56 protein-coding genes and 3 pseudogenes (1 of these 59 cut by a window edge) are annotated in these 57,050 nt (G+C 64.0%); 29 read left to right on the top strand and 30 right to left on the bottom strand.

Annotated elements, in window-relative coordinates; all coding sequences use genetic code 11:
- The 8 genes and pseudogenes from AB0H22_RS23460 to AB0H22_RS23495 form a co-directional block, all read right to left on the bottom strand.
- Window positions 1-218, bottom strand: a pseudogene (locus AB0H22_RS23460) (porin); the annotation flags it as partial.
- Window positions 219-522: 304 nt separating this feature from the next.
- Window positions 523-726, bottom strand: a complete 204-nt coding sequence (locus AB0H22_RS23465; protein ID WP_358149461.1) for a hypothetical protein — start codon at window positions 724-726, stop codon at window positions 523-525.
- A 4-nt stretch (window positions 727-730) separates the two neighbouring features.
- Entirely contained in the window at window positions 731-1,228 is a 498-nt protein-coding gene (locus AB0H22_RS23470) for a molybdopterin-binding protein (protein WP_180751242.1), read from the bottom strand.
- Window positions 1,229-1,263: 35 nt separating this feature from the next.
- The gene (locus AB0H22_RS23475; RefSeq protein ID WP_180751241.1) at window positions 1,264-2,598 is read right to left on the bottom strand and encodes a trypsin-like peptidase domain-containing protein; all 1,335 of its coding nucleotides are present in this window, start codon (window positions 2,596-2,598) and stop codon (window positions 1,264-1,266) included.
- 41 nt (window positions 2,599-2,639) lie between these two features.
- A complete protein-coding gene (locus AB0H22_RS23480) occupies window positions 2,640-4,175 on the bottom strand; it encodes a HAMP domain-containing sensor histidine kinase (RefSeq protein WP_180751240.1) in 1,536 nt (511 codons plus the stop codon).
- A gap of 20 nt (window positions 4,176-4,195) precedes the next feature.
- On the bottom strand, window positions 4,196-4,882 hold the full coding sequence (locus AB0H22_RS23485; RefSeq protein ID WP_180751239.1) for a response regulator transcription factor: 687 nt from the start codon (window positions 4,880-4,882) through the stop codon (window positions 4,196-4,198).
- 67 nt (window positions 4,883-4,949) lie between these two features.
- Window positions 4,950-5,123, bottom strand: coding sequence for a 50S ribosomal protein L32 (gene rpmF, locus AB0H22_RS23490; protein ID WP_078297068.1), 174 nt, complete (start codon window positions 5,121-5,123; stop codon window positions 4,950-4,952).
- A 198-nt stretch (window positions 5,124-5,321) separates the two neighbouring features.
- Window positions 5,322-5,546, bottom strand: a complete 225-nt coding sequence (locus AB0H22_RS23495; RefSeq protein WP_358149466.1) for a hypothetical protein — start codon at window positions 5,544-5,546, stop codon at window positions 5,322-5,324.
- A 174-nt stretch (window positions 5,547-5,720) separates the two neighbouring features.
- Between AB0H22_RS23495 and AB0H22_RS23500 the strand changes: the two genes are divergently transcribed.
- From AB0H22_RS23500 to AB0H22_RS23530, 7 genes are all read left to right on the top strand, one after another.
- Window positions 5,721-7,430: an acyclic terpene utilization AtuA family protein gene (locus AB0H22_RS23500; protein WP_358149468.1), complete on the top strand. Its 1,710-nt coding sequence runs from the start codon at window positions 5,721-5,723 to the stop codon at window positions 7,428-7,430.
- Window positions 7,427-8,575 carry an acyl-CoA dehydrogenase family protein gene (locus AB0H22_RS23505; protein WP_358149471.1) on the top strand — a complete coding sequence of 383 codons (1,149 nt, stop codon included), beginning with the start codon at window positions 7,427-7,429 and terminating at the stop codon, window positions 8,573-8,575. Before AB0H22_RS23500 ends, AB0H22_RS23505 begins: the two co-directional genes overlap by 4 nt.
- A gap of 2 nt (window positions 8,576-8,577) precedes the next feature.
- Window positions 8,578-10,167 (top strand): carboxyl transferase domain-containing protein, encoded by a 1,590-nt coding sequence (locus AB0H22_RS23510; RefSeq protein ID WP_358149599.1) that lies wholly within the window; start codon window positions 8,578-8,580, stop codon window positions 10,165-10,167.
- Between the two features lie 13 nt (window positions 10,168-10,180).
- The gene (locus tag AB0H22_RS23515; protein ID WP_358149473.1) at window positions 10,181-12,205 is read left to right on the top strand and encodes a biotin carboxylase N-terminal domain-containing protein; all 2,025 of its coding nucleotides are present in this window, start codon (window positions 10,181-10,183) and stop codon (window positions 12,203-12,205) included.
- On the top strand, window positions 12,202-13,383 hold the full coding sequence (locus AB0H22_RS23520; RefSeq protein ID WP_180751233.1) for an acyl-CoA dehydrogenase family protein: 1,182 nt from the start codon (window positions 12,202-12,204) through the stop codon (window positions 13,381-13,383). The genes AB0H22_RS23515 and AB0H22_RS23520 overlap by 4 nt, the downstream gene beginning before the upstream one ends.
- A gap of 16 nt (window positions 13,384-13,399) precedes the next feature.
- Window positions 13,400-14,203, top strand: a complete 804-nt coding sequence (locus AB0H22_RS23525) for an enoyl-CoA hydratase family protein (protein WP_180751232.1) — start codon at window positions 13,400-13,402, stop codon at window positions 14,201-14,203.
- An 86-nt stretch (window positions 14,204-14,289) separates the two neighbouring features.
- Window positions 14,290-14,892 carry a DUF1707 domain-containing protein gene (locus AB0H22_RS23530; protein ID WP_180751231.1) on the top strand — a complete coding sequence of 201 codons (603 nt, stop codon included), beginning with the start codon at window positions 14,290-14,292 and terminating at the stop codon, window positions 14,890-14,892.
- Here the strand turns inward: AB0H22_RS23530 and AB0H22_RS23535 are convergent.
- From AB0H22_RS23535 to sfnG, 7 genes are all read right to left on the bottom strand, one after another.
- Entirely contained in the window at window positions 14,846-16,081 is a 1,236-nt protein-coding gene (locus AB0H22_RS23535) for a hypothetical protein (protein WP_358149477.1), read from the bottom strand. The two genes, AB0H22_RS23530 and AB0H22_RS23535, sit on opposite strands and share 47 nt — an antisense overlap.
- Before the next feature lie 317 nt (window positions 16,082-16,398).
- Window positions 16,399-18,246, bottom strand: a complete 1,848-nt coding sequence (locus tag AB0H22_RS23540; protein ID WP_180751229.1) for an ABC transporter ATP-binding protein/permease — start codon at window positions 18,244-18,246, stop codon at window positions 16,399-16,401.
- 21 nt (window positions 18,247-18,267) lie between these two features.
- Window positions 18,268-19,821: a bifunctional phosphoribosylaminoimidazolecarboxamide formyltransferase/IMP cyclohydrolase gene (purH, locus tag AB0H22_RS23545; protein ID WP_180751228.1), complete on the bottom strand. Its 1,554-nt coding sequence runs from the start codon at window positions 19,819-19,821 to the stop codon at window positions 18,268-18,270.
- Complete coding sequence (purN, locus tag AB0H22_RS23550; protein ID WP_180751227.1) at window positions 19,818-20,483, bottom strand: phosphoribosylglycinamide formyltransferase; 666 nt, start codon at window positions 20,481-20,483, stop codon at window positions 19,818-19,820. The genes purH and purN overlap by 4 nt, the downstream gene beginning before the upstream one ends.
- A complete protein-coding gene (locus AB0H22_RS23555) occupies window positions 20,480-21,823 on the bottom strand; it encodes a DUF6350 family protein (protein ID WP_358149481.1) in 1,344 nt (447 codons plus the stop codon). Before AB0H22_RS23555 ends, purN begins: the two co-directional genes overlap by 4 nt.
- 26 nt (window positions 21,824-21,849) lie before the next feature.
- The gene (locus tag AB0H22_RS23560) at window positions 21,850-22,872 is read right to left on the bottom strand and encodes a DUF5336 domain-containing protein (RefSeq protein ID WP_358149483.1); all 1,023 of its coding nucleotides are present in this window, start codon (window positions 22,870-22,872) and stop codon (window positions 21,850-21,852) included.
- 126 nt (window positions 22,873-22,998) lie between these two features.
- Window positions 22,999-24,120, bottom strand: coding sequence for a dimethylsulfone monooxygenase SfnG (gene sfnG / locus AB0H22_RS23565; RefSeq protein ID WP_180751224.1), 1,122 nt, complete (start codon window positions 24,118-24,120; stop codon window positions 22,999-23,001).
- Between the two features lie 135 nt (window positions 24,121-24,255).
- Between sfnG and AB0H22_RS23570 the strand changes: the two genes are divergently transcribed.
- Complete coding sequence (locus AB0H22_RS23570) at window positions 24,256-25,104, top strand: LLM class F420-dependent oxidoreductase (protein ID WP_358149486.1); 849 nt, start codon at window positions 24,256-24,258, stop codon at window positions 25,102-25,104.
- Here AB0H22_RS23570 and AB0H22_RS23575 read toward each other — a convergent pair.
- The 3 genes from AB0H22_RS23575 to sucC form a co-directional block, all read right to left on the bottom strand.
- On the bottom strand, window positions 25,101-25,703 hold the full coding sequence (locus AB0H22_RS23575) for a hypothetical protein (protein WP_358149489.1): 603 nt from the start codon (window positions 25,701-25,703) through the stop codon (window positions 25,101-25,103). The two genes, AB0H22_RS23570 and AB0H22_RS23575, sit on opposite strands and share 4 nt — an antisense overlap.
- A 270-nt stretch (window positions 25,704-25,973) precedes the next feature.
- Complete coding sequence (gene sucD / locus AB0H22_RS23580) at window positions 25,974-26,876, bottom strand: succinate--CoA ligase subunit alpha (protein WP_180751220.1); 903 nt, start codon at window positions 26,874-26,876, stop codon at window positions 25,974-25,976.
- A 12-nt stretch (window positions 26,877-26,888) separates the two neighbouring features.
- Window positions 26,889-28,052: an ADP-forming succinate--CoA ligase subunit beta gene (gene sucC, locus AB0H22_RS23585; protein ID WP_180751219.1), complete on the bottom strand. Its 1,164-nt coding sequence runs from the start codon at window positions 28,050-28,052 to the stop codon at window positions 26,889-26,891.
- A 409-nt stretch (window positions 28,053-28,461) separates the two neighbouring features.
- On the opposite strand from sucC, the gene AB0H22_RS23590 reads away from it, so the two are divergent.
- The gene (locus AB0H22_RS23590; RefSeq protein WP_358149492.1) at window positions 28,462-29,508 is read left to right on the top strand and encodes a M23 family metallopeptidase; all 1,047 of its coding nucleotides are present in this window, start codon (window positions 28,462-28,464) and stop codon (window positions 29,506-29,508) included.
- A 102-nt stretch (window positions 29,509-29,610) separates the two neighbouring features.
- On the opposite strand, the gene pcrA is transcribed toward AB0H22_RS23590, so the two are convergent.
- Entirely contained in the window at window positions 29,611-31,986 is a 2,376-nt protein-coding gene (gene pcrA, locus AB0H22_RS23595; protein ID WP_358149601.1) for a DNA helicase PcrA, read from the bottom strand.
- A 260-nt stretch (window positions 31,987-32,246) separates the two neighbouring features.
- Between pcrA and AB0H22_RS23600 the strand changes: the two genes are divergently transcribed.
- From AB0H22_RS23600 to msrB, 4 genes are read left to right on the top strand one after another with little or no spacing between them, the layout of a single operon-like run.
- Window positions 32,247-32,525: a chorismate mutase gene (locus AB0H22_RS23600; RefSeq protein WP_180751217.1), complete on the top strand. Its 279-nt coding sequence runs from the start codon at window positions 32,247-32,249 to the stop codon at window positions 32,523-32,525.
- 33 nt (window positions 32,526-32,558) lie between these two features.
- Window positions 32,559-33,383, top strand: coding sequence for a hypothetical protein (locus AB0H22_RS23605; RefSeq protein WP_358149496.1), 825 nt, complete (start codon window positions 32,559-32,561; stop codon window positions 33,381-33,383).
- 42 nt (window positions 33,384-33,425) lie between these two features.
- Complete coding sequence (gene pgi, locus AB0H22_RS23610; protein ID WP_358149498.1) at window positions 33,426-35,063, top strand: glucose-6-phosphate isomerase; 1,638 nt, start codon at window positions 33,426-33,428, stop codon at window positions 35,061-35,063.
- Window positions 35,064-35,108: 45 nt separating this feature from the next.
- Entirely contained in the window at window positions 35,109-35,639 is a 531-nt protein-coding gene (gene msrB, locus AB0H22_RS23615) for a peptide-methionine (R)-S-oxide reductase MsrB (RefSeq protein ID WP_358149500.1), read from the top strand.
- Between the two features lie 3 nt (window positions 35,640-35,642).
- On the opposite strand, the gene AB0H22_RS23620 is transcribed toward msrB, so the two are convergent.
- Window positions 35,643-36,152: an XRE family transcriptional regulator gene (locus tag AB0H22_RS23620; protein WP_358149502.1), complete on the bottom strand. Its 510-nt coding sequence runs from the start codon at window positions 36,150-36,152 to the stop codon at window positions 35,643-35,645.
- 126 nt (window positions 36,153-36,278) lie between these two features.
- Between AB0H22_RS23620 and AB0H22_RS23625 the strand changes: the two genes are divergently transcribed.
- Genes AB0H22_RS23625 through AB0H22_RS23635 form a run of 3 tightly spaced genes read left to right on the top strand, consistent with a single transcriptional unit; the run spans window position 36,279 to window position 39,119 of the window.
- Window positions 36,279-37,070, top strand: a complete 792-nt coding sequence (locus AB0H22_RS23625) for an aldolase (RefSeq protein ID WP_358149504.1) — start codon at window positions 36,279-36,281, stop codon at window positions 37,068-37,070.
- Window positions 37,067-37,954, top strand: a complete 888-nt coding sequence (locus AB0H22_RS23630) for a dihydrodipicolinate synthase family protein (RefSeq protein WP_358149506.1) — start codon at window positions 37,067-37,069, stop codon at window positions 37,952-37,954. Before AB0H22_RS23625 ends, AB0H22_RS23630 begins: the two co-directional genes overlap by 4 nt.
- A gap of 22 nt (window positions 37,955-37,976) precedes the next feature.
- Window positions 37,977-39,119, top strand: a complete 1,143-nt coding sequence (locus tag AB0H22_RS23635) for a GTP-binding protein (RefSeq protein ID WP_180751210.1) — start codon at window positions 37,977-37,979, stop codon at window positions 39,117-39,119.
- On the opposite strand, the gene AB0H22_RS23640 is transcribed toward AB0H22_RS23635, so the two are convergent.
- Window positions 39,116-39,673 (bottom strand): ABATE domain-containing protein, encoded by a 558-nt coding sequence (locus tag AB0H22_RS23640; RefSeq protein ID WP_358149508.1) that lies wholly within the window; start codon window positions 39,671-39,673, stop codon window positions 39,116-39,118. The genes AB0H22_RS23635 and AB0H22_RS23640 overlap by 4 nt on opposite strands.
- Before the next feature lie 81 nt (window positions 39,674-39,754).
- Here AB0H22_RS23640 and AB0H22_RS23645 point away from each other — a divergent pair, with 81 nt between their 5' ends.
- The 3 genes from AB0H22_RS23645 to ctaD all read left to right on the top strand — a co-directional run bounded on the left by AB0H22_RS23645 (window position 39,755) and on the right by ctaD (window position 42,873).
- Window positions 39,755-40,249, top strand: coding sequence for a VOC family protein (locus AB0H22_RS23645; RefSeq protein ID WP_358149511.1), 495 nt, complete (start codon window positions 39,755-39,757; stop codon window positions 40,247-40,249).
- Window positions 40,246-41,118, top strand: a complete 873-nt coding sequence (locus tag AB0H22_RS23650) for an NAD(P)-dependent oxidoreductase (RefSeq protein ID WP_358149513.1) — start codon at window positions 40,246-40,248, stop codon at window positions 41,116-41,118. The genes AB0H22_RS23645 and AB0H22_RS23650 overlap by 4 nt, the downstream gene beginning before the upstream one ends.
- A gap of 72 nt (window positions 41,119-41,190) precedes the next feature.
- Window positions 41,191-42,873 (top strand): cytochrome c oxidase subunit I, encoded by a 1,683-nt coding sequence (gene ctaD / locus AB0H22_RS23655; protein ID WP_358149515.1) that lies wholly within the window; start codon window positions 41,191-41,193, stop codon window positions 42,871-42,873.
- Here ctaD and AB0H22_RS23660 read toward each other — a convergent pair.
- From AB0H22_RS23660 to AB0H22_RS23690, 7 genes and pseudogenes are all read right to left on the bottom strand, one after another.
- The gene (locus AB0H22_RS23660; RefSeq protein WP_180751205.1) at window positions 42,870-43,304 is read right to left on the bottom strand and encodes a pyridoxamine 5'-phosphate oxidase family protein; all 435 of its coding nucleotides are present in this window, start codon (window positions 43,302-43,304) and stop codon (window positions 42,870-42,872) included. The two genes, ctaD and AB0H22_RS23660, sit on opposite strands and share 4 nt — an antisense overlap.
- 118 nt (window positions 43,305-43,422) lie before the next feature.
- A complete protein-coding gene (gene ppk2 / locus AB0H22_RS23665; RefSeq protein ID WP_358149518.1) occupies window positions 43,423-44,331 on the bottom strand; it encodes a polyphosphate kinase 2 in 909 nt (302 codons plus the stop codon).
- 54 nt (window positions 44,332-44,385) lie between these two features.
- Complete coding sequence (locus AB0H22_RS23670; protein ID WP_358149520.1) at window positions 44,386-45,135, bottom strand: SDR family oxidoreductase; 750 nt, start codon at window positions 45,133-45,135, stop codon at window positions 44,386-44,388.
- A 9-nt stretch (window positions 45,136-45,144) separates the two neighbouring features.
- Complete coding sequence (locus AB0H22_RS23675) at window positions 45,145-45,633, bottom strand: zinc finger domain-containing protein (RefSeq protein WP_358149603.1); 489 nt, start codon at window positions 45,631-45,633, stop codon at window positions 45,145-45,147.
- 132 nt (window positions 45,634-45,765) lie between these two features.
- Window positions 45,766-46,008: pseudogene (locus AB0H22_RS23680) on the bottom strand (DNA-formamidopyrimidine glycosylase family protein); the annotation flags it as partial.
- Window positions 46,009-46,023: 15 nt separating this feature from the next.
- Window positions 46,024-46,773 (bottom strand): precorrin-6A synthase (deacetylating), encoded by a 750-nt coding sequence (gene cobF / locus AB0H22_RS23685; protein ID WP_358149523.1) that lies wholly within the window; start codon window positions 46,771-46,773, stop codon window positions 46,024-46,026.
- A gap of 6 nt (window positions 46,774-46,779) precedes the next feature.
- Window positions 46,780-47,433, bottom strand: a complete 654-nt coding sequence (locus AB0H22_RS23690) for a TetR/AcrR family transcriptional regulator (protein WP_180751200.1) — start codon at window positions 47,431-47,433, stop codon at window positions 46,780-46,782.
- A 109-nt stretch (window positions 47,434-47,542) separates the two neighbouring features.
- Between AB0H22_RS23690 and AB0H22_RS23695 the strand changes: the two genes are divergently transcribed.
- Together AB0H22_RS23695 and AB0H22_RS23700 are read left to right on the top strand one after the other, a co-directional pair.
- On the top strand, window positions 47,543-48,457 hold the full coding sequence (locus tag AB0H22_RS23695) for a diiron oxygenase (protein WP_358149526.1): 915 nt from the start codon (window positions 47,543-47,545) through the stop codon (window positions 48,455-48,457).
- The gene (locus AB0H22_RS23700; protein ID WP_180751198.1) at window positions 48,457-48,762 is read left to right on the top strand and encodes a DUF4873 domain-containing protein; all 306 of its coding nucleotides are present in this window, start codon (window positions 48,457-48,459) and stop codon (window positions 48,760-48,762) included. Before AB0H22_RS23695 ends, AB0H22_RS23700 begins: the two co-directional genes overlap by 1 nt.
- Here AB0H22_RS23700 and AB0H22_RS23705 read toward each other — a convergent pair.
- Window positions 48,730-51,090, bottom strand: coding sequence for an ATP-dependent DNA ligase (locus AB0H22_RS23705; protein ID WP_358149528.1), 2,361 nt, complete (start codon window positions 51,088-51,090; stop codon window positions 48,730-48,732). The genes AB0H22_RS23700 and AB0H22_RS23705 overlap by 33 nt on opposite strands.
- On the opposite strand from AB0H22_RS23705, the gene AB0H22_RS23710 reads away from it, so the two are divergent.
- The 3 genes from AB0H22_RS23710 (at window position 51,080) to AB0H22_RS23720 (ending at window position 53,511) form a co-directional block, all read left to right on the top strand.
- Entirely contained in the window at window positions 51,080-51,889 is an 810-nt protein-coding gene (locus AB0H22_RS23710) for a Ku protein (protein WP_358149531.1), read from the top strand. The genes AB0H22_RS23705 and AB0H22_RS23710 overlap by 11 nt on opposite strands.
- 123 nt (window positions 51,890-52,012) lie before the next feature.
- Complete coding sequence (locus tag AB0H22_RS23715; RefSeq protein ID WP_180751195.1) at window positions 52,013-53,242, top strand: Nramp family divalent metal transporter; 1,230 nt, start codon at window positions 52,013-52,015, stop codon at window positions 53,240-53,242.
- A gap of 77 nt (window positions 53,243-53,319) precedes the next feature.
- The gene (locus AB0H22_RS23720; RefSeq protein ID WP_255486019.1) at window positions 53,320-53,511 is read left to right on the top strand and encodes a hypothetical protein; all 192 of its coding nucleotides are present in this window, start codon (window positions 53,320-53,322) and stop codon (window positions 53,509-53,511) included.
- Between the two features lie 70 nt (window positions 53,512-53,581).
- Here AB0H22_RS23720 and AB0H22_RS23725 read toward each other — a convergent pair whose 3' ends face one another.
- Window positions 53,582-53,992, bottom strand: a complete 411-nt coding sequence (locus AB0H22_RS23725) for a DUF5313 domain-containing protein (protein ID WP_180751193.1) — start codon at window positions 53,990-53,992, stop codon at window positions 53,582-53,584.
- 54 nt (window positions 53,993-54,046) lie between these two features.
- Here AB0H22_RS23725 and AB0H22_RS23730 point away from each other — a divergent pair, with 54 nt between their 5' ends.
- From AB0H22_RS23730 to AB0H22_RS23750, 5 genes and pseudogenes are all read left to right on the top strand, one after another.
- Entirely contained in the window at window positions 54,047-54,541 is a 495-nt protein-coding gene (locus tag AB0H22_RS23730) for a MarR family transcriptional regulator (RefSeq protein WP_358149534.1), read from the top strand.
- A 112-nt stretch (window positions 54,542-54,653) separates the two neighbouring features.
- On the top strand, window positions 54,654-54,782 hold the full coding sequence (locus AB0H22_RS23735; protein WP_255485999.1) for a hypothetical protein: 129 nt from the start codon (window positions 54,654-54,656) through the stop codon (window positions 54,780-54,782).
- A 36-nt stretch (window positions 54,783-54,818) separates the two neighbouring features.
- Window positions 54,819-55,259: a cyanase gene (gene cynS / locus AB0H22_RS23740; RefSeq protein WP_358149537.1), complete on the top strand. Its 441-nt coding sequence runs from the start codon at window positions 54,819-54,821 to the stop codon at window positions 55,257-55,259.
- Window positions 55,214-55,453, top strand: a pseudogene (locus AB0H22_RS23745) (hypothetical protein); the annotation flags it as partial. The gene cynS and the pseudogene AB0H22_RS23745, both read left to right, overlap by 46 nt.
- A 935-nt stretch (window positions 55,454-56,388) precedes the next feature.
- Window positions 56,389-57,050, top strand: partial view of an MPT63 family protein gene (locus AB0H22_RS23750; protein ID WP_358149541.1) — the 5' portion only. 292 nt of this gene lie beyond the right edge of the window; 662 of the gene's 954 nt are visible here — the first part of the coding sequence; it begins with the start codon at window positions 56,389-56,391; its stop codon lies off the right edge, out of view.

The following is a 57,050-nucleotide window of genomic DNA, read 5'->3' on the forward strand; positions in this document are numbered from 1 at the left end:
AGGCGGTTGCGGTCCAACGGAAACACACCATTCAAGAAGGTGTCCCACTGCTGAACCCTGAGCGTGCGCCCCTTGCCATCCACCAGAGTCAGCTCGTCATCCAGACCGGCCTGCGCAGTCGCCGCCGTCGCAAAGAGAGCAACAAGAGTCATGACTAAGGCGCCAGCCGCCAACACACCACGGCGGGCCCCGCCCGATACCTTGCCCAACAGCTTCATTCGGTTCCTATCAGTCTCCTCATGGCGAACATGAGAAATTCCTAAGCGACGGACAGGATGGACGATATCGGCACGGTGACGGCGCGGCAATCTGAACCAGCGTTCTGTTTACCCTTAGATCGCCGCACTCCGGGCAGGCCCACCAACCGGAAGTTAGCCGAACCCAAGACATCCCAGAGTTAACAATTGCGTGAACGAGGGGTTTGCCAGGAAACAGCTGGCGACTTCGGGGGAACCGTCACCCCGGATGGGTATCGGAGATCTGCCACCTGCCGTATTTACGTGTCCTATATGCGGGGATTACTTAGCGGTGGTGGGGCGGAACGTTATCGCGCAACCACCGATCGCCCTCATGAGTGCCGTGCGAATCGTTCATGTCGCGTTCATCTGGCCCCAAGGACGGCATGGTCTGGCCAAAAATTTGCTCGATATCCACATTGCTGGCGCTTGTTCCCCCTTCGCCACTTTCGTGGTGAAGGTCACATCTACGGCCCTCAGGGGACGGCACCCGGTCAGATCTCCAAGCTAGATAGCTGCTCGATGATCTGAATCGCCATCGGCGTGAGCGTGGCCATCCCGTCGCGCACCGCAGCACGGGTTCCCGCAATGTTGACCACCAGGGTGCTCCCAGAAATGCCCGCCACTCCACGCGACAGACCTGCCTCGGTGACACCGGCCGCGAGCCCGGAAGACCGGATGGCCTCGGCAATGCCGAGCAGCTCACGGTCGAGCAGCGGCTGAGTGGCCTCGGGGGTGACATCGCGCGGGGTGACACCGGTGCCACCCACGGTCACCACCAGATCAACACCGCCGATGACCGCGAGATTGACGGCGTTCTGAATCTCAGCCAGGTCCCCCTCGACAGCCACCACACCGTCGACCACGATTCTGGCCTCGGAGAGCAGCTCGGTAACGAGCGGACCGGTGGTGTCCTGGTCACCATGCGCCGTCCTGTCGTTGACAATGACGACCAGAGATCGCCCCACCGGTCCCGCCTCAAGCTCTGACATGGAAGCAACGGTAACCGCTCGCGCGGACATCTGAGTCATCGGGCGACCTCACCCAGTATCACGTCGGCCGTCTTCTCCGGTCCGCCGTTGCCGTCGGAGTACGTCAGCGTCACCTTGTCACCGGGAGCCTTGGATCGCACGGCCGCGACAAGTCCGTCGGCGCTGCTCACCGCGCGGTTGTCCACCTTCGTCACAACCGAACCGTTGGGTATCCCGGCCTTTTCGGCGGCACCACCGGCGACCACCTCGACGATCCTGGCACCCTGGATTTCCTTCTCGTTGCCCACCCGGACGCCCAGCGACGCGTGGGTGGCGTGGCCGCTTGCGATGAGCTGATCGGCGATCCGCTTCGCCTGGTCGACCGGGATCGCGAAGCCCAGACCGATCGATCCGCCCTGCGTCTCTCCGCTGGAATCACCGCCCATGGTGGCGATGGCGGAGTTGATCCCCACCAGCTCACCGTTCAGGTTGACCAAGGCGCCACCGGAGTTGCCCGGGTTGATGGCGGCATCGGTCTGGATGGCGTCCAGCACGGTGTCCTGGTTGCCCGCTTGTCCCGCCGTGAACACCGGGCGGTTCAGCGAGCTGACGATGCCGGTGGTCACCGTGCCATCGAGGCCAAGCGGGGAACCGATCGCGACAACCGACTGTCCCACAACCAGATTCGCGGAAGATCCGATCGCCACGGGCGTCAGACCCGAGGCTCCGCCGATCCGCACGACGGCGATATCCGTGGCGGGATCGATCCCGACCACGGTGAAGGGTGAGTGCTTTCCGCCCGCGACGGTGGCGGTGGTCTTGGCGCCGGGCTCCACGGCCGCCTGGACGACATGCGCGTTGGTGAGCACCAAGCCATCGGCGGAGAGGATCACCCCGGATCCCTCCTCGCTCGACCGCCCCATGATCGTTTCCAGCTTGACGACGCTCGGAAGCACCTTGGCCGCAACCTGTTCCACCGATCCGGCAGGTAGCGCGGAGACCGGCTGCGCGGCCGACGAGCGCCCGGGCGAGATGGGGGTCAGACCGGTACTACTGCTGGTGACGGCAGGTGACTTGTGCTGGCGGTCGGCGACAACGGCACCCACTGTCCCGCCCAGGCCACCCGACACCACGGCCAGGGCGACGGCACCCACGATGAGCCCGCCGGTGCGCCTCCCCCGCGGCTGCTCGGCTTGCTGCTGACGCGGCGGCTGCCCCGCCGGGCGATGCTGATTCGGCGGCTGGCCGGCCCCCTGCTGCGGGTAGCCGTAAGGCTGTCCCTGGTAGTGATGACCGGATTGGGCGTGGTGGGTCGGCGCCTGGTGCCCCTGTTGCCCGGAGTAGGGGCCGGACGGCCGGTAGGCCCAGCTGCCGTGGGGGTCGTTGGTCATAGCTGCTTCCTCACACGTCCTTCATAGGCGTTCAAGATCGACTAGCTCGAGTGCCACGCTGCCGGAGCGGACTGAGAATCCACTGAGATCTGTCTCGTCTTTGGCACAGAGTTCCGGCGCCCGCTCGCGTCTCCCATATCTCCAGACCCGACGTGCCCGGGCCGGCCTGGAAGAAGCACGTGCATTGACGTTCCCGGAGCCGGGTTATCGTCCACCAGCGCGCCCGGCTCTGTCTCCTCGACCTTGATGGCACCACCATGTTTCAGCACAACCTGTTTCACAATGGCCAACCCCAAACCGGATCCCGGCATTCCCCGGGCCGGGGTGGCCCGGTAGAACCGCTCGAAGACCAGATCACGTTCAGCAGGCGGGATCCCGGGGCCCCGATCGGAAATCACCAGCTCGGCATGCGCGGCGTCAACCTGGGCCAGCCGCACCGACACCGCAGTTCCCGATGGGCTCCACTTCGCCGCGTTGTCGAGCAGGTTGAGAACCGCCCGTGACAATCCCGCCGCATCGCCGTACACCTGCCAGGGCTGCATGACGACATCGAATTCGATGTCGTTGCGGCGGCGGCGAACTCGTTCCAAAGTTCCCTCCACCACCTCGACCAGGTCCACCGGCTCGTGCACAATATCGGCGCCGTCGCCACGCGCGAGATCGACCAAATCGCCCACCAACGTAGACAATTCCTCGATCTGGGCCATCACATCGGTCTGCAGCGCCTCCATCTCCTCATCGGGCAGCCGCGGGGCGCCCGGCTGCATCGAGGCCATCAGCAGCTCCGTATTGGTGCGCAGCGAGGTCAACGGGGTGCGCAGCTCATGGCCTGCGTCGGTCACCAGCCGTGCCTGGCGGTCTCGCGACTCTGCCAGTGCGCGCAACATCGTGTTGAAACTGACTGTGAGTCGTGCCAGTTCGTCGCTGCCGGTGACGGCAATGGGTCTCAGGTCGTCGGTTCTTGCCACCCGCTCGGCGGCATCGGTAAGCCTGGCCACCGGACGCAACCCGGTGCCGGCCACCATGGCTCCGGCCGCAGCTGCCACCGCGACACCCACGCCGCCGACGATCAGCAGCACCCAGCCCAGCCGCCGCAGCACCGTATCGGTGGGGTCGAGCGATTTCGCCATGATTAGCGTGCTGCCATTGTCGAGCCGGAGGGCAAGCACGCGTTGGTGATTAACGGTGCGCAGCGACTGATCCAGCTCGCCGCGAGTCACCGCCTGCTCGGGCGCACCGTAGGGAATGGTCTGTCCCTGCTGGGTGGCCGAGAACGTGATGAGCCCCGGGAAGATCAGTTTGGCGTTGACGTCCGCCGAATACGCGGTGCCCTCGATGGCGCGGCGTGGGTCCACCGACAACAACCCGCTACCGATGAGCAGGTTGGCGCGATCGTTGAGCTGCTTGTCGACATCGCGATACAACGCCGTCGACACCAATAGATAGGAAGCAACGGCCATGAGCACCACGACCATGGCCACCATCGACATGGCGAGCAGCATCACGCGCCAGCGCAGCGATACCGATGAGCTGGTGGCCCGCAGCGGTGAGAACAGAGCGGAAGTTGGTCTACGCATCCTTAGTGTCGCCATGGGGATTACGGAGGGGTCTCCCGAAGCACATAGCCGACACCGCGGACGGTGTGGATGAGCCGGAGCTCCCCTTCGGCTTCTGTCTTGCGCCGCAGATAACCGACGTACACCTCGAGTGCGTTACCGGATGTCGGGAAGTCGAATCCCCACACCTCTTCGAGGATCCGGCTGCGCGTGAGCACCCGCCGCGGATTGGCCATGAGCATTTCCAGCAGTGCGAATTCGGTGCGCGTCAGGCTGATCGACCGGGTGCCGCGGTGCACTTCGCGGGTGACAGGGTCGAGCGTGAGGTCACCGAAGCTCAGCATGGCAGCGTCCGCTGATTCGTCGACGGTCCTCCGGCGCAGCAGGGCACGCATCCGGGCAAGAAGTTCCTCGAGCGCGAAGGGCTTAGGGAGGTAGTCGTCTGCGCCCGCATCCAGACCGGCCACCCGCTCGGATACCGAGTCGCGGGCAGTCAATACCAGAATCGGCAGATCGTCTCCGGTGCTGCGCAGCCGGCGGCACACCTCAAGACCGTCGAGCTTGGGCATCATCACGTCGAGAACCAGCGCATCGGGACGATCGTTGGCGATGACGTTCAGCGCATCGACACCGTCTTCGGCGAGGGCTACCGAATAGCCATTGAAGGACAGGGACCGTCGTAACGACTCGCGCACCGCACGATCGTCATCGACTACAAGAATTCGCACAGGCACCAGTGTTAACCGTGCGGCTGAGATATTACTGAGGAAGCCTGAGAATCAGCTCGCGCAGCGTTCAGCGACGGTCGAAATCGATGAGCCCGAGGCGCGCAGCCTTGAGCAGACGACGGGGAACCTTGTGGTTCTGTCCGCCGACAGTGACGTTCACCAGCTCAGTGGCGGTGGCCTTCCACTGCGCACGCCGACTACGGGTGTTGGAGCGGGACATTCTCCGCTTGGGGACGGCCATGTTTGAGCCCTCTCCTTAATTCTCAGGTTTGTGTGTCATTCGCCCGCGCCGCGCGAACATGTCGGGCGCAGCGAGCGACAATCAACATACGATAGCCGGTAGCTGGCATGAGCTGCAAATTCGCTCCCCAACTGGGTGTGTGATCAGGCCACTGAGGCCGATCCGCCCTGCGCACACATCACAGATCCCGTCCACCAATCACGGCAGGATCCGCTCCTTCCGGTCGACGATATCGCCGGGCCGCTGCAGGCGGAAGGTGAACCTCCCGCACGGGTCGACTGCCACGACCGCGCAGTCGTATCTGCCGATACTCCCGGTGCCCAGGACTATCTGCCGGCGGAGGGTGAAGCGGTTCCCGACGACCAACGCGAACCCGAGGGGATGAATCCACCAGGTATCGGGGTCTGCAATGGAATCCCACATTTCGGCTGGTAGGTGCGGGTAAAAATGCGCCACAAAGATCTGACCAACCACTTGGTTGGACCCACTGATTGACGTTTCCGACGGTGGGGTAACTTAACAGCGCACGAGCGCCATGGTGGCCTGTGTCACTGGGCGCGGCATTCCTAATAAGGACATCCCGAAAGGAAGAGCTCGGTGACTTCTCCAGTTCGGATCGGCAACTGTTCAGGCTTCTACGGTGACCGGATCTCGGCCATGCACGAGATGCTCTCGGGCGGTGAACTCGACTACCTGACCGGCGATTACCTGGCCGAGCTGACGATGCTGATCCTCGGGCGTGACCGGGCCAAGGCCCCCGAGCGCGGCTACGCCAAGACCTTCCTACGCCAGCTCGAGCAGTGCCTGGGTCTGGCTCAGGACAAGGGCGTGACGATCGTGGCCAACGCGGGCGGCCTCAATCCCGCGGGCCTGGCGGATGCGATCCGCGGGCTCGCCGAGAAACTGGGTGTCACCACCAAGGTCGCGCATGTCGAGGGCGATGACCTGCTGCCCCGCGCCACCGAGCTCGGCCTGGGCGCCCCACTGACCGCCAACGCCTACCTGGGCGCCTGGGGCATCGTCGAATGCGTCAACTCGGGTGCCAATATCGTGGTCACCGGCCGGGTCACCGACGCCTCGGTGATCGTCGGACCGGCGGCGGCTCACTTCGGCTGGCGCCGCGACGAGTACGACAAGCTCGCCGGGGCCGTGGCCGCCGGGCACATCATCGAATGCGGCACCCAGGCAACCGGCGGTAACTACGCCTTCTTTACCGAGATCCCAGACCTCGCGCATGCCGGATTCCCTCTCGCCGAGGTGTACGCCGACGGGTCATCGGTAATCACCAAGCACGCGGGAACCGGCGGCGCGGTCAGTGTCGGCACAGTGACAGCGCAGCTGCTGTACGAGATCACCGGTGCTCGCTACGCCAATCCGGATGTCACCACGCGCATCGACACCATCGAGCTGACGCAGGAGGCACCGGACAGGGTGCGCGTCTCCGGCGTTACCGGCGAGGCACCGCCACCCGATCTCAAGGTGTCGCTCAACGCGTTGGGCGGATTCCGCAATCAGATGACCTTCGTGCTGACCGGGCTGGATATCGACGCCAAAGCCGACCTCACCCGCAAGCAGCTGGAGTCGTCGATGTCCACGGCGCCCGAGGACATCCAGTGGACGCTCGCGCGCACCGATCACCCGAACGCCGACACCGAAGAGGCCGCGAGCGCGCTACTGCGCGTCGTGGTCCGCGATTCGGATCCCAACAAGGTGGGCCGCCAGTTCTCCAATGCTGTTGTGGAGCTGGCCCTGGCCAGCTTCCCCGGTTTCCACGTCACCACCCAACCCAAGGATGGCGAGCCGTACGGCGTGTTTACCCCGGGATACGTTCCCGCCGTGAAGGTTCCGCATATCGCGGTACTGGCCGACGGCAGCCGGGTTGATATCGCGCAGGCGACGCAGACCCAGCCGCTGGCGGAGGCGCCCGCCGCCGCATTGCCCGAACCGCTACCTGCCGAGCCGGTACGACGGGTCCCGTTGGGCACCATCGCCGGTGCGCGCAGCGGCGACAAGGGCGGTAGCGCCAATGTTGGCGTCTGGGTGCGCACCGACGAGGAATACCGTTGGCTTGCAAACGCATTGACGGTCGATGCGCTGCGGGAGCTGCTACCGGAGACCGAGCACCTGGAAGTCGCGCGCTACCTGCTACCCAAACTGCGGGCCGTGAACTTCGTCATCCAGGGCATCCTCGGCAAGGGCGTGGCCTACCAGGCCCGCTTTGACCCGCAGGCCAAGGGCATTGGCGAATGGCTCCGTTCACGTGAGATCGATATCCCCGAATCGCTCCTAGAGGAGACACAACAGTGAGTCAGTGGAACAGCCCGGAGCGCAAGGCGCTTCGGGAGACGGTGCGCGACTTCGCCGAGCGCGAGATTCTGCCCCATGTCAACGAGTGGGAGCGCGAAGGGCTGATCCCCCGCGAATTGCACCGCAAGGCGGGCGATCTGGGACTGCTCGGACCGGGCGCCCCAGAGGAGGCGGGCGGTGGCGGTGGCGATGCCATCGACCCGGTGATCGTGTGCGAAGAACTGCATTACGCCGGTGTGCCCGGTGGTGTATTTGCCTCACTATTCACCTGCGGGATCTCCACACCGCACATGATCGCCTCCGGCGACCAGCGGCTCATCGACACCTATGTGAAGCCCACCCTGCGAGGTGATCTCATTGGCTCCCTGGCCATCACCGAACCCGGTGGTGGATCCGATGTGGGACATCTGGCCACGTCAGCCAAGCGAGACGGCGACCATTACATCGTCAACGGCTCCAAGACCTTCATCACCTCCGGGGTGCGCGCCGACTATGTGGTGACCGCGGTGCGTACCGGCGGACCGGGTGCGGCAGGGGTGTCGCTGCTGCTGGTGGACCGGGATACTCCAGGTTTTGAAGTCGCGCGCAAGCTCGACAAGATGGGCTGGCGCTCCTCGGATACCGCCGAGCTGTCCTTCACCGATGCACGCGTACCCGCCGAGAATCTGGTGGGCGGCGAGAACACCGGCTTCGCGCAGATCGCCGGGGCCTTCGTCTCCGAGCGCATCGGCCTTGCCGCCCAGGCGTATTCCAGCGCGCAGCGCTGCCTGGACCTCACCGTGCAGTGGTGTCGGGACCGGGAGACCTTCGGTCGCCCCCTTATCTCCCGGCAGTCTGTGCAGAACACGCTCGCGGAGATGGCACGCAGGACCGACGTGGCGCGGGTCTACACCCATGCCCTCGTGGACCGCGCGATCGCGGGCGAGACAAATCTGATCGCCGAGGTGTGCTTCGCCAAGAACACCGCCGTCGAGGCCGGAGAGTGGGTAGCCAACCAGGGCGTCCAGCTGTTCGGCGGTATGGGCTACATGACCGAGAGCGAGATCGAACGCCAGTACCGCGATATGCGCATCATCGGCATCGGTGGCGGCACCACCGAGATCCTCACCTCGCTGGCCGCCAAGCTCCTGGGGTACCAGTCGTGACCATCCTTCGTACCGCCGTCAACACCGGCTCCCCCGAGTACATCGCCGCGGCCGAAGCCATGACAACCAAATTGGCCGAGGTCAGTGCCGAAACCGCCAAGGCCCTCGCAGGTGGCGGTGCCAAGTACGTCGCCCGCCATCATGAACGCGACAAGCTGCTGGCGCGTGAGCGCATCGAGCTGTTGATCGACCCCGATTCCCCGTTCCTGGAGCTGTGCCCGCTCGCGGCCTGGGGTAGCGACTTCACCGTCGGTGCCTCACTGGTGACCGGCATCGGCGTGGTCGAAGGCGTCGAGTGCATGATCGTGGCCAACGACCCCACCGTCAAGGGCGGCACAAGCAACCCCTGGACGTTGCGTAAAGTACTGCGGGCCAATGATGTTGCCTTCCGGAATCGCCTACCCGTGATCTCGCTGGTGGAGTCCGGCGGTGCCGACCTGCCCACCCAGAAGGAAGTATTCGTACCCGGCGGGCAGATGTTCCGCGACCTCACCCGGCTCTCGGCGGCGGGCATCCCCACGATCGCCCTGGTGTTCGGAAACTCGACCGCCGGTGGCGCCTACATCCCAGGCATGTCGGACCACGTGGTGATGATCAAGGAACGCTCCAAGGTCTTCTTGGCCGGTCCCCCGTTGGTCAAGATGGCCACCGGCGAGGAATCGGATGACGAATCCCTGGGCGGTGCCGAAATGCACTCCCGTATTTCCGGTTTGGGCGATTACCTGGCCGTCGACGAGCAGGATGCGGTGCGTCTTGGGCGGCAGATCGTGTCGCACCTGAACTGGGTCAAGAAGGGTCCCACGCCCGCGGCGGTGATCGAACCGATCGCCGACCAGGAGGAGCTCCTCGGCATCGTTCCCGGAGATCTGCGCATCCCGTTCGATCCGCGCGAGATCATCGCCCGCATCGTCGACGGTTCCGAGTTCGACGAATTCAAGGAGCAGTACGGCTCGTCGTTGGTCACCGGATGGGCGCGTCTACACGGATATCCGATTGGCATCCTCGCCAATGCGCGCGGTGTGCTGTTCAGCGAGGAATCGCAGAAAGCCACCCAGTTCATCCAGCTGGCCAACCGGACCAATACGCCACTTCTTTTCGTGCACAACACCACTGGATACATGGTGGGCAAGGAATACGAAGAGGGTGGGATGATCAAGCACGGGTCGATGATGATCAATGCCGTGTCCAACTCGACGGTGCCACATCTGTCCCTGATCGTCGGCGCCTCGTACGGCGCCGGGCATTACGGCATGTGCGGCCGCGCCTACGATCCCCGCTTCCTGTTCGCGTGGCCCAGCGCCAAATCAGCGGTGATGGGCGGCACCCAGCTGGCCGGTGTCATCTCCATTGTGAGCCGTGCCGCCGCGGCGGCACGCGGCCAGGCCGTCAACGAGGACGCCGACGCTGCTATGCGGGCTGCCATCGAGGCGCAGATCGAAGCCGAGTCACTGCCCATGTTCATGTCCGGGCGGCTCTACGACGACGGGGTCATCGATCCCCGCGACACCCGGGCCGTACTAGGTATGTGCCTGTCTGCCATCGCCAATGGACCGATCGAGGGGACGTCGAACTTCGGCGTCTTCCGGATGTGAGGTTAAGAATCAGATGACTATCACCTCCGTACTTGTCGCCAACCGTGGTGAGATCGCTCGCCGCGTCTTCGCCACCTGTCGCAAACTCGGCCTGGGCACGGTCGCCGTCTACTCGGACGCCGACGCCGACAGCCCACATGTATCCGAGGCCGATGCCGCAGTCCATCTGCCCGGCACCTCCAGCGCCGACACCTATCTGCGCGGTGAACTGATCATCGCCGCGGCCAAGGCCACCGGTGCCGACGCCATCCACCCCGGCTACGGATTCCTCTCCGAGAATGCGGCTTTCGCTCGGGCTGTGGCCGATGCCGGCCTCAGCTGGATCGGCCCGCCCGTCGCGGCCATCGAGTCAATGGGTTCGAAGATCGAGTCCAAGAAGCTCATGGACGCTGCCGGTGTACCGGTGCTGGGGCAACTCGACCCGGATACGGTCACCGCCGATCAGCTGCCGGTGCTCGTCAAGGCCTCCGCCGGCGGCGGTGGGCGCGGCATGCGAGTTGTCGACAAACTTGCTGACCTGCCACACGAAATCGCTGCCGCACAGCGGGAAGCCCAATCGGCGTTCGGTGATCCGACGGTCTTCTGCGAGCGCTACCTGGGCACCGGCCGCCACATCGAGGTACAGGTGATGGCCGATACCCACGGCACGGTGTGGGCCGTGGGAGAGCGCGAATGCTCCATCCAGCGCCGCCACCAAAAGGTCATCGAAGAGGCCCCCTCCCCGCTGGTGACTCGGATCGCCGGTATGCGGGAGCACCTGTTCGAGGCGTCGCGCACCGCCGCGGCGGCCATCGGATACGTCGGCGCGGGAACCATGGAGTTCTTGGCCACCGAGGACGGGGAGTTCTTCTTCCTGGAGATGAACACACGCCTGCAGGTGGAGCACCCGGTCACCGAATGCACCACAGGCCTGGACCTGGTGGCATTGCAGATCCAGGTAGCCGACGGTGCCGAGCTGCCCGCCGAACCTCCTGCCATTCACGGGCATTCGATCGAAGCGCGCCTGTACGCGGAGAATCCCGCGGCAGGGTGGCAGCCACAAAGCGGCACCGTGCACACATTTTGCCTGCCAGACACAGCACCGGGCTCCGTCGCGCAGTTCCATGTTCCCGGGCACCCGGGAACCAACGGGATCCGCCTGGACTCGACCATCGTCGGCGGCAGTGTGGTGTCGGTGCATTACGACCCGATGCTCGCCAAGGTCATCGCGGTGGCACCGACACGCACCGAAGCCTCGCGGCTGCTGGCATCGACCTTGGAGCGCACCCGCCTGCACGGCCTGACCACCAATCGCGATCTGCTGGTCAACGTGCTGCGGCACCCGGCGTTCCTCGACGGCGACACCGACACGTCGTTCCTGAACAAGCATGGGCTCGATACCCTCGCCAAACCCTTGGCCGATGAAGCGGCGCAACAGTATTCAGCCCTCGCGGCGGCGCTTGCCGATGCGGCCGCGAACCGCTCCGCAGCCCGCTCTTCGGGAGTTTGCGGCGATCTGCCCAGCGGCTGGCGCAACCTCGTATCCGGATACCAGACCAAGGAATACGCAGCAGGCGAAAGCACCATCGATGTGCGGTACCGCCTTGCCCGGACCTGCCTGGAGCTCGACGGGGAATGGCCTGCCATCGAGTTGGTATCGGCCACACCCGATCACGTGATCTTGGTCATCGACGGGGTTCGACGGGGCTTTGATATCGCCCGCTACGGCGAAACCGTCGACGTCGATTCACCGCTCGGCCCGGTGGCACTCACCGTGGTGCCCCGGTTCACCGATCCCAGTACTGAGGTGGCCGCGGGCTCGCTCATCGCGCCGATGCCGGGTGTGGTGCTGCGGGTGGGTGCTGCTGTTGGCGACATCGTCTCCGCGGGCACGCCCATCGTCTGGCTGGAGGCCATGAAGATGGAGCACACCATCACCGCGCCCGCTGACGGTGTCATCGAAAGCCTCAATGTCGAACCGGGACAACAAGTCGAGCTCGGCACGGTACTCGCCCAACTTGCATCCACCGATGCCGCCAACGAAGGAGAGCCAGCATGAGCAGCACCGCTACCCAAACCAATCCCTATACCGAGTCCGACGAACGCAAGGCGCTCCGCCAGGCGGTAGCCGCCCTGGCTTCCAACTACGGTCACGAGTACTACCTGGAGAAGGCCAAGACCCATACCCCCTTGACCGAATTGTGGAATGAGGCAGGGAAGCTCGGCTTCCTGGGCGTCAATATCCCCGAGGAGTACGGCGGCGGCGGCGCTGGCATGTACGAGCTGTCGCTGGTGTTCGAGGAACTCTCGGCAGCCGGATGCGCGCTGCTGATGATGGTCGTCTCCCCCGCCATCAATGCCACCATCATCGCCCGGTACGGCACCGAGGAGCAGAAGAAGAATTGGCTCCCGGCGATGGCCGATGGCACCTTCACCATGGCCTTCGCCATCACCGAGCCCGATGCCGGATCCAACTCGCACAACATCATCACCACCGCCAAGCGCGACGGTGGCGACTGGATTCTCAATGGGCGCAAGGTCTTCATCTCAGGTGTCAACGAGGCGAACGCGGTTCTCGTGGTGGCCCGCACCGAGGAGGCCAAGACCGGCAAGCTCAAGCCCGCGCTCTTCGTGGTGCCCACCGACACCAAGGGATTCGAGTACACCCCGATCGATATGCAGCTGACATTGGCCGAACAGCAGTTCCAGGTGTTCCTCGACGATGTGCGGGTACCCGGTAACGCCCTCGTCGGATCCGAGGACGCCGCCCTCATGCAGCTGTTCGCGGGTCTCAATCCGGAGCGGATCATGGGAGCCGCCAGTGGCGTCGGCCTCACCCGGCTGGCGCTCGGCAAGGCTACCGACTACGTGAAGACCCGCCAGGTATGGAAGACACCCATCGGTGCGCACCAGGCCATCGCGCACCCGCTCGCCGAGATCAAGGTCGAACTGGAGCTGTCCAAGCTGATGATGCAGAAGGCCGCCACTCTGTACGACTGCGGTGACGACTGGGGTGCGGCAGAGGCTGCCAATATGGCCAAGTACGCCGCCGCCGATGTGGCATGCCGCGCCGCCGACCGCGCCGTACAGTCCTTGGGCGGCAACGGGTTGACCACCGAGTACGGGGTGGCACCGCTGCTGAATCTGTCACGGTTCGGGCGCATCGCACCGGTAAGCCGGGAGATGATCCTCAACTTCGTCGCGCAGACATCCCTCGGCCTGCCCCGTTCGTACTAAGGAAAGGACCCGCCGAATGGCGAAAGAATCCGAGACTCTGGTCCAGTACGAGGTAGAAGGCCGCGCGGCCCGCCTAACGCTTGACTCGCCGCACAACCGCAATGCGTTGTCCAGCGGGTTGGTGCTGCAATTACGGGACGGACTGAAGCGGGCCGCGGCCGACAAGACGGTGCGGGCCGTGGTGCTCAGCCACACCGGCAACACCTTCTGCGCGGGTGCCGATCTGTCGGAAAGCTCAGCGGCCCCATCCGGCAGCACCGATCCCCAGGACATTGCCAAGGATCGGGCCGGCCAGCTGACCGCGCTGTTACGCGACATTCTGGAGCTGCCGCTGCCCGTCATCATCGCCGTCAACGGCCATGTGCGCGCCGGTGGTTTCGGTTTGGTGGGCGCCGCGGATATCGCGGTCGCGGGACCGGATAGCACCTTCGCACTGACCGAGGCACGCATCGGAGTGGCTCCGTCGATCATCTCGCTGACGCTGCTGCCCCGGCTCACCGGCCGGGCAGCGGCGCGCTATTTCGTCACCGGCGAGAAGTTCGATGCACGGGTGGCCGCCGAAATCGGTTTGGTGACCAAGTCCGTCGACAGTTCCGAGGCTGTAGAGGCCGCGGTCACCTCATTGGTGGATGACATCGCGCTCGGTTCGCCGCAGGGGCTCGCCGAGTCCAAGAAGCTCACCACCGCGCCGATACTCGCCGATTTCGATGCGCGTGCCGACGAGTTGACGGAAACCTCGGCGCGATTGTTCGTGTCGCCGGAGGCACAAGAGGGCATGTTGGCATTCCTGCAGAAGCGTCCTCCCGCCTGGCAGGTGTGAACCATGCAGCACTACAGACGTAGTGCGCTGAGCAACACTATTGAACCGCGTGCCTTTAAGCGCAGTTCGTCGTAGGCTCGGCGATGATGAGCAACCTCCCTGAGCGGGTTACCGCGTCGATGCGGGCCGCGGACGCCGATCGTATGCGCGTCGCACAGCTGTTATCTGATGCTGCCGCGCAGGGTCGGCTGGAGCTCTCCGAGTTCGAAGAGCGCCTCGCAAAAGTGTACTCAGCAAACACATATGGTGAGCTTGATCAGCTCAGTGCGGACCTTCCTGCCGTTGCCACATCCCAGGTTAGGGGCCAAGGCAGCAAGCCAGCACCCGCGACAGTTCTCATGGCGATCATGAGTGGCTTCGAGCGCCGTGGCCGCTGGAACGTTCCTAGCAAGCTCACCTCGTTCGCGCTATGGGGTGGCGGCGTGCTGGACCTGCGCTACGCCGACTTCACCTCCAGTGAGGTCGAGATCCGTTCCTTCTCCATTATGGGCGGGCAGACGATCCTGTTGCCGCCGGAGCTCAACGTGGAAGTCACGGGCGTCGCCGTGATGGGTGGCTTCGATCACTCGGCGAGTGGCAGTGGCGTGCAGGGCGCACCGCATGTGACGGTCAAGGGGTTCTCGCTGTGGGGTGGCGTGAACGTCAAGCGGAAGCGGCGCAAGCGGCGCGAGTCGCTGGAAGAGCGTTAACCAGATCCAGAGCGCCGAAGCGCCACAGTGCTTTCACCACCTGCCGGCGCCGATCGACATCGATTCCCGCCGCTAGGGCGGCGTCAAGATCATCCAGGGTGAACTCCCCGACGAGCGCTAGAACTTCGTCAAGGTCCACAACCTCACCGAACGCGATATCCCGACCACGGGCCAGTAAGTGGCTGCGGCCGGCTCCGACCACGGACTCCACCACCCCGGGGTACGCCCAGCCGAAGGTGGCATCGGCGGGAGGATCACCGGCACGCAGGGCCGCCACCTTCGGCGGCCGCAGATACCCGGTGGTGCGCTGTTTCGCCGCCGCCAATTCCACGGTGGTCGACAGTCCGGATAGCGTCTCGGGATCGCGGAGCGTCTCCATCACCAACCGCCGGACATCATCGAAGCTGCACGGCTCATCCGCCGCGTCGAGCCTTGCGCCGACGTGGTCGATCATCAAGTCTGAGAACGATTTCCGGGCGTCGGCCGGAAAGAGCGTGACCCCCAGGAACATCGAGCGGCCCTCGTTGCGGAACAGGTGGTAGTGCCCCCGGGGAATGCATACGAAGTCGCCCGGTCGCAGGGTGTACCGGCTCGCACCGGGAAGCAGTCGGTCGAAGTCGAACGACACTCGCCCCAACGATGGGTTCTCGAACAACTGATGCCGGTCAATTCCATCGGCGGGCCACACCCACAGCTCCTTGACGCCGGGGCCCAGATGGAAGATCAGCGACGGTTCGTCGTCCTTGTGGATTCCGAAGGGCGTCCATTCCACATCGGCAATAAATGTGTAGATATCCGCGCCTGAGACCAAATCCCGGCCAGGAACAAGGCTGCGCACCACCGACTGCGCCAGTGCGGCAAGCCCCAGATCCCACGAGGACACGTCGTTGATGGCGACGCACGCAGGGCGGTCTTCAGCGTTGTCGGCGAGCCACTCGGTCAACGACTGCCCGTCCTGCGGCGCGGTGCGTGAGAGCCGCTCGGTCAGCTTGAAATCGAACTCGCTGCCCCGGAAACCGCGCAGCCGTAGTCCTTTTCCGTTCGTGGCGGTCGCCGCGGCAACCGCCGCCGCTATCCGGTCCGCGATCGCGTTAGGGTCCGAGACCAGCGCGGGTAAGAAGATTGTTTCCTCGTAACGAGGGCCGTGGTCGGCGACGAACTGTCGCCATCGGGGGTCATTGACGAACACTTCTCTGCCTCCATGTTTGCGCCCGGGCGTGCGCGACCAGTGGCTCGGTCGCCCACGCCCGGGCTCCACTGTTAGTGGCTGGCAACCATTTCCGTCGCAGCGACGATCTCGTCATCCTCGACAACGATCTCTACAGCAATATCGCGCATGGTGATCCTTTCATCGGCGGTTAACTGCCCAACTCAACAGAAGAGCAGCAGAAACACCGTGGTGACATCCGTCGCGTGGCGCCACCGCAGTGGACGCGCGCCCAGCCCGCAGGCGCCGTCACTACATCAGTCGCACGACGGTCACCAGAAGTTCCCACTCTGCGGGATTCACACCGTCGATAGTTTCCAGGAACCGCCGCCGGTGAGCTGCAGCCGTGATTGATGATGGCGGTCGATCGTGGATCGATGCCCGACGCTGACGATCACGCAATCGGGCAACCGCTCCCGCACCAGGGCATACATCGCGTCCTCCAGGCCCTCATCCAACGCCGAGGTGGACTCATCGAGGAACACCACCTTCGGGCGGACCAGCAGCACCCGCGCGAAGGACACGCGTTGCTGCTCCCCCAGTGACAGCACGGAGGCCCAATCTGCCTCCTCATCGAGCCGCGCGGTCAGGTGCCCGAGGGCGACGTCACGCAGGGTCTGCATCAAATGCTCCTTCGAAACGTCCTCCACCGGCAGGGGGTACACCACCGTGGCACGCAGATCCCCCAGCGGGAGGTAGGGCAGCTGAGGCAGGAACAATGTGTCCCAACCGCTGGGTCTGGCCACCAAACCCGATGCCTGCGGCCACAGCTGGGCCAGGCTGCGCAACAGGGTGGTCTTCCCGCATCCCGACGGCCCCTTCACCACGACGCTGCCACCCGGGGGCAGCGCCAGATTCAGGTTTGCAATCATGTCCAGTCCCTGCAGATCGCGGACCTGAACATCCGTGAGAGTCAGGGCATCCTCCGCGTCCGCCACATCGATTCGCGGCAGCTCGCGGGCACGGTGATCACTGTCCAGCATCTGGTCGATTCGCAGCAGGGCGGCCCGATACACGGTGAACTCGTCATAGCTGTCTCGGAAGAATTGCATTGCCCCACAAACACTCCCGAACGCACCAACTGTTTGCAACAGATCACCGATCTTAATCTGACCCGCGAAGAACCGTGGCGCCTGCACGATGTACGGGATCATCCCCGTCGTTACGTCACCGACACCACGATTCCAGCCGTTGAGCCGAAGTTGCGCGAACACGATGTGCCACATGTTGGAGATGATCTGGCTGAACCGTGAATGCAGCAGCAGGCGTTCGCGTTCACCGCCGCGATAGAAGGCAACCCGCTCGGCGCTGTCACGTAGTCGTACGAGTGCGTAACGGAAGCTCGCGCTGAATCTCTCGTTGAGAAAGTTCAGCCGCACCAGCGGCCGCCCAATCCAGAACGCGATGACGGTCACCGCGATGGAGAAGACGTACGCCACGATCACCATGGCCCGCGGAATCTCGAAGCCCCACAGCTGCAAGGGCCCCGAGAGCTGCCACAGCACACCGGTGAACATGACGATGAGCAGCGTCTTGCTGATCGCCCCAAGGGTCAGGTCCACCGATTTGGTGGTGTGGGTCTCGATATCGATCTGGATGCGCTGGTCGGGGTTCTCCACCGGAGTGTCCAGAAAACGGTTGCGGTAGAACGCATCCTTGGCCATCCAGTCGTCGACCAACCGCGTATTGAGCCATACCCGCCACCGAATGGCGAACACCCGCCGCAGAAACAGATCGACCACGGTGTACGTCACCGTGAGCGCCACCAGGACGCCGCTGATCGCAAAGGAGCTGAAGAACGCCTGACGCGCATCCTCCAGCTTTGCCGCATCGTGGGTGACCAGCGCCTCGGAACCAACCTGCAAGGCATTCATCAGGTCCCGGTACTGGTAGGTGAAGATCACCACCACTCGCGCCGCATACACGGTGTGCCACACCATGAACGCCAGCAGTGGCCAGGTACGCAGACTCTCCCGACCCCAGAAGAAGGGCGCGTTGACCCGCCAGAACTGCTGACCCCACCGGGTGAATCTAGCGATGAGAAAGGCCACCGCGACAAAGGCGACCATGGTGATCGCCCATGCCTGCAGCGTCCACAACAGCGAGCGCAACAGCTCGCCCGACCAATCGATACTGGGCTGAACCATTGGCTTCCTTCTTATTGCGCCCTAGTGAGCGAAGTGGCGAGCTCCGGTGGCGTACAACGTGATTCCTGCAGCCTTGGCGGCATCAGCCACCAGCTCATCACGCATCGACCCGCCCGGGTGCACCACCGCACGCACTCCCGCCTGCGTCAGGACCTCGAGGCCGTCAGGGAAGGGGAAGAAGGCGTCCGAGGACGCTACCGCCCCGGAGACCCGGTCCCCGCCACGAGACACCGCAAGCCGTGCCGCATCGACCCGATTGACCTGGCCCATTCCCACGCCGATGGTGGCACCACCGGAGGCAATGACGATCGCATTGGACTTCACGGCCCGCCCGACCTTCCAGGCGAACACCAAGTCCGCCAACGTGTCCGCATTTGCGGCGGTGCCGGCCACCAGGGTCCAGTTGTCCGGGTCATCGCCCTCAGCGTCGAGCGCATCACGCTCCTGCACGAGCAGGCCGCCACTGATCTGCCGCCACTCGGTGCACCCGGACTCGGGCTCGGCGGCACGCAACAACCGCACGTTCTTCTTGCGGCTCAGCACCTCGACGGCACCGTCCGCGTAACCCGGGGCGACGATCACCTCGGTGAAGATCTCGGCGACCCGCTCGGCCATCTCCACGCTCACCTCGCGGTTGACGGCGATCACGCCTCCGAACGCACTCAGCGGATCACACTCGTGTGCCTTGAGATGCGCGTCGGCAATCGAGATGTCCGACACCGCGATACCGCACGGGTTGGCATGTTTGATGATTGCCGCGCATGCCTTGTCCTGGTCCCACGCGGCACGCCAGGCGGCGTCGGCATCCGTGTAGTTGTTGTACGACATCTCTTTTCCGTGCAGCTGCTCGGCCTGGGCCAGGCCGTGCCCCGTGGCACCGGTGTACAAGGCCGCCTGCTGATGCGGGTTCTCCCCGTAGCGGAGCACAGCCGAACGGTTCCACGTCCCGCCGATCCACGCGGGCAGCGCCTCGCTCTCAGACTCCGCGACGACGGACAGCCAGCCGGCGACGGCCACATCGTATTCCGCGGTGTGACGGAATGCCTTTGCCGCAAGCACCTTCCGAGCCTCCAGGGTGAATCCCCCGGCGTCCACCGCGGCCAGCACCTCACCGTACGAAGCTGGGTCGACAACTACCGCCACACTCGGGTGGTTCTTGGCAGCGGCACGCACCATCGAGGGCCCACCGATATCGATCTGTTCGACGCATTCGTCCTCGGAGGCGCCCGAGGCCACCGTGGCGGCGAAGGGGTACAGGTTGACCACCACCAGCTCGAAGCCCTTGACGCCCAGCTCCTCGAGTTGGGTGAGGTGCTCCTCGCGGCGAGTATCGGCCAGGACGCCGGCGTGTACGTGCGGGTGCAGCGTCTTCACCCGCCCGTCCAGCACCTCCGGGAAACCGGTGACCTCTTCCACTGGTGTCACCGGAATCGACGCGGCAGCAATTGTTTTCGCGGTGGATCCGGTGGACACCAGCTCCACACCCGCGGCGTGCAGCCCGCTGGCGAGCTCCTCCAGTCCGGTCTTGTCGTAGACACTGATCAATGCCCGCCGTACGGGTCGCTGCGTACTCACTTGATGGAGGCCCTTCTTCCGTTCCAAATCAAACCTTTGGTGGCCACTGCGGCCAGCACGTCTACCAGCAGCGCCCGCTCCACCACCTTGATGCGTTCGTGCAGGCTCGCCTCGTCGTCGTCCACGTGCACGGGGACGGCCTGCTGGGCAAGGATCGGCCCGGTATCCATCCCGGCATCCACCAGGTGCACCGTGCAACCGGTGACCTTGACTCCGTGCGCCAGCGCATCGGGCACGGCGCGCGCGCCGGGGAAGGACGGCAGCAGCGCCGGGTGGGTGTTGATCACCCGACCTAGGAACTGCGAAAGAAACTGTGGTCCAAGCATCTTCATAAATCCGGCAGATACCACGAGATCGGGCCGGTGTGCCGTGGTGGCGTCGGTGATCGCGGCATCCCACTGTTCGCGGGTGTCGTACTCGCCGAGCCGCACGGTGTAGCTGGGGAGCTGCGCGTCGGCGGCGATATCGACGGCGGCGCATTGCCGGTCGGTGCCTACCGCGACGATCCGAGCGGGAAAGTCGTCGGTGGCCGCGTCGAGCAGGGAACGCAGCAAGGTGCCGGTACCGGAAGCCAAGACCACAACCCGCGCGGGGGCAGAGGGGGCGATCTCGACCGATTGGTTAGGCACCGACACGCCGCTGAGCGTAGCCGGGCGAGTCACTTGGCCGGTTCCGGAGGGTCGCTCGGCTGGTCGTCGGCGATAGCGTCATCGGGTTCCGGCACCGATTCCGGTTCAGTTTCCGGTGCCGTAGCTTGCTCCGTCGGCTCCTCGGAAGCCTCGGATTCATCCGTCACGGAATCAGTCCCGAGCTCCTCGGGCTCCCCCGCGGGCTCGGGCTCTTCCTCCGGGACCGACCGCTTCACCACGCGGAGCCGCGTCGCGCCACCCAACATGAACACCGTCAATAGGCCGATGACCAGGAACCAGAAGAACACCCCGGGCCCGAACGTGCCCTGGTCGATTCCCAAGCGTCCGAAGTTGCCCAGCTGCCCACCACTGAGTTTCCCGACGATCGCCAGGAACGTTGCCGCGAGCAGTGCCGCGGCCACCACCTTGTGGATCGCGGTGGGCCACGGCGCCGGTCTGCGCGCGCACTGCTGGCCGACGGCCACTCCGGACACCGCACCGATGATCATCAGCGCCACCCACGAGGGACCGAGAGGTGGCGTGGGAACCGCCGCCAGGATCGGCACCGCCGGCAGCTGACCACCGAACACCGCGAACGCACTGAAAGCCGCGGTGCCCACATAGGCGCTGGACCCGACCGCCAGCGCGCATGCACCCAGAATCACGTTGGGTGCGTACAGGATCGCCAGCATGGTCAGGCTCAGCTGGCCCACGAAATCGTTGGTGACCGAGTACAGCTGGTCCATCGTCGCCCAGTGGACTACCAGCGACCCGGCCGTGACGGCCGCGGACAACCCGAACAACGCGAGCACGCCCGCGACGGCGCCGCGGGCGGCCTCTATCGGCCATGCCGGCAGCTCTAGAAACACCGCGAGCCGACTGCCGACCCGCATGCCGACGCCGACGAGCGCACCAACCAGGTGGATGCCGAGTACAGAACCGAATGCGCGCAGCGCATTCGGTGACTGCAGCTGGGTCAGCACCGTCGACGCGTCGTGGATGATCGCCAGCGATATCGCCGTCATCAGCAGTGGCCCGGCGAGCGCGGAAGCGATCACCCACCGCACCACGTACCAGGAAGCGGTTGGCGCGATTGTCGAGGCAACCGTTCGGGCAACGCCCCAGACCATCGCCGCCGCCGGCAGTAGCGGCAGCACCTCGATGACTCGTCCACCGATCGAGATCGGTACCAGGTGGGTGCCCAGCCACATGCTGGCCACCGCACCGAACGTCCCGGTCATATCGCTGTTGGCGATCACCAACTGCACCAAGACGATTGCCGCAATGACTACCAACGCAACTGCTGACGGGCCAAAGGCAACCGTCAGCAGTGCGCGAGCCTGTGCGGGATTGGCGCGCGAAGGTTGAGTCACGCGCCGATCACGGCAGTGATCACCGTCTAGCTAGAGGGACGCGAGGTGCCGAACAGATCGTCACCACTGGCCGAGGCGGATCCACCGCCGGCACCTGTGCCGCCCTGCTGCTCGCCACCGGCCGGCTGGCCGCTGGTTCCACCAAAGGTGGGGTACTGCTGGGTCGGCTGCGAGGAACCAGCCTGCTGGGTCGGCTGCGACGACGGCGGGGTGAAGCCGGAGCTGCTGAATCCCTGCGGCGGAGTCGGAGGCGCTGACTGCGGGGGCTGCTGACCGTAGCCGGCGTATGACGGCGGGGCCGCGGGAGCGGCCTGCTGCGGCTGGCCGTAACCCTGGCCGTAGCCCGGGGCTGCCTGCTGGCCGTAGCCCTGTGCCTGGCCGTAACCCTGGGCTGCCTGCTGGCCGTAGCCCTGCCCCGGCGCCTGGCCTTGACCCTGCTTGGGCAGCTGCTGCTGCGACTGCTGCGCCGGGGTGTAGTACTGGCTCTGCTGCGGCTGGTACTGGTTACCGAACGGATTGGTCGCCGGGGACGCGGCCCTGGCCTTGATGACACCCACCTCGGTGAGCAGCGCGTAGACCGCGGCCGCGGCCTGCAGACCGGAGACGACGGCGAGAGTGATCAGACCCCACCCGATGCCGACCTCACCGAAGGCGGCTGCGAACGGGTTGCCGAACAGGCCGCCGAGCACGAAGAGGAATCCGACGATCGAGAGGATCGCGACGGGAGCTTGCTTGTCATCCTTACCGGAGAGAAGCGAGACACCCGCGGTCAGACCGGCAATCAGCAGGGCGAACTGCGCGAAGCCGAAGACCGGGGACAGGGCCAGCAGGTCGAACCCGCCGAAGCTTCCCGAGGTTCCGGAGCTGACCTTCCCGGTGTAGAACGGCCCGAAGCCGGCGATGAAGCCGATCAGGCTGAGCACCAGGACGCCACCGGGCAGGTAAACCCCCAGCGCGCCCGTGTTGGGCTCGGCCACAAAGGACGGGGTGCCGTACGGGTTGGACGGCTGCGCGGGCTGGTATCCGGGCCCACCGGTGGAATACGTCATCACATCTCCTACATCACGGTTTCGGTCGTGGTCTCGGTGTAGATCGCCTCCACGCTACTGCACTGCCGGCCCGTCAGGGGCCAGGACAAGCCGAGACAAGGCCAGACACGACGGAGACGGCATCGGTTAGCTCGATACCGGTACCAGGTCTTCGCTGAGGGTTTCCTGAGCGTCGGCGGCTTCGATCTCGCGGACCAGCGGCAGCACCTTGGACCCGAAGTATTCGATCTCCTCCTGGAAGTGCAGGAAGCCTCCCAGGATCAGGTCCACGCCGCGGCGCCGGTAGTCCGTGATCCGCTCGGCGATCTGTTCCGGGGTGCCGATGAGCTGGGTGCGGAATCCGTCGTTGTATTGCACGAGATCCTCGAATGAGGAATCTGCCCACATTCCTTTCTTATCGCCGGTGGAGCCGCCTGCCTGCTGAACGGCGGCGCGGAAACCCTCGACGGCGGGGCGGTTGGCCTTCGCGATGATTTCCCGCAGGACCTCGCGCGCTTCGGCCTCGGTGTCCCTGGCGATGATGAAACCGTTGAGCCCGACCTTGACTTCGCGGCCGACGGTGCGGGCGTGGTCGCGCACCTCCACGATCTGATCGGTGATGCCGGCGAAGTCCTTGCCGTTGGAGAAGTACCAATCGGAGTACAACCCGCCGTTGCGGCGCGCGGCCGAGGAGTTGCCACCCTGAAATAGCTCGGGTGTGTGAATCGGCTTGGGTTTCAACGTGAAGTCGTGGATTCGATAGAAGTCGCCTCGGAAGTCGACGTCATCCTCGGTCCAGATCTTGCGCAACACCTGGAGGAACTCGGCGCTTCGCCGGTACCGCTCGTCGTGCTCCAGCCAGGGTTCGCCCAGGTGAGTGAACTCGTCCTTGAACCATCCGGAGACGACGTTGACGGCAAAGCGGCCCTTGCTCAGCTGGTCGGCGGTGGCGCCGAGTTTGGCAAGCACACCCGGCTGCCAGAGCCCGGGGTGGACGGCGGCTATCACCTTGAGACGCTCGGTGGCCAGCAGCAACGCGAGCGAGAAGCTGGTGGATTCGTGCTGGTACTCGGCGCCGTAGCTGGACTCATAGCGCACCTGGGTGAGCGCGTACTCGAAACCGTTGTTCTCCGCGGTCTGTGCGAGTTTGACGTTGTAGTCGTAGCCCCAGTCCGTGCGCTGCTCGATGGTGCTGGTGACCAGCCCACCGCTGACATTGGGGACCCAATAGGCGAACTTGATGTGGTCGGCGATCCGTTCGGTCGTCATGGGGGTATGCAAACAGCGGACCCGTTCGGCGGTCATCCGTCTGGCTCATGGTGATTCCTCCGCTTGGGCACCGAGTACCGAGGAGATTTGGCCCCCACTCTCGACATCAAAACTGGAACACGTTCTAATTGATGGATGGACTACGGGCTCGTTCTGTTCACCAGTGACCGCGGCATCTCGCCGGCCATCGCCGCCAAGGCGGCCGAGGACGGCGGGTTCAGCACCTTCTACGTTCCCGAACACACGCATATCCCCATCAAGCGCGAGGCCGCCCACCCCGGCACCGGTAGTGCGGACCTGCCCGATGACCGCTACATGCGCACGCTCGATCCCTGGGTATCCCTCGGTGCCGCCTGCGCGGTGACGTCGAAGATCCGGCTGGCCACCGCCGTCGCGATCCCGGTCGAGCACGATCCCATCACTCTCGCCAAATCCATTGCCACCCTTGACCACATGAGCGACGGACGGGTCACCGTGGGCGTTGGATACGGTTGGAACACCGACGAACTGGCCGATCACAACGTTCCCGCGGGCCGTCGCCGCACCATGTTGCGCGAGTACATCGAGGCGATGCGCAAGCTCTGGGAAGACGAAGAAGCCAGCTACTCAGGCGAATTCGTAAACTTCGGCCCCAGTTGGGCTTGGCCCAAGACCGTGCAGAAGCATGTGCCGGTGATCGTGGGCGCGGGCGGTACCGAGAAGAACTTCGCATGGATCGCCAAGAACGCCGACGGCTGGATGTCCACCCCTCGCGACGAGGACATCACCGGAAAGATCGTGGCACTCAAGGAAGCATGGAGGGCGGCCGGGCGCGACGGCGACCCACTGATCTACGTGCTGGCAGGCAAGCCGGACCCCGAGCAGCTGGCCTCGTGGCGCGAGCTAGGTGTCACCGAGGCGATCTTCGGGATGCCCGACCGCTCCGAGGAAGAGGTGCGGGCGTACATCGAGCGGCTGTCCGGAAAACTCGCCGCATTCGCTTAACGTACAGAGAACGGCGGCAGGGCGGCGAACCGCTGCTCAATCCTGATCGTCGGCGTCACCCTTGCCACCCATCGACGTAGACGCGATAGCGGATGATCGGGAAACCTTTTGTCCCAACTTATTTCATCGGCGATGCTGTACGGGATTCTTGGTTCGAGGTCGGGTGCGTACGGATGTCGGGGCCACATTTCCGATGACGCGTCGCCGGCCGCCGGCAGTTCATGGAGCACCGTCGACTCCCTGATGCCCGTCGTCGGGCCCTCCGCAAATGCCCCACAGAGCATCGTGTACGAATACGCACGCGGGACCACTATCGAGGCGATAAACGTGAGCCCTTGCCGGGTATCAGCTTTCGGCACCTTCACCACGTACAGCAGACCCGGGAGCGCATCGACGCCGACGACGAACGCCTCGATGACGCCGGCGCGCCGATTGAGCACCGTCTCGACGAGCGCACGACGCACCGCGCTCAGATCATCCAGCGGCACTGACAAATAGGCTCCCCGCGCATGCGATACCCAGAACTGATCGCTGGTTGCGGGGTCGTACCAACCGTCCTCGCTCGGCACAAGACCCGATGTGTCGTACGTGAGGTCCACGAATCGAAAAACTAGCCGCCCATCAGGGGTTCCGAGACCGAGTACTCCCATTGTTCATGCGTACGTCACACAATCTCGCTGAATGAATCGCAGAGTCGTCTGGCAGTAGATTCGAGACCTCCAGACAGGCGAAATACCCTCCTGGAGGGACGGTTTCGGTGGGGACCTACGTCGCCGAGTGTGCGCACTTGCGCTCACGTTCGACGACAGTGAGCGAAACGACAAGGGCCCCAACCGGAAAACCAGTCAGGGCCCCTCGCGTTGAAATATTTACAGGCGCTCGAGGATCTCCCGGGCCAGCTTGGCAGTCTCGGACGGCGTCTTGCCGACCTTCACGCCAGCAGCCTCCAGAGCTTCCTTCTTGCCCTGTGCGGTGCCTGCGCCGTCGGACACGATGGCACCGGCGTGACCCATGGTCTTACCCTCGGGTGCGGTGAAGCCCGCGACGTAGCCGACGACCGGCTTGGAGACGTTGGCCTTGATGTAGGCGCCCGCCTTCTCCTCGGCGTCGCCGCCGATTTCACCGATCATCACGATGATCTTGGTCTCGGGATCCTTCTCGAACGCCTCGATGGCGTCGATGTGGGTGGTGCCGATGACCGGGTCGCCACCGATACCGATGGCGGTCGAGAAGCCGAGATCGCGCAGCTCGTACATCATCTGGTAGGTCAGCGTGCCGGATTTGGACACCAGGCCAATCGGGCCCTTGCCGGTGATGTTGTTCGGCGTGATGCCGACAAGCGACTCACCGGGGGTGATGATGCCCGGGCAGTTGGGCCCGATGATGCGGGTCTTGTTGCCCTTTTCCAGGTTGTAGGCCCAGGCATAGGCGCTGTCCTGCACCGGGATTCCCTCGGTGATGACCACTAGCAGCGGAATCTCCGCGTCGATGGCCTCGATGATCGCGTCCTTGGAGAAGGCGGGCGGCACGAAGGCGATCGACACGTCGGCGCCGGTCTCCTTGATGGCCTCAGCCACCGAACCGAACACCGGCAGCTCGATGTCGTTGCCGTCCTTATCCACATGGGAGACGGTTGTTCCGGCCTTGCGGGCGTTCACACCACCGACCACCTGGGTACCGGCCTTGAGCATCAGCTTGGTGTGCTTGGTGCCCTCACCACCGGTGATGCCCTGGACGATGACCTTGGAGTCCTTGTTCAGAAAAATCGACATTTCAAGTCTCCCTTACTTGTTGGCCAGCTCGGCGGCTTTGTCGGCGCCGGCGTCCATGGTCTCGGCCTGGATCACCAGCGGGTGGTTCGCTTCGGCCAGGATGCGACGGCCCTCTTCAACGTTGTTACCGTCGAGACGCACGACGAGCGGCTTGGATGCCGTGTCGCCGAGGGTCTTCAAGGCACCGACGATGCCGTTGGCGACCGCGTCACACGCGGTGATTCCGCCGAACACATTCACGAACACGCTCTTGACCTGTGAGTCACCCAGGATGACGTCGAGACCTGCGGCCATCACCTCGGCGGAGGCACCGCCACCGATGTCCAGGAAGTTGGCGGGCTTCACGCCGCCATGGTTCTCGCCCGCGTAGGCGACCACGTCGAGCGTCGACATGACCAGACCCGCGCCGTTACCGATGATGCCGACCTCGCCGTCGAGCTTGACGTAGTTGAGGTCGTTCTCCTTGGCCTTGAGCTCCAGCGGATCGGTGGCGTCCTTGTCCTCGAACTCGGCGTGGCCGGCCTGACGGAAGTCCGCGTTGGCGTCCAGGGTGACCTTGCCGTCCAGCGCCAGGATCTGATCGTCGGGCGTGCGCACCAGCGGGTTCACCTCTACCAAGGTGGCGTCCTCGCCGACGAAGACCTCCCACAACTTCTGGATGGTCACTGCGGCGGCGTCGAGCACCTCGGCCGGCAGGTGACCCTGCTCGGCGATCGAGCGAGCGAAGGCCAGGTCGACACCCTCAACAGCGTCGACGGGCACCTTGGCTAGGCGCTCAGGCTTGGTGGCGGCGACCTCTTCGATCTCCATACCGCCCTCGACCGAGCACATGGCCAGGTAGGTGCGGTTGGACCGGTCCAGCAGGAAGGAGATGTAGTACTCCTCGGCAATATCGCTGGCCTCGGCGACGAGGATCTTCTTGACGATGTGGCCCTTGATGTCCAGGCCCAGGATGTTCTGCGCGTGAGTGAATGCGTCCTCGGGGGTGGCGGCGTACTTCACACCACCGGCCTTGCCACGTCCGCCAACTTTGACCTGCGCCTTGATCATCACCGGCTTGCCGATTTCCTCGGCGATCGCCTTGGCGTCCTCGGCGGTGTTGGTAACCCGGCCCGGCGTCGTCGGCACGTTGTGCTTAGCGAACAGCTCCTTGGCCTGGTACTCGAATAGATCCATCTACTAGCCCTCATCTTCGATCGGCACTATTGCACTAGGGACTGTAGCCAAGGCCACAGCTGGACCCGTCACTACTTCTGAGTAAGTGGTCGAATTCACCCCCTGGTCACTCGCAGAATTCACCGCGCGGCCATCCGCCGGTAGGACTCGAACCCGTCTGTAACCGGTTTCAGTTCGGTCACGGGGGCTCGCCATACGCACGTGATCTGTGATGAGGTAGCGCAGCGTGATTCGGCAACGATTCGACGGCGCGGGAGCCCTATCAGCGACTTCGTGACACAAGTCACATTTCAATGCGTATCGGCGCATTGAGTTGCGACTCCCCTTGCCTAACCGTTACCTTCTCTTGGGTTAGATCACGTTTTGGTCACGCTAGGTCGTGACGTCGAACGGAAGACTGGCGAGGGTTTTGACACAGCATCGAACAACACGCACGCGTGGTGATCGGAGCGCGGCACCGAGCGCGAACGAAATCACCAATATCGTGCCGATCGACGAGTTCGGCCTGAGTGATGCGCTGGAGCGCCCCGACCTTGAGGACTACGACGTCTACGAGGACGCGCCCCTTGAGAGCACCGAGCCGGAGAACAAGGCGGCACTCGACCAGATCGAGCACGACTGGGTCCAAGACACCGACGAAGCGGATCGGATCCGCGCGTCCATCGAGGCCACAGCCGACTGGTTCGCCGCCTCCGCCGCACGCACCAGAGACCCCCGCGATACCCCCACAGACAAGCTGCCCAGGATCAGCAGCGGCGGCGCACACCGTCGCCGTGAGATCGGCCAGGTAGGCAAGACGCGCATCGCCCTAGCCGCCATGGCCGCTGGTGCCGCTGCCGCCGCCGGATACACCGCGCTGAGTGAGCACGATGCCGCGACGACTGCGGATCGCCATAGCCTCGCGTTGGGTAACTCCGCAGCGGTGATGGCCACCCACGGACCACAGCTGATCTCCGCTCCGCTGGCCACCGACACCTCGATCACCGATGAGCAGCTGGCGAAGGCCACGGCCTTCGCTTCCGAGCGTGCGGACCGCGAGAAGCGTCTACTGGCTCCACGCTTCGTGATGCCCGCGAATGGCACCTTCACCTCCGGCTTCGGATACCGCTGGGGTGCCCTGCACGGCGGCATCGATATCGCCAACAGCATCGGTACTCCGATCGTGGCGGCCGCCGACGGCGTCGTCATCGCGACCGGCCCGACCGCCGGTTACGGCGCCTGGGTCAAGATCCGCCACTCGGACGGCACCGTGACCCTGTACGGCCACATCAACACCTGGGAAGTGGCAGTGGGTGAGCGTGTGATGGCGGGTGATCGCATCGCCACCATCGGCAACCGCGGTAACTCCACCGGACCGCACCTGCATTTCGAGGTGCTACTCGGCGGCTCCCAGCGCATCGACCCGCAGGGCTGGTTGGCCAACAAGGGCATCACCTTCAGCCGCTTCGGCGACTAATTCAAAAGCTTCCAACGCCGAGTGTGAGTAGCAATGCTCACGCTCGGCGTTTTTTGTAATGCACTCGCGCCGATGGGTGGCCCGCAGAGCAAGTTCGGCCAATCAGAGCTTTTGTACGGGTGCGAAGTTGTGCATCAACTTCACGCGCCCGTCACTGCCGAAGTCGATGAGCGATGTGGCGCTCTCGCCGACACCGGCCACCTCCATGACCTTGCCCAGCCCGTACTTATCGTGGCTCACCCGATCACCGGGCTCTAGCACCAGCAGCGGCTTGGTGCGCTTCTTGGACGGAGCACCCACCGAGCCGCCGCCTCCGCGTGATCCACTGGACCCGTAGCCACCGCCGCCGTAGCTTCCGGCACCGGACGCAATTCGCCCCGGCAGCGGATCGGTACGGCGCCAGTCGATGAGCTCCTGCGGAATCTCTTGCAGGAAACGCGATTCCGGGTTCATCATGGGCTGCCCCCACGATGAGCGCACCTTGGCCCGGCTCAAGTACAGACGCTGACGGGCCCGAGTGATTCCGACGTAGGCAAGCCGCCGTTCCTCGGCCAGCTCCACCGGGTCACCCAGTGCCCGCATATGCGGGAACATGCCGTCCTCCCAGCCGGTGACGAAGACCACCGGGAATTCCAGCCCCTTCGCGGTGTGCAGCGTCATCAGCGTGACCACACCGGCGGTGGATTCGGGCAGCTCGTCGGCATCGGCGACCAGCGACACCCGCTCCAGGAAGGCTTCAAGGCTTCCCGGGGGTGCGCCGACATCCTCGTCCTCGACAGGCTGGTCTTCGCCTGCGGCCTGCGCGTTGGCGGCGTCGGCACTGAATTCGTGTGCGACGCTTACCAATTCGTTGAGGTTGTCGAGACGCGCCAGCTCCTGCGGGTCGCTGCTGTTCTCCAGTTCGTATCGATACCCGCTGTGGTTGAGCGCAGCCTCCACCACATCGCCGATATCGGGTAGTGCTCCCGGATCGGTGCGCAGCGTGGCACGGATCTGGTCGAGCATGTCCATAAAGGCGGCAATTGCCTTCTCGGAGCGAGAATTCAGCATGGCGACCTTGCCGGCGGCGGCGTCGGCAAGCGCCTGACCGAAGCCGATGCCGGCGGTCTCCGCGTGCACGGCGACGCATGCCTCGGCACGGTCTCCGATACCACGACGAGGAGTATTGAGGATCCGCCGCAGGCTCACCGCATCGCCGGGATTGGTCAGCACCCGCAGATAGGCGACGATGTCGCGGATTTCCTTGCGCTCGTAGAACCGCACCCCGCCAATGACTTTGTACGGGATACCGGTTCGGATGAAGATCTCTTCCAGTGACCGGGAGTTGTTGTTGGTGCGGTAGAACACCGCGACATCGCCGTAGTTGGCGTCGCCGCGATCGAAGAGCCCGTCGATCTCCCGTGCAATAAAGGATGCCTCGTCGTGTTCGTTGTCCGCGACATAGCCGACGATCAGCTCGCCTTCACCGGAGTCGGTCCACAACCGCTTTTCCCGACGGTTCGTGTTCTTAGCGATAACAGAGTTGGCGGCGCTCAATATGTTCTGCGTGGACCGATAGTTCTGTTCCAGCAGAATGGTTTTCGCGTTGGGGTAATCGCGCTCGAATTCCTCGATGTTGCGAATGGTGGCACCGCGGAACGCGTAGATGGACTGGTCGGCGTCACCCACGACACACAGCTCCGCCGGCTCCGGGCCGTCCGGATCAACTTCCCGGTCCACATGGGCACCCGCCAGCTCTCGCACCAGCATGTACTGGGCGTGGTTGGTGTCCTGGTACTCGTCGACAAGGATGTGCCGGAACTTGCGGCGATAGAACTGCGCGATCTGCGGGAACTGCTGCAGCACCGCCACCGTCTCGCCGATGAGGTCGTCGAAGTCCAGGGCGTTGGCCGTGCGCAGGCGCCGCTGGTACTCGCCGTACACATCGGCGACGATGCGGCGCAGCTCGCCGCCCTCGTCATCGACGGTGAGATTGGCGACGGCTTGCTCGGGCGAGATGAGCTCATTCTTCAGGTTGGAGATCGCGGTGGCGAGCAGTCGCGGCGAGTACCGCTTGATGTCCAGGCTCATATCGCGGCCGATCATCTGCAGCAACCGCCGGGAGTCGTCGGCGTCGTAGATCGAAAAGTTGGAGTTCAGGCCGGGCAGCAGCGAGGCCTGGTTCCGCAGGATGCGCACGCAGCTGGAGTGGAATGTCGACACCCACATGGAGTTGGCACGCCGGCCGACGAGGTTCGCGACACGCTCGCGCATCTCGGCGGCGGCCTTATTGGTGAAGGTGATGGCCAGGATCTGCCCCGGGCCGACGTCCCGCGCGGCCAGCAGATACGCGATTCTGCGGGTCAGCACCGCCGTCTTCCCGGATCCGGCACCGGCGACAATCAGCAGCGGCGACCCCTGATGTGCGACGGCGGCCCGCTGCTGCGGGTTCAGGCCGTCGAGCAACGCATCGCTGGAGGATGTCGAGTCGCTGGGCATATCAAAAAGTGCTGGTTCGGAAAGATTCGCCATGACCGGTCTAACTTACCGCTGACGGGGGACAACCTTCGTCAGCTACAATCTTCGGTGTGCTTGACCACCAACAGCGATTTTTTTACGGGTACCGGACTCCGGCGCCCGTGGTCTAGCCGATTCACGAGCCCCGCAGTCCGCTACCGGACTTCGGGGCTCATCTCTTGTGAGGCCGGATTCCGGGGTGGCATGCGGGGCGACCGCCGCAAGAGAAAGTGTGAGAAAGAATGACGACTCAAATGACCGAGAACGCCGCCGATCCCACCCCTGACATCGACGCGCTGCGCACGGAGATCGACCGGCTCGACGCGGAGATCCTCGCCGCGATCAGGCGCCGCACCGAGGTCTCCCAAACGATCGGCAAGGCGCGGATGGCTTCTGGTGGCCCCCGTCTGGTGCACAGCCGCGAAATGAAAGTTCTGGAACGCTACAGCGAGCTGGGCCAGGAAGGTCACACTCTCGCGATGCTGCTGCTGCGCCTGGGTCGCGGCAGATTGGGACACTAAACCCCGGCCGGGAACCGATGAGGGAGGGAACCGTTGAGCAACGAAGACAAGGGTGAAAACAAGCCCAGCTCTAAGGACAGCGCCAAGGACACGGATGCGGACGTCCCTGCCAAGGACGACACCCCCGACAAACCGGTCCCGAAGGACGACGAGCCGGTGGACTATGAGCTGGAGGCGGCCGTCGCTTCCGAGCCGACGCCGACCCGGAAGTTCGTCACCAGGCATGCCACCAAGATGGTCATCGGCGTGTTGGCGGTCTGCCTCGCCGCAGTGACGGCGGTCGCCGCGGGCCTCTGGGTGGAGAACAACCGGACCGTCGAAGACACCCCGCAATCGCGCCCCACCGTGAAGCTCGGCGTCCCCCTGGTGAACCCGGAAGCGACGACAACCAGCACGACCACAACCACCACGAAGTCGCGGACCACGACAAGCAGCGCCACGACCAGCTCCTCCATTAGCAGCACGTCGACCAGCGGCAGCACCGCCACGACGACGGGGACCACCACCAGCATCTCGGTGCCCGGTCCCACCACCTCGTCGGCGCCGCGTGAGGCGACCAAGGATGAGCAGCGCGAGCTGACGAACGTGCTCAACGCGTTCTATGCCGCGCTCGGCGCCAAGAACCTCGACGTGCTCAACGCACTGTCCTGCGTGAAGATCACGGACGAGGACCTCCAAGGTCAGCCCGTTGATCTGCAGATCAACGTGGACAAGGTGGAGAAGTCGGTCGTCGATGGCGATACCGCTTCGTCACGGGTGACGATCACGGCAACGGCAGGCGGGAAGACGGAGACCAAAACGGGTATCGCCGGGTTCGCGCGGATCAGCAAGAGATGGGTCACCTGCGCCAACCAATAGGCAGCCCTGCAGCCTCCGAGCGCCACTACTAGGCTCGGTCGCATGACACTCGCAGCGGCGTGGCAGGCACTGGAAACTCATCACAAGCAGATCGCCTCCACTCACCTTCGAGAATTCTTCGCCGACGACCCGACTCGGGGAAGTGACCTGACCGTCACGGTCGGTGACCTGTACATCGATTACAGTAAGCACCGCTTGACCCGCGAAACCCTTTCGCTGCTGGTCGATTTGGCCAAGGCAGCCAACCTCGAGCAGCGCCGCGACGCCATGTTCGCGGGGGCGCACATCAACACCTCCGAGGACCGCGCGGTATTGCACACCGCGCTGCGCCTGCCCCGCGACGCGCAGCTGGTGGTCGACGGGCAGGACGTGGTCGCCGACGTGCACCAGGTACTCGATGCCATGGGCGACTTCACTGACCGGCTACGCAGCGGCGAGTGGAGCGGGGCCACTGGGCAGCGCATCACCGCCGTCGTCAACATCGGGATCGGCGGTTCGGACCTGGGACCGGTGATGGTCTACCAGGCACTGCGCCACTACGCCGACGCCGGGATTTCGGCGCGATTTGTGTCCAACGTCGACCCGGCCGATTTGGTGGCCACACTCGCCGACCTGGACCCGGCGACAACGCTTTTCATCGTCGCCTCGAAGACGTTCTCGACGCTGGAGACACTGACGAACGCGACGGCGGCACGGCGCTGGCTCGTGGACGCACTCGGCGAGGACGCCGTCTCCAAGCACTTCGTCGCGGTATCCACCAATGCGAAGCTGGTGTCGGAGTTCGGAATCGACACCGCCAACATGTTCGGCTTCTGGGATTGGGTCGGCGGTCGCTACTCGGTGGACTCGGCGATCGGCCTTTCGGTGATGGCAGTGATCGGACGCAAGGCATTCGGTGAATTCCTGGCCGGGTTCCACACCGTCGATGAGCACTTCCGCACGGCACCCCTGGAAGAGAATGCGCCGGCTCTGTTGGGCCTCATCGGTCTGTGGTACTCGAATTTCTTTGGCGCACAATCGCGTGGGGTGCTTCCCTACTCGAACGACTTGGCAAGATTCGCGGCCTATCTGCAGCAGCTGACCATGGAATCCAATGGCAAGTCGGTGAAAGCCGACGGCGCACCCGTGACCGTCGATACCGGCGACATCTACTGGGGCGAGCCCGGAACCAACGGTCAGCATGCCTTCTACCAACTGCTACACCAGGGCACCCGGCTGATTCCGGCGGACTTCATCGGCTTCAGCGAGCCCACCGATGATCTGCCCACCGCCGACGGCACCGGCAGCATGCACGACCTGCTGATGAGTAACTTCTTCGCACAGACGCAGGTGCTGGCCTTCGGCAAGACCGCCGAGGAGATCGCCGCCGAGGGCACCGCGCCGAGTGTCGTCCCCCACAAGGTGATGCCGGGAAATCGGCCCAGCACAACAATTCTCGCCACCAAGCTGACACCGTCGGCGGTCGGGCAGCTGATCGCGCTCTACGAGCACGAGGTGTTCACCGCGGGCACGGTCTGGGGGATCGACTCATTTGACCAGTGGGGAGTGGAGCTGGGCAAGAAGCAGGCCGTCGCCCTGCTGCCCGTCATCACCGACGACGCCTCGCCGGCACGGCAGACCGATAGCTCCACCGATGCGCTGGTGCGCTATTACCGCGGAGCACGGGGAAGAGCCAAGTAACCGCGAGAGCTTTCACGCGGGTCGTGGGCGGCCTACTCTGACTCTATGCGGCACTGGTTGCCTTCGGCCGCTGACCCGGCCCTCACCCGGCGGCAGCTGCTCGCCGGTGTGGCGGCAGTGTGCGCTCTTACGGGCTGGGGCACGCTCGCTCCCGCGGTGGCCGATCCGACGACTCCGCCGTCACCGAATCCGGCGATCTCCCACACCGACGCCGAGTGGCGCCAGCTGCTGACCCCCGACCAGTACCGGATCCTCCGGCAGGCCGGCACCGAGACCCCGTACAGCAGCCCCCTCAACAACGAGCATCGTGCTGGCGTCTTCAGCTGTGCCGGTTGCGGTTTGGACTTGTTCTCATCGGCGACCAAGTTCGACAGCGGCACGGGATGGCCGAGCTTCTGGCAGCCGCTGCCGCACACCGTGTCGGAAAGACCCGACAACAGCTTGGGGATGAGTCGCACCGAAGTGCTCTGCGGCCGGTGCGCGGGACATCTGGGCCACGTCTTCGACGACGGCCCCAAACCCACAGGGTTGCGCTATTGCATAAACGGCGCCGCGATGAGCTTCCGCGCCACGTAGTCGCTAGGTCGCGGCGATGATGACCACCAGCGCCGGCGTCTTCGACGTACGGCGTATCCGGTGGGTGCGGGTGGCATCGAGGTAGGCGCTGTCCCCCTCGTTCAGGACATGGCTAACATCCTCGTACTGCAGCTCGATCGACCCGCGGTGCACGAACAGAAATTCTTGCCCCTCGTGGGAAGGCTTATGCACCGCGAACTCCGTCGACGGGCTCGCCAGGAACGGCGTCATGATCTTGCCGAGCATCTCGGTGCTCAGCGCGTGAAACTTGCTGTCGTCCCAGGCATCTGCGGCACGGTCCACCACTACCCGGGACTCGTGGGCGTCATTGGTAAAGAGCCGAGTGACGTCGACATCGAGGGCCTGGGCAATGCGCATCGCGACGGACACAGACGGGGTGCTGTGTTCCCGCTCGACTTTCGACAGGTAGCTCTTGGTCAGACCCGTGCGACCGCCCAGCTCCTCGAGCGTCAGGCCACGTTCCCGGCGCAGCGCACGAACCAGCGATGTCATCCGGCCAGTGTGACACGAGGGTTCCTATTAACAACCGATGACAACCTACAGACACATGGTTGACCATATGACACATTGTGTCCTATGGTGGTGATCGAACACTCGAGACCCGAAAGGAGCACGGAAATGGCGAGCACACTCCACGACACCAAGTCGGACTTGATGGATCGCGCCGAACGCAGCATGGAGACTCACTTCTCCGACTCGGAATGGACAACACGACAGAAGGTCGCGCTCACCTGCCGAGCACTCTTCGACCGCGGGCACGACTCCGGCCTTGCCGGACAAATCACCGCACGCGCCGAGAAACCGGGCACCTTCTACACGCAGCGGCTCGGACTCGGGTTCGACGAGATCACCGAGGAGAATCTGCTTCTCGTCGACGAGGACCTGAACGTTCTCGAGGGATCCGGAATGGCCAACCCCGCCAACCGCTTCCACAGCTGGATCTATCGGGCACGCCCAGATGTGCAGTGCATCGTGCACACCCACCCGTTCCACGTTGCGGCGCTGTCCATGCTGGAGACCCCACTGATCGTGTCCCAGATGGATATCGCGCCGTTGTATGACGACTGCGCCTTCCTCCCGGACTGGCCCGGCGTACCCGTCGGAAACGAAGAGGGCGAAATCATCTCGGCCGCGTTGGGAGACAAAAAGGCGATATTGCTCGCCCACCACGGCCATGTCGTCGCCGGCGCCTCCGTTGAAGAATCCTGCTCATTGGCGGTATTGATCGAACGTGGCGCCAAGCTGCAGCTGGCCGCCATGGCAGCGGGCACCATCGCCCCCCTTCCCGACCGACTGGCCCGTGAGGCTCACGACTGGACGCTGACCCCCAAACGCAGCATCGCCAACTTCGGCTACTACGCCCGTACCGCGCTCGCCAATCACCCTGAGACCCTGAGGAATACCAAATGACGTCCACACCCCAGTTTCACGGAATCATCGCGTACCCCATCACCCCCTTCCTTCTCGATGACACCGTGGACACCGACCGGCTTGCCGAGCTGGTCTCCCGGCTCGTCGAGGACGGAGCCCACGCGATCGCACCATTGGGCAGCACCGGGGAGGCCGCCTACCTTGAGGAACGCGAGTTCGACGCCGTCGTGGACACCACGGTGGCAGCGGTGAACAAGCGGCTGCCCGTGATCGTCGGAGCCTCGGACCTCACCACCGCGAACACCATTCGCCGAGCACGCCACGCCGAGCAGGCCGGGGCCGACGCGGTGATGGTGCTGCCGGTGTCGTATTGGAAGCTCAGTGATCGCGAGATCGCACAGCACTACGCATCCGTCGCGGCAGCCATCGACATCCCGGTGATGGCCTACAACAACCCCGCCACCAGCGGCGTGGACATGAAACCCGAGCTCCTCGTCTCGATGTTCCGCGATATCGACAACTTCACCATGTTCAAGGAGTCGACGGGCGACCTGAGCCGGATGCTCGACATCCAACGACTGAGCGACGCACAGCTCCCCTTCTACAACGGCAGCAACCCGCTGGTGCTCGACGCACTCAACGCGGGTGCATCCGGGTGGTGCACTGCCGCACCGTGTTTGGCTCCCCAGCCGTGCCTGGATCTCTACAGCGCCGTGCGCGACGGCCGCGACGACGAGGCTAAGGCCATCTACGAGGGGCTCAAGCCGCTGCTGCAGTTCATCGTTGCGGGTGGGCTGCCCACCACCGTCAAGGCCGGTCTCGAACTGCAGGGGCGGGCCGTCGGCGACCCGAGGCGCCCGCTGCTCCCCCTGGATTCCGAGGGCCGCGAGACGCTACGGGGTATCCTCGCGTCGATATCTTAATAGTAATGGTTATCATTATCATGTGACCTCAGCCGAATCTTCACTCCTGCCCGTAACCGTGCTCTCCGGATTCCTCGGAGCAGGCAAAACCACCCTGCTCAACCACATCCTGGCCAACACCGAGGGACGCCGGGTCGCGGTGATCGTCAACGATATGAGCGAGGTGAATATCGACGCCGCCCTCGTTGCGGGCACCGGATATCTGGACCGCACCGAGGAGCGGCTCGTCGAACTCACCAACGGCTGTATCTGCTGCACGTTGCGCGAGGACTTAATCGAAGCCGTCGGAAACCTGGCCCGGCAGAATCGATTTGACCAGCTGGTCATCGAATCGACCGGCATCTCCGAACCCATGCCGGTCGCGGCGTCGTTCAGCTGGGAGTTCGAGGACGGATCCAGCCTGGGCCGGGTCGCCCGGCTGGACACCATGGTCACGGTCGTCGACGCCGCCACTTTCCTACCCGAATTGGCGCGCGGTGAGGCACTGGCCGACCGCGATATGGCCGCGGCAGACGGAGACGGCCGCTCCATCGCCGAGCTGCTCACCGATCAGGTCGAGTTCGCCGACGTATTGATCCTCAACAAGGTGGATCTGGTGAACGAACGCACCCTCGGGATGGTGGAGACGCTGCTGCGCCGCCTCAATCCGACAGCGACGATCGTGCGGTCCACCGGCGGCATCGTCGACCTCGACCTCGTGCTGCAGACCGGATTGTTCGATCCCGATCTGGCCGCCCAGACACCGGGCTGGGATGAGGAGATCGCCGCCGGGCACGCCCCGGAAACCGAGGAATACGGCATCAGCAGTATGACCTTCCGATCCGACCGCCCGTTCCATCCGCAACGGCTCAATGCCGCGCTGGAGAATCTGCAGGGACTGTTGCGCAGCAAGGGATTCTGCTGGATCGCCAGCCGCCCCGATATCGCCGCGATCTGGTCGCAGGCCGGGCCGAACCTGACCATCGAACCCGCCCAATTCTGGCAGGGCACCGAGATCGCCCCGGGACAGGAGATCGTCTTCATCGGCGTGCGACTGGACCGGCCCCGCGTGCAGCACCTTCTGGAGTCGGCAGTACTCACCGACGACGAGCTCGCCGCCGGTGTGGAGACTTGGCGGGAGTACACCGACCCCCTACCGAGCTGGGGTGTTATGCACGCCCACTAGCGGCGGGCAAGGGCCGCCTTCTTGGCACGGTTCCCGCAGGTATTCATGTTGCACCACCGTCGGTTGTTCGCGCGGGTCGTATCGACATAGAGGCCGTGGCAGTGCTCATCGGAACATGCCTTCACCCGGTCACGACCGGGGCCGCCCAAGGTATAGATGGCGTCGGCGGCGATCACGGACAGGGCATCGGCGGTACTCGCACCCCGCCACCGCACCTCGCCCTTCTCCAACACGCGGTATGGATTTCCGTTTCGGGACAGCGCATTCAACGCCCGAACATCGGCGGCCACAATCTGCCCGCCATCCGCGACGGCCGCCCCCGCACGATGAATGCATTCCCGCAACGCCTTAGCCGCAGTGAGGTCGTCGGCCATCACCTCATCGGAGAAGTCCAGCCCGCTGGCGTGCAACCACAACCGCAGGCGTCCCGGGTCGGTGAGCCGCTCGATTGCGGCACCTGCACGATCGAAGATGGTCGCGGTGAACCGGAATGCGAGCACTGCGTTGTCCAGCCGGAAAATCGTCCGAATATCCAGCGAGGCACCCTGAGTCATGCGAACCAGTCTAACCGGTTCGACAGATCGGAGGAGTTGATCTACGGTGGAACCATCTAAACCGGTTCGCTTGGAGGAGAGATGTCCGTCAATCACATCGGGATCACCGTTCCCGATATCGCAGCGGCAATCGACTGGTACCGCGAGGTATTCGGATTCGAATGCATCATGGGCCCACGAGCACTCGAATCCGGACCGGATGGCGAGCACCCGCCTGGACTGGACACCCGTTTCACCAAGGCGCGAATGGCCGGTCTGCAGACCGGAAACGGAGTGGGTGTCGAGCTCTTCGAGTTCATCGATCCCGTGACGGACCCACCACCGGATAGACCCGTCGAGTACACCCGGCGTGGCACCTGGCACCTCTGTCTAACGGTTCCCGATGTGGCGGAGCAGACACGCGCCGTCGCCCGGAGCGGCGGAAGGGTGATCACCGCACCGCGACCGGTCGTCACCGGCAGACCCTGGACGATGTCATATCTCACCGATCCATGGGGCACCGTCATCGAATTGATGAGCCACGACTACACCGAGATCTTCGCCAACTGGCCCACTGAAACAGGAGCACAGCAATGAGCACAATCGCCGTTATTGGACTAGGAGCCATGGGAAAGGCCATGGCCCACAATCTTGTTGCTGCGGGCCACGAGGTCTCGGTATGGAATCGATCTCCCCAACCCGTCCAAGAACTCACCGCCGCAGGCGCCCGCCCGCTCGGGTCGGTCGCGCAGGCATTCGAGTCCGGGGTGGTGTTCTCGATGCTGGCCGATGACCACGCCGTCGCCGAAACCTTCCTCGAATCAGAGGTTCTCGCCGCGGCGCGGGGAGCCCTGCACGTCAACCTGGCCACGGTCAGCACACAGCTGGCCGACCGTGCGGCGGCGTTTCACGCCGAGCACGGTGTCGGATACGTCGCCGCTCCGGTGTTCGGGCGGGTCGCCGTCGCGCAGGCCGGGCAGCTGCAGGTGCTGGCGGCAGGTACCGGTGACCACATCGACAGGGCACAAACATTTTTCGATGTCATCGGGGCGCGTACCTGGCGACTGGGCGATGCGCCGCGACAAGCCAACGTCGTCAAGATCATCGGGAACTTCCTCATCGCATCGGCCATCCAGTCGTTGAGCGAGGCCGTCAGCATGGCCGAACGTTCCGGAGTGAACTCCGAACTGCTGGTGGACTTGCTGACCAGCACCCTGTTTCAGGGACCGGCGTACAGCAGCTACGGCAAGCTCATCGCCACCTCCACCTACCAACCCGCCGGGTTCACAACTACCCTGGGCCGCAAGGATGTTGGGCTGGCACTCGATGTTGCGGCGGACACCGGCCTGCGACTGCCGATCGGCGAGGTACTGCGAGCGGTTCTCGATGAGGCGCTGGCCAACGGAAAGGCCGAGCTGGACTGGTCGTCCATCGCCGATCTACAGCGGGCGCGCGACGCGACGTGACTATGGCATGATGTCGGCAGGGAAAGCCTCACGTACACAGGCGACTAACGCTCGTTCATACGGAGGTTCCCTGTGGCTATCGATGCATCCCCAACACTGTCGGCGCGGCGTCCGTTCCCCGCCCGTCTAGGGCCGAAAGGCTCTTTGATCTACCGACTTGTGTCCACCACCGATCACAAGTTGATCGGAATCATGTATCTGGTCACATGTTTCGCGTTCTTCATGGTGGGCGGGCTGATGGCGCTGCTCATCCGCGCAGAGCTGACCACCCCGGGTCTGGCATTCCTGTCCAATGAGCAGTACAACCAACTGTTCACGATGCACGGCACGGCGATGCTGCTGTTCTACGCGACGCCCATCGTGTTCGGCTTCGCGAACGTAGTACTGCCGCTGCAGATCGGCGCACCCGATGTCGCCTTCCCGAGATTGAACGCGTTGTCGTTCTGGCTCTTCCTTTTCGGCGCGCTCATCGCGATGGCGGGATTCATCACTCCCGGTGGTGCGGCAGACTTCGGCTGGACCGCCTACACACCCCTCTCCGACGCCATCCACTCACCGGGAGCCGGTTCTGATCTATGGATCTTGGGCGTCGCGGTAGGCGGTCTGGGCACGATCCTCGGCGCTGTCAACATGATCACCACGGTGGTGTGTATGCGTGCACCTGGCATGGTGATGTTCCGGATGCCGATTTTCACCTGGAACATCCTGGTAGTCAGCGTGTTAGTGCTACTGGTGTTTCCTTTGTTGGCGGCCGCCGCCATCGGATTGGAGGCGGACCGCAGGCTGGGTGCGCACCTGTACGACCCTGCCAACGGTGGTGTCCTGTTGTGGCAGCATCTTTTCTGGTTCTTTGGGCACCCCGAGGTGTATGTGCTCGCACTGCCATTCTTCGGTGTGGTGTCCGAGATCTTCCCGGTGTTCAGCCGCAAGCCGATCTTCGGCTACACCACTCTTGTGTATGCCACATTGGGCATCGGAGCACTGTCTATCGCGGTGTGGGCGCACCACATGTATGCGACGGGAGCTGTACTCCTGCCGTTCTTCTCCTTCATGACGTTCCTGATCGCGGTTCCGACCGGTATCAAGTTCTTCAACTGGATCGGGACCATGTGGAAGGGGCAGTTGACCTTCGAGACGCCGATGCTGTTCTCGATCGGCTTCCTGGTCACCTTCCTGTTCGGCGGCCTGACCGGCGTCCTCCTTGCGGCTCCGCCCATAGACTTCCACGTGACAGACTCGTACTTCGTGGTGGCCCATTTCCACTACACGTTGTTCGGCACCATCGTGTTCGCGACCTACGCCGGTGTCTACTTCTGGTTCCCGAAGATGACGGGTCGCCTGCTCGACGAGCGTCTCGGCAAGTTCCACTTCTGGTTGACCTTCATCGGGTTCCACGCCACGTTCCTTGTGCAGCACTGGCTGGGGAACCAAGGCATGCCACGTCGCTACGCCGACTACCTACCGTCCGACGGTTTCACGGAGTTGAACATTGTCTCCACCGTTGGCGCGCTGCTGCTGGGCGCCTCGATGCTGCCGTTCGTATGGAACGTGTTCAAGAGCTACCGGTACGGCGAGGTCGTCACGGTCGACGACCCGTGGGGTTACGGCAACTCCCTGGAGTGGGCCACCAGCTGCCCGCCGCCGCGGCACAACTTCACCGAGCTGCCCCAAATACGTTCGGAGCGGCCCGCATTCGAGCTGCACTATCCGCACATGTCCGAACGCATGCGCGCCGAGTCGCACGTCGGGCACTAGCCCGGTACGTGACCGCCCTCGGGTTCACGCCCGAACACGAAGCGCCGGCCGTTGATCTGCGACGGGATGATCCGAACATAATGGAGCTTCACGGTGGGTATCCACGGGTACAGGCCGGCGCGGTCCGCCTCGTCGATGTCCACAGAGGTGTTGAGTACCTGTGCGGCGCCACGCACGACAACGCTCCAGCCTCCGATGTCGTTGTGATCGTCCGCCTCGAACAGCACCTGATCGCTCACCACGGAGCCGAAGAGCTTGGTGCCCTCTGCGGTTCGGAATAACACAGTGCCGCGCTGGGTAACGAAGTTGATCGGGAAGATCTCGGGTCTGTCGTCGATCACAACCACCAGCCTGCCCAGCGCAACACTCGACAGCAGGGTCCAGCTTTCATACTTGTCGAGCAGGGTCATCGACTTGGATTCGGGCGTCATGACTGGATGATCGCCAGTCATGACGCCCGAGAATAGATCCGAATGTCACCGATCGAGATGACTAAGCGACGAAACCTGTTGTCAGGCAGCGTCCTTATGCTCCTGGTGCGATGTGCCGCTAGCGCGAGCCGGCCTTCTCGCCCTCCTCGAAGACCGCAGACGCGGGTCCCACGATCAGCGGATCCGGCGTACCCAGGATCTTCGCGTCCTTGTTGTCGTAGTCGAACTGCGACAAGACGTGGCGCATCGCCTCTAGCCGGGCACGCTTCTTGTCATTGCTCTTGACCACCGTCCACGGTGCGAATTCGGTGTCGGTGTAGAAGAACATCGCTTCCTTGGCCTCGGTGTAGGCGTCCCACTTGTCGAGGGAAGCGAGGTCGGTGGGCGAGAGCTTCCAGTGGCGAACAGGATCTGTACGTCTGGCCGCAAACCGCGCGAGCTGCTCGTCCCTACTCACCGAGAACCACAGCTTGATCAGATGTGTCCCCGAATTCACCAGCATCCGTTCATATTCCGGAGCCTCACGCAAAAATTCGGCACACTGCGCGGGAGTGCAGTAACCCATGACACGCTCGACGCCCGCCCGGTTGTACCAGGAGCGGTCCATCAACACGATCTCCCCGCCGCTGGGCAGGTGCGCGGTGTAGCGCTGGAAGTACCACTGCGTCTGCTCCACCGAGGTCGGCTTCTCCAGCGCCACCACGCGGGCACCGCGGGGATTGAGGTGTTCGGTGAACCTCTTGATCGATCCACCCTTACCGGCGGCGTCTCGGCCCTCGAAGACGATGCAAATCTTCTCGCCGCGTTCCTTCACCCACAACTGCAGCTTGAGCAGCTCGATCTGCAGCTTGCGTTTGGCCTTCTCGTACTCCTTGCGGCTGAGCTTTTCGTCGTAGGGATAGCCCTGCTTCCAGGCATCCTTGGCCTCTTTGTCGCGTTTGATCCCGCCACGCAGGCTTGCCAGCTCATCGAGTTCTGCGGCGTAGTCCACCGTGACCGAAGCGTTGTGCTTGTCTTCATCACCCATGGATGAAGCATCCCACGTGGGCACAAAGTCCCACGTGGGAAACCCTGACGCCAGTTAGGCTAAGCGGCCCGCCAAACGGGGCGGAATCAGGCGCATGATCAACGTCACCGGTGCCCACGGCCAGCGCGGCACCGCGGCACGGCCGGGCTCCCTCTCAATGGCATCCACCATCGCCGTCACGCCGGTCAGCGTGTCGACCATCATCGGCGTGGTGGGCGACTTGGCGCTCAGATCGGTCTGAATGTAACCGGGCTCGATGGTGCTTACTTTGATTGGGCCGGTGGCATATTCGGCGCGCAGCGACTCCCCCAACGAGGAAAGTCCAGCCTTGCTGGCTGCGTAGGCGGCCTTGGTACCGGGCAGCCCCTTGGCGGCCGTCACCGATGAGATGAGAACAAGGTGCCCTGCATTCTGTTCCTTGAACAGTGCCAGCGCCGCCTCGATCTGCACCAGTGCACCAATGAGATTGGTTTCGATGGTCTGGATATTGGCCCATGACTTGCCACCTCCCAGATGCCAGCCCTTGGCGATACCGGCGTTCACCACCACGCGGTCCAGGCCACCGAGCTCATCGCGCAGCTCACCGAAGACCACCGGCACAGCGTCGTGGTCGGTGACGTCCAGAGTCCGCACGGCGACCTTGATTCCCGCGTTGGCCGCCAGCAGCTCCGCCTTGAGTTCTTCCAGTGCCTCGGCGCGGCGGGCGCACAGGGCCAGATCGCGTCCCTTCGCGGCGAACTGACGGGCCATCTCGGCGCCCAGGCCGGAACTCGCCCCGGTGATGAGTATCTTCTGTCGCGTCACGTGGTCACCTTATTTGAGGAGCCGCGAGAGACGACGGTCGGCCAGCACCTTGCCGCCGGTCTGACACGTCGGGCAGTACTGGAACGATTTGTCGGCGAACGACACCTCGCGCACCACGTCACCGCATACCGGGCAGGGCATTCCTGTTCGGGCATGCACCCGCAAACCAGATCGCTTCTCCCCCTTGAGAGTCGCCGCCTGTTGCCCCACACTGCGCTGCACCGCGTCGGCCAGGACCGACTGCATCGCCTCATACAACGCCGTCAGTTGGCCCTCCGTGAGCGCCTTTCCGCTAGCGAAAGGGGACAGCTTGGCCACGTGCAGGATCTCGTCGCTGTAGGCGTTTCCGATCCCGGCGATCACCCGTTGGTCGGTGATCACATTCTTCAGGCGCGCACTGGTACCGGACAGGATGTCGGCCAATCCGTCGGCGGTCAGCGAGAGGGCGTCGGGCCCCAATGAGGCGATCTGCGGAACCTTGGACGGGTCGTCAACAATCCATACCGCCAGCCGCTTCTGGGTGCCGGCTTCGGTGAGATCGAATCCCGCTGCATCACCTGGTGTTCCGAGGTGTACCCGTAGCGCTATCGGACCCTTACCCGGTTTCAGCGGCGCCGCAGCCAGCTTGTCGGACCAGCGCAGCCAGCCGGCCCGCGACAGATGCGTGATGAGGTACAGGTTTCCGGCCTGCAGGCCCAGGTACTTGCCCCAGCGCGTCGCACCCGTCACCGTCAGGCCATACAGGGCGGTGATCGGCGGATCGAATGTCTTGAGTACCGAGAACGCCGAGACGTCGATGCGGCCGATAGTGGCCCCGGTGGCGCGGCGACGCAGGTGATCGGCGAGCGCCTCGACCTCCGGTAGTTCGGGCATGGGGTCAGTCTGCCCCTACTCGCCGACACTCCGCAGCAGGTAGGTGTCCATGATCCAGCCGTGTTCGGCCCGAGCCGCGGCACGAACTTCGGCGATCCGGGCGCCCACCTTCCCGACCGTCCCAGATACCAGCAGTTCGTGCTCGGTGCCCAGGTAGGCGCCCCACCAGATCTGCGTGGACGGATCCAGCTGCCGGAACGCACAATCGCCGTCGAGCATCACCACGACGGTTCCTGCGTGGGGCCATTCGTCCAGCAGCCGCCGCCCCGTCGTGATGAGCACCGGTTCTCCGATGCCGTTCAGCACAATCCTGTGCCGGGCGGTCAGCGCGGAAATCGCCGTGATACCCGGCAGCACGTCGTATTCGAATGCGTTCGGATCGTCAGCCAGGATCGCGTCGAGAATCCTCAGCGTGCTGTCGTAGAGGGACGGATCACCCCACGCGAGAAACGCTCCGGTACCACCTTCGGCCAGTTCAGAAGCAATTGCCTTGCCCCACAAGACAGCCCGCTCGGCGTGCCACTGCCGCACCACACCGCGGTACTCGCCCCTACCGCGCACCGGATCGGCCAACTCAACGAAACGATAGTCAGGGTCGGCGACGTACCGTTCACAGATGTGGCGGCGCAGTTCGACCAGATCGCCCTTGGTGTCGCCCTTGTCGGCGACAAAGAAGACGTCGACCTCATTGAGCGCCGCGATTGCCTGCACGGTCAGGTACTCGGGATGGCCTGCGCCGATCCCGATGACGCGAATCCGTCGCATTCAGACCTAGGAAGCAGCCGACTTGGAGGCCAATACCGGTGAGATCTCCTGATCGGTAATGACTGAGACGGTGAGCAGATCGCCGATGAAAGCGCCCAACTGTTCGTCGCTCTGCGTCTCCACGACACCGGGGGTCACCAGCAGCGACGCCGCGATCCGGAAGCTCCATTCGGCGGCGGCCTTGACGTTGATGACGGCGAGCTGTTCCTCGGTGAGTAGCTTGCGGAAGTACGGAGCCAGCAACACGGCGGTCTGGTCGATGAACGGGCGGGCCTTCACCGTCAGGTACGGCAACACCTGCTCGGGGTTCTCCTTCAGGCCCTTCTGCAGCAACGGGTGGTGGCGACCATGCTGGACGATGCGCACGATGGCGTCGATGAACCCGGTACGAGGACTCTTGGCGGTCGCGAAGACGGGCTCCAGTATTTCCCCAAACCGAAGAAACTCGCGGTGGAATAGTGCCTCGATGATCGCGGCCTGGTCCCCCACATGCTTATAGACGGTGGGCCTCGACAGACCGGCCTTCTTGGCGATCAGTGCATGCAAACGGGCTTCGTACCCATGTTCCAGCAAGCATTCTTCAGCGGCATCGAGGATGCGGCGGCGAATCTCGCCGTGGTCGCGGGTACGGCCGCGATGGCTCGATCGGCTCACTTTCATCGGTGCCTTCCTTCATGCGCCACGCCATTTACGTGGTACTTCGCGTCTCACTTGACGCCTCAACCTGCAACGTTTACGTTTGACATCTTAACGGAAAGGACGGTCGACGGTGACTGCCACCCTTAATAACGGGTCAGCTCGGACCCCAAACCGGGAGGAATACTCCGACCGGTTGCTCAAAGGCTCGGTACGCCGGTCTTACCAGCCAATGGTCGACCTGGACTGGGACGCACCGTTAGATCCCGACAAATACTTCCTTCCCCCGAAGGCAATTTCGCTCTACGGCACCGACATCTGGAACAACATGTCTCGCGCCGAACAGATTGAGCTGTCTAAGCACGAGATGGCCAACGTCCTGTCTGTCGGCATCTGGTTCGAGAACATTCTCAATCAGAGCCTGCTGCGCGCTCTCATGCATGCCAACCCGAGCAGCAACGAGACTTTTTACTCGCTGACCGAGATCGGTGACGAGACCCGGCACATGACGATGTTCGGCAAGGCGATATCGCAAGCCGGGATTGAGCCCTACCGACTGCCGCTCTACCAGCGGTGGCTGGCCAACGCCCTGCCGCTGGTCCTCAAGGGTCCCATGCTGTGGGTGGCCGCGCTGATCGGCGAGGAGATCTTCGACGCCATCCAGCGCGAGATGATGGACGATCCAGAACTGCAACCAATGGTCGCGCGGCTCATGCGAATTCACGTCACCGAGGAAGCTCGGCACATCCAGTTCGCCCGCGACGGCCTACGCCAGCGTATTGGCAAACTGCCGCGGTACGCGCGCTTCATCGTCCGGCATGTCAACGGCTTCGGCGGTCCCATCTTCATGTACCTGTTCACGAATCCGAGGATGTACCGCAATGTCGGGTTACCCGGATATCAAACCCAGAAGATCGCGTTCCGCAACGAGAGCTTCCGCGCGACACAACAGCTCGGCTTCGCACCGCTGTACAAGTTCCTCACTGATATCGGGCTGATGGGCGGAACTTCACGCTGGCTGTGGCGCAAAGCGAAGTTCGTCGCCTGATGGAAGACGACGAGGTCTTCGACGGCACCGCAACGATCACCGCCGGGGAGTTCACCGTGGAGTCCCGGGTCCGGCTGATGAGTTTCTTCAACCCACTGGACGGCAAGTTCCATTGGCAGGGAACGATTTATGCCAAGCCCGAGGGTGGCGAGCTCAGGGGCGGGACGCAGGTGGTCATCGCCATCGGTGCGACCAGCGCCCAGGGACGGATCACCGAGCAGACCCCGTGGGGCCACTTCTCGGTGGCAGGAGTCGGCGCACCGCCGTATCCGTTAGCCGAGATCGAGCTCGACGTCGCCAACTGATTTGTCGGTACGCAGGCCACGCCAGCTGGAATGCTTCAGAATCCCTCCCGGCGTGCGGTCCCCGTAGCGGACCTCGGCCACCAGGACCGGCTCGACGAACTGCACGTTCTTGGCCTCGACCGCGGAAAGCGATGCGCTGAAAGGCGATTCATCGCGGTGCAACGGTTCTAACCGCTCCTTGAGAGAAGCCAGTTCCTTCTCGGTGAACCCGGTGCCCACCCGGCCTGCATAACGCAGTCCGCTCTCGTCCGGTATCCCCATGAGCAGGGCTCCGATCCCGCTGCTGCGTCCGCCTTGCCCCGTGCGCCAGCCACCGATGACGATCTCCTGGCTGCTCCAGTTCTTCGCCTTGATCCACGACTGGGTGCGGCCAGGAGCGTAGGTGGAATCCAGCCTCTTCGCGACAACGCCCTCCCATCCCTGGGCGTGTGAATGCGCAAGTGCCCCGCTGCCGTCGCCGTTCAGTTTCTCCGGAACGGTCATCGACTCGGTACCGGCACCCAACACGTCGAGCAGTCGACGCCGGTCATGATACTTGGTGCGCAGCAAGGATTTTCCGTCCAGATACAGCAAATCGAAGGCCCAGAACTCCGTCTGCGTGCCCGACGTCCGGTGCTGCAGCAGCGAGAAGCTTGGCAGCCCTTTCGGGTCCAGCACAACGACCTCCCCATCCAGAACCACACGGTGTTCGGCCAATTCGAGGGCTAGCCGCTGCAATGCCGGGAACTCCGCGGTGACATCACGCCCGCTGCGCGCGAGTGCCCGCAGCTGCCCGTGGTCACATTCGAGGATGAGCCGGTAGCCGTCCCACTTGCCCTCGAAGGCCCACTCATCGGCAGCCAGGCCCGCGACGGATCCGGTGCTCGGCAGCATGGGCGCGAGGCCCACCGGCATCGTGGTCGGTGATCGCTGATCCTTCATCCGGTGGGCCAGCCATTGCTTGCCGTTGGTTCGGATCAGTGCGTACCGCCCAGAGATTCGCTTACCGTGCAGGGTGACGATGACCTCCCCCTTGGACATGCCGTCGGCGCCTGCGTCGTCGCGGGGATCGATGAACTTCTCAGTGTCGTAGGTGCCCGAGTCCCAAATGGTCACTTCGCCGGCCCCGTACTCCCCCTTCGGAATGACGCCCTCGAAGGTGCCGTATTCCAGCGGGTGGTCCTCGGTATGCACCGCCAGATGATTGACCGACGGTTCCATGGGCAGATTCTTGGGAACGGCCCACGAGACCAGCACACCGTCGCGCTCCAACCGGAAATCGTAGTGCAGCGCCGTGGCGTGATGCTCCTGAATGACAAACGAATTATTCTGACTTGCTTCGGGTTTGAAGGCAGGAACGGGCTCGGGGGTGCGCGCGGGGTCGCGCATGCTGCGGTAGGCGGACAGCCTGTCCTCGATGATCTCGACGTCGTCGAGCCCGGCCAACAAGTCACCGTCGCGCTCGGCACGTGCCAGCACCTCGTCGAACCGCAACTGGCGCAGATCCGGATCGTCCAGCTCCTCCCAGGTGCGCGGCGCGGCAACGGTCGGCGTCTCGCGGCCACGCAGCGAGTACGGGGCCACCGTCGTTTTGGAACCGCTGTTCTGACTCCAGTCCACGAAAACCTTGCCCGCACGCAGTTGACGTGTCATGGTCGCGGTCACCAGGTCCGGCATCTCCTGTTCCAGCTGAACCGCGACCTTCTTCGCGACAGCCACCGCACCGGATGAGCTGACCGGTTGCGCCAGCGGCACATACAGGTGAATGCCCTTGCTCCCACTGGTCAACGGGTAGGTCGTCAGGCCGATATCGTCGAGCACATCACGCACCGCACGGGCGACTTTCGCCAGCTGCGGCATGCTCACTCCCTCGCCGGGGTCCAGATCGAAGACCAATCGAGAAGCAGGACCAGGATTTTCGCCGACGAAACGCCACTGCGGCACGTGCACCTCCAGTGCCGCCTGCTGAGCGATCCACGCCAGCGCAACCGAGGTATCGATCAACGGATAGGCGACGTACCGGGACTTGTGCTCGATGCGCCGCCGCGGCAGCCAATCGGGCGCCGATGAAGCCAGGTCCTTCTCGAAGAATGACGGCTGGTCAACCCCATTGGGCCACCGTTTGCGGGTGACCGGACGCCCGGCGACATGCGGCAGCATGAACGATGCGATCGCGGTGTAGTAGCCGAAGACATCCGCCTTGGTAACGGCCGCAGTGGTCCCGGTTTCCGGGTACAGCACCTTTTCCGCATTGGTGAGACGCACAGAGGGGCCCGAATCTGGCGCCGATGAGCCGCTTGCGCGAAGAGAATCGGGCCTGGTGGGCCATACTTGGGGTATGCGTTCCATCTGGAAGGGCTCCCTCGCCTTCGGGCTGGTGAACGTCCCTGTCAAGGTATACAGCGCGACCGAGGACCATGACCTCAAGTTCCATCAGGTCCACAACAAGGACAACGGTCGGATCCGCTACAAACGCACCTGCGAAGAATGCGGCGAGGTCGTCGAGTTCCGGGATATCAACAAGGCCTACGAGGCCGAGGACGGCCGCACGGTCATCATCACCGACGAGGATATGGCGAGCCTGCCCGCCGAGTCGAGCCGCGAGATCGAGGTGCTGGAGTTCGTGCCCCTGGCCGAGCTGGATCCGCTGATGTACGACAAGAGCTATTACCTGGAGCCGGACAGCAAGTCATCGAAATCCTATGTGCTGCTGGCACAGACGCTGGCGCAGACCGAACGGGTAGCGATCGTGCACTTCGCGCTGCGTAACAAGACTCGGCTGGCGGCATTGCGGGTCAAGGACTTTGGTAAACGTCAGGTGATGATCATCCACACCCTGCTGTGGCCGGACGAGATTCGCGAGCCCGACTTCCCGGTGTTGGACAACGAAGTCGCCATCAAACCGGCCGAACTGTCGATGGCCGGGCAGGTGGTGGAGTCGATGGCCGACGATTTCGACCCGAGCCGATACAACGACACCTATCAGTCGCAGCTGCTGGAGATGGTGGAGGCCAAACTCGAAGGTGGCGAGGCGTTCACCAAGGAGGATGCGCCCACCGAACTCGACGCCACCGATGTCTCGGATCTATTGGCCGCGCTGGAAGCCAGCGTCAAGAAGCGGCAGGCAGAAAAGGCCAGCACCAACTAATCACCGAGCGCGGGGCTCACGCGAATTTCGCGACGAATTCCCACGCTGGGCTCGGACTCGCCGCGGCGCAAAGTTTCGGGTACTCTAACTTTTCTATTCGGGTAACTGGAACAAGGAGACGTGATGCTGGAGCGGCCCAAGCAGACGAGCTCGTCGCGCGGGCTATATCTACTGGGGCCCGCATTCGTCGCATCCATCGCCTATGTCGATCCCGGAAACGTCGCGTCGAACGTCAGCGCAGGCGCGAAGTTCGGCTTCCTACTGGTGTGGGTGATCGTCACCGCCAATGCGATGGCGGGATTGGTGCAGTACCTCTCGGCGAAGCTCGGCCTCGTCACCGGGCAGTCACTACCCGAGGCGGTCGGTGACCGCATGTCGCGCCGCACTCGGATCGCCTATTGGATACAGGCCGAATTGGTCGCCATGGCAACGGATCTGGCCGAAGTTGTCGGCGGGGCAATCGCGCTCTATCTCCTGTTCGATCTGCCGCTGCTGATTGGCGGTGTTATCACCGGCGTGGTCTCGATGGTGCTGCTAGCCGTACAGGATCGGCGCGGGCAGCGGACCTTCGAGTACGTGATCTCGGCGCTACTGGCGATCATCGCGGTCGGGTTCCTCGCCAGTGTGGTGGTGCAACCGCCGCCGCTCGCCGAGACCGCCGCGGGTCTCATCCCCCGCTTCCAGGGCGCCGAGAGCCTGCTGTTGGCCACAGCCATGCTGGGCGCAACGGTCATGCCACACGCGGTGTATCTGCACTCTGGCCTGGCCCGAGACCGTCATGGACACCCTGCGGCCGGCGAGCCGCGCCGCAGGCTGCTGCGCATTACCCGCTGGGACGTGAGCCTCGCGATGGTGTTCGCCGGGGCCGTCAACATGGCGATGCTGCTGGTCGCCGCGACAAATCTGCAGGGCCGCGACGGAGTCGACACCATCGAGGGCGCGCATGCCGCGGTTCGCGACAGCCTCGGCCCAACGGTGGCCTTGCTCTTCGCGATTGGCCTACTGGCATCGGGGCTGGCGTCATCCTCGGTGGGCGCCTATGCGGGAGCAATGATCATGCAGGGTCTCTTGCGCCGGTCAATCCCCATCGTGACGCGGCGGCTCGTGACACTGCTGCCCGCCTTGGCAATCCTCGCGACGGGTATCGACCCCACCCGTGCGCTGGTGGTATCCCAGGTGGTGCTGTCCTTCGGCATCCCCTTTGCACTCATCCCCTTGATCCGGCTGACCAGCGACCGTCGGCTGATGGGCGCCGATGTGAACCACCGCATCACGACGGCGCTCGGCTGGATCATCGCCGCGCTCATCTCGGCGCTCAACGTCGTCCTCATCTTCCTTACCCTTGCGAACTAGTTTTCTCTGGGAGTACGCTGTGAGACATGAAACGAATCCTGCCCTCAGCCTTGGCAATTGGAGTCGTTGCTAGTGGTTTGTTCGTTGGAGGTATCGCCTCTGCAGCCCCAGCAAAGGCCGATCCTGACATTTGCGGTTCCGTAGACACCTACCCGCGGGTCACCGTGTGTGCTGACGGTGGCTGGGACCGTGGTTGGGATCGCGGCTGGCGTGGTGGACACGGCAACGGCTGGGGCAAGGGCCACTGGAAGCACGGCGACTGGGACTGACCTAGACGGTCCCCTACCCCTTACCCCGCAGCATCACCGCGGGGCGTAGTACTAGTTCCCCGCGGCGCCTTTAGATGGGGCCGCTGCTGGAGTATCCGTCACCGGAACGCGGCCCGAAACGCCGCGCATAGTCCTCGTGGATATGCGCGTCTTTCTGACGCTTGAGCACATCGACCAGACCCGGATCCAGATCGTGCTGAACCAGCCGGTGTCGGCGCCACACCTTGTTGAGGGCATGCGCCATGATCAGCACCCAGGCGTAGATGGGCACCGTCATTTCAAGATGCACGTAGAGCGAGGCGGGTAGCAGCCAAAACGGCGCGAGGATGAACAGCGGCGGAATCGCACATCGGAAGATGTGCCGCCGCACGGCACCCTTGCCCGCCAGGTCATAGGCAACCCAGTTTTTCATCGAGTCAGGCAGACGTCGCCCGTAGCAGTAGGCGATGTACTGGAGAAGATTCGGACGGTCCGCGGCCATAACTAGATTGTAGACTAATAGTTAGTGCACTAACTAACAGCTAGGATGGTGCGAATGACCGCAGTCTCGCCGGATATAGACCCCCTAGCCCTGGAACGGCAAGTGTGCTTCGCGCTGGCCGTCACCAACCGCGCAGTGCTCGCGATATACCGACCGCTGCTCGCACCGCTGGGCCTGACACACCCCCAGTATCTGGTGATGCTCGCGCTCTGGGATCACGCCAAGGAGGGCCAAGAACCGGCCCGAGAAGCCCCGTCCGTCAAGGAGATAGCCGCCCTGCTGCAGACAGATTCGGCCACCATCTCCCCCATGCTTAAGCGACTCGAAACGTTGGGGCTCATTACCCGTCCGCGCAGCGCCGTCGACGAGCGCACCACGAACGTCACCCTGACCAAGGATGGCGCCGCGCTGCGCCGGAAGGCGCTCAAGGTTCCGGGCGCCGTGGTGGAGCGCCTGGGTGTCAACCTCCGCGAACTCGAACACCTGCATGAGGTGCTGACCAGGATCAACACCGCCGCAATTGCCGCAGGCGCCTTGGACACGGAGTAATCCAACCCCGCCTGGTCCAACCGCTTTGTGGCGTCCGCCACATTTCCTATACACCGATCGGTCTACATGCTGGAATCGAAGGTAGACCGATCGATGTACCAAGGAGGCCATCATGTGGACAGAATCAATGGTGTTCATCGTCCCGCTGATCGTGATCATCGCAGCGCTCTGGACGGCGAACGGGGAGCACTCGATGAACTACTACGAACGCGATGCGCAGAAAGGCATGTGGCAGCACTAGTTTGCGTCCCCACCCGGCGTCTGTTTGTCTGACGTCATGACCAAGGACGAAGCCGCAGAACTGATCACCGCCCGCCGCGTCGAGAAGAACCTGACATGGCAGCAGATCGCGGAAGCGATTGATTCACCGCTGATTTGGACGATCGCCGCACTATTGGGCCAACATCCGGTCCCCGAGGCCAAGGCCACCAAGGTGGCCGAGCTTCTGGAGCTGGGGCCGCAGCTCATCACGGCACTGCGCGCTCAGCCGTACCGCGGCACGCTGGACGGCGTGGCGCCCTCCGACCCGACGATCTACCGGCTCTACGAGGCGTTGAGCGTCTACGGCCCGGCGATCAAGGAGGCCATCCATGAGGAGTTCGGCGACGGCATCATGAGCGCCATCAACTTCAAGGTCGATATCGCACGTCGTCCGGATCCCGATGGGGACCGGGTAGTGCTCACCTTCGACGGGAAGTTTCTCGACTACCGCTGGTAACCGCTCACAGCAGGCCGCGGATGTTGCGGCCTGTGATGGCACCCCATTTGGTGTCGAGTGCGTTCATGAGCAGCTGCCAGTACGGCGCCCACAGCGTGCGTTGTGCCGTGGCCGGAGGCATCGTCTTGTATGTGGCCGCCTGCTGCGTCCACCGCCACGCCAGTCCCCTGGCGACATCGTCGATGCACCAATAGATGAGCTCGTTCGGGTTGTTCGTGGTCTTCCAGAGGAAACCCTTCTTCGGATCACGCGTGTGGTACCAGAACTGGGCGCCATCAAGCACATACTGCGGCGCGGTGTTGGAGTGACGCTCGCCCTTGGCCAGCTCGGTCGGCACCGGCACCTCGGAGATGGCCACCTCCCCCGCGAGGCGGCTCAGCACCGCGATACGCACGTCGAGCTGCTCGCGGATCCACTCCGAGCTCCCCGGGCTCCCCGGCTCGGCCGATGCCGCTACCGGACCGGTCGCGGGCACGGGCACGGGAGCCGGCTGCTTATCTGCCTGTCCCTCGGCAGCGTCGGCCGGTTGGTCGGCGGGTGCCTCTCCAGCGACATCGACGAGTACCCCTCCCGCCCAGTCGACCTTGGCGGGATTGAGCACGCCGTCTTCTTCCAGCGACAGATCGACGACATACGCGATATCGACAAGCACCCCGCGGGCTCCGGGTGTCAGGGCGTCTTCGGGGCGTCGGGGGCCCAGCAGCGCCACATGCACCATGAAGAACTCGCCATCGTCGTCCCGGTCGCAATACTCCATCTCGTACCTGGCGGCATTTGATACGTCGAAGCGGTGCTTGACGGGCGGTTCCAGCAGCACGCTGCAGAACTGCACCGGGTGGTTGACATCCCCGTCCAGCATGCCGAGTTCTGTTGCGGTAATGGGTAGTTCGGCGGCCAGGCCAGGTGCGGCATCGTCCGCTGCCGCACGGATCGTGAACATGCGCGCGTCGGGCGGCCAGTCGTCTGGCTCCGGCGCGGCCCCCTGGTGACCGGTGGTATCAACCGTCATGTTCTTAACCGTATGGCAATCCCATACTTCGGGCGACGATGGTGCACCCAGACCTGTTAGTTTTACCCACAGACCGTCCCCGCTGGGGGGAGCACATTGGACGTCAAGGAGAGCACCATCGTGAAGATCAATCTGCCCATTATTGCCGCGGCGGCGGCCGCCGTAGCGGCCACCGGACTAGCCCTGATGCCGACCGCCGGAGCCGATACCGCGCTGGGCCAGCAGGGTCGCCTGACCAACGGCGATGTCGTACAGGCATGGACCATCAGCGACCTCAAGGTCAGCTCGGACCAGCTGCCGTACCAGGCCAAGGGCACTCTGTGGGAAGCCACCGCCACCGACGAGGCGATCGAGGGCAGCGTTATCCCGATTGTCGCCAACTTCAACGCGAAGGCCAAGGACGGGGAGACCTACCGCGTGCTCTACGGGGTGGCCACCGACCAGGGCGTGAACCCGGGGACTCTGTCGCAGGGTGAAAAGACCACCGGCAAGATCTATTTCGATGTGACCGGTGCCGCCCCTGAAACGGTGACCTACACCTCCAGTGACGAGGATCTGCTCACCTGGAAGGCTGCTCCCGCCGCGGCACCGCGTTCGGGTGGTTCGAGCCAGTCACATGGCACCGCCCCCGCACCGGCCACCAGCACCACAGCCACGCCGGCGCCTGCCGCCGTTCCGGCCGGAAGCCAGGGCACCCCGCTGCCCGCCGGAAGCCAGGGCACTCCGGTGGACGGGCAGCAGCCCGCTGCGACTCCCACCCCGACGGTGGCACCGGTGACCGC

Source organism: Mycobacterium sp. NPDC050853 (assembly GCF_040653875.1).
Taxonomy (GTDB): Bacteria; Actinomycetota; Actinomycetes; order Mycobacteriales; family Mycobacteriaceae; genus Mycobacterium.

Bases quoted from the DNA above. Each gene is read 5' to 3' on its own strand.
- AB0H22_RS23625 (WP_358149504.1), top strand. From the start codon at position 36,279: ATGGCGAGCACACTCCACGACACCAAGTCGGACTTGATGGATCGCGCC.
- AB0H22_RS23725 (WP_180751193.1), bottom strand. From the start codon at position 53,992: ATGGCCGCGGACCGTCCGAATCTTCTCCAGTACATCGCCTACTGCTAC.
- AB0H22_RS23630 (WP_358149506.1), top strand. From the start codon at position 37,067: ATGACGTCCACACCCCAGTTTCACGGAATCATCGCGTACCCCATCACC.
- AB0H22_RS23520 (WP_180751233.1), top strand. From the start codon at position 12,202: ATGAGCAGCACCGCTACCCAAACCAATCCCTATACCGAGTCCGACGAA.
- AB0H22_RS23525 (WP_180751232.1), top strand. From the start codon at position 13,400: ATGGCGAAAGAATCCGAGACTCTGGTCCAGTACGAGGTAGAAGGCCGC.
- msrB (WP_358149500.1), top strand. From the start codon at position 35,109: ATGCGGCACTGGTTGCCTTCGGCCGCTGACCCGGCCCTCACCCGGCGG.
- AB0H22_RS23540 (WP_180751229.1), bottom strand. From the start codon at position 18,246: ATGGTTCAGCCCAGTATCGATTGGTCGGGCGAGCTGTTGCGCTCGCTG.
- AB0H22_RS23715 (WP_180751195.1), top strand. From the start codon at position 52,013: ATGCTGGAGCGGCCCAAGCAGACGAGCTCGTCGCGCGGGCTATATCTA.
- AB0H22_RS23730 (WP_358149534.1), top strand. From the start codon at position 54,047: ATGACCGCAGTCTCGCCGGATATAGACCCCCTAGCCCTGGAACGGCAA.
- AB0H22_RS23620 (WP_358149502.1), bottom strand. From the start codon at position 36,152: ATGACATCGCTGGTTCGTGCGCTGCGCCGGGAACGTGGCCTGACGCTC.
- cynS (WP_358149537.1), top strand. From the start codon at position 54,819: ATGACCAAGGACGAAGCCGCAGAACTGATCACCGCCCGCCGCGTCGAG.
- pgi (WP_358149498.1), top strand. From the start codon at position 33,426: ATGACACTCGCAGCGGCGTGGCAGGCACTGGAAACTCATCACAAGCAG.
- AB0H22_RS23530 (WP_180751231.1), top strand. From the start codon at position 14,290: ATGAGCAACCTCCCTGAGCGGGTTACCGCGTCGATGCGGGCCGCGGAC.
- AB0H22_RS23650 (WP_358149513.1), top strand. From the start codon at position 40,246: ATGAGCACAATCGCCGTTATTGGACTAGGAGCCATGGGAAAGGCCATG.
- AB0H22_RS23475 (WP_180751241.1), bottom strand. From the start codon at position 2,598: ATGACCAACGACCCCCACGGCAGCTGGGCCTACCGGCCGTCCGGCCCC.
- cobF (WP_358149523.1), bottom strand. From the start codon at position 46,773: ATGCGACGGATTCGCGTCATCGGGATCGGCGCAGGCCATCCCGAGTAC.
- AB0H22_RS23660 (WP_180751205.1), bottom strand. From the start codon at position 43,304: ATGACGCCCGAATCCAAGTCGATGACCCTGCTCGACAAGTATGAAAGC.
- AB0H22_RS23700 (WP_180751198.1), top strand. From the start codon at position 48,457: ATGGAAGACGACGAGGTCTTCGACGGCACCGCAACGATCACCGCCGGG.
- AB0H22_RS23480 (WP_180751240.1), bottom strand. From the start codon at position 4,175: ATGCGTAGACCAACTTCCGCTCTGTTCTCACCGCTGCGGGCCACCAGC.
- AB0H22_RS23600 (WP_180751217.1), top strand. From the start codon at position 32,247: ATGACGACTCAAATGACCGAGAACGCCGCCGATCCCACCCCTGACATC.
- AB0H22_RS23495 (WP_358149466.1), bottom strand. From the start codon at position 5,546: ATGTGGGATTCCATTGCAGACCCCGATACCTGGTGGATTCATCCCCTC.
- AB0H22_RS23570 (WP_358149486.1), top strand. From the start codon at position 24,256: ATGGACTACGGGCTCGTTCTGTTCACCAGTGACCGCGGCATCTCGCCG.
- AB0H22_RS23560 (WP_358149483.1), bottom strand. From the start codon at position 22,872: ATGACGTATTCCACCGGTGGGCCCGGATACCAGCCCGCGCAGCCGTCC.
- AB0H22_RS23705 (WP_358149528.1), bottom strand. From the start codon at position 51,090: ATGGAACGCATACCCCAAGTATGGCCCACCAGGCCCGATTCTCTTCGC.
- AB0H22_RS23640 (WP_358149508.1), bottom strand. From the start codon at position 39,673: ATGACTCAGGGTGCCTCGCTGGATATTCGGACGATTTTCCGGCTGGAC.
- sucC (WP_180751219.1), bottom strand. From the start codon at position 28,052: ATGGATCTATTCGAGTACCAGGCCAAGGAGCTGTTCGCTAAGCACAAC.
- rpmF (WP_078297068.1), bottom strand. From the start codon at position 5,123: ATGGCCGTCCCCAAGCGGAGAATGTCCCGCTCCAACACCCGTAGTCGG.
- AB0H22_RS23645 (WP_358149511.1), top strand. From the start codon at position 39,755: ATGTCCGTCAATCACATCGGGATCACCGTTCCCGATATCGCAGCGGCA.
- pcrA (WP_358149601.1), bottom strand. From the start codon at position 31,986: ATGCCCAGCGACTCGACATCCTCCAGCGATGCGTTGCTCGACGGCCTG.
- AB0H22_RS23470 (WP_180751242.1), bottom strand. From the start codon at position 1,228: ATGTCAGAGCTTGAGGCGGGACCGGTGGGGCGATCTCTGGTCGTCATT.
- ppk2 (WP_358149518.1), bottom strand. From the start codon at position 44,331: ATGGGTGATGAAGACAAGCACAACGCTTCGGTCACGGTGGACTACGCC.
- sucD (WP_180751220.1), bottom strand. From the start codon at position 26,876: ATGTCGATTTTTCTGAACAAGGACTCCAAGGTCATCGTCCAGGGCATC.
- AB0H22_RS23690 (WP_180751200.1), bottom strand. From the start codon at position 47,433: ATGAAAGTGAGCCGATCGAGCCATCGCGGCCGTACCCGCGACCACGGC.
- sfnG (WP_180751224.1), bottom strand. From the start codon at position 24,120: ATGACGACCGAACGGATCGCCGACCACATCAAGTTCGCCTATTGGGTC.
- AB0H22_RS23515 (WP_358149473.1), top strand. From the start codon at position 10,181: ATGACTATCACCTCCGTACTTGTCGCCAACCGTGGTGAGATCGCTCGC.
- AB0H22_RS23710 (WP_358149531.1), top strand. From the start codon at position 51,080: ATGCGTTCCATCTGGAAGGGCTCCCTCGCCTTCGGGCTGGTGAACGTC.
- AB0H22_RS23735 (WP_255485999.1), top strand. From the start codon at position 54,654: ATGTGGACAGAATCAATGGTGTTCATCGTCCCGCTGATCGTGATCATC.